Below are 57,671 nucleotides of genomic sequence, written 5' to 3' on the forward strand. Positions count from 1 at the left end.
GGATACAGCGTCTGCATGATGCACTCCCGAAACAGGCGGCGGTCTGATCTGACCTGGAAGCATAACGGAAACAGGAGCCCGGCATGGCGGTCCGCATCCTTGGATTGATCTGCATTTTCCTGCTCGGCGGATTCTCCGGCTGCACGCGCGACACGCCGGAGGCGGCTCTGGAAAGAGCGGTCAGCCTGCTGCAGGAGAATCTCGAAGCCAAGCGCAACAGCGCCGTGCTGGAACAACTGCACCCGCAGTTCCGCGCCCAGCAGCAGTACGAGCGCGACTGGGCCAAGCGCACCATGCTGTTGCTGTTCTTGCGCCACAAGAACGTCAAGGTCATCGCCCTCGGCAAACGCAGCCAGCTCGACCCGACTTTTCGCGACAGGGGCCGGACCACCGCCGAAGTCACCCTGGCCGGCGCCGAAGGCCTGATCCCGGACAGTGCCCGGCATTACCGCGTGCGCCTGGAGTGGTGGCTGGAAGACGGCGAGTGGCAGCTCGCGCGACTCGACTGGGAATAGCCCGCATGCGTCGCATGGAAATATCAACTTTTTTTGATATAGCAATTGCCCTGACCGGCCAAGCTGCCTAAACTGCGGCCGCATGAACCTCCCGGCGACCCTCCTCGAAACCACCAGCAGCGACCTGCTGGCCAGCCTGTGCAAGGCCGCCGGCGAGCCGTTGCGCCTGCACATCCTGCGCGCCCTGGCGAATGACTCGTTTGGCGTGCTGGAACTGGCGCAGATCTTCGCCACCGGCCAGTCGGGCATCAGCCACCACCTCAAGGTGCTGGCCCAGGCCGGCCTGGTCGCAACCCGTCGCGAAGGCACGGCGATCTTCTACCGCCGCGCGCTGGCGCAGAACGACGCGTTTGGCGGCAGCCTGCACAGCGCGCTGCTGGAGGAAGTCGACGCACTGCCATTGCCGGCCGCCGCAGAGGAGCGCATTGCCGCCGTGCATGCCCAGCGCGCCGCCGCCAGCCGCGACTTCTTCGCGCGCATGGCCGAGCGCTTCCAGGCCCAGCAGGATCTGATCGCCGGCCTGCCGCAGTACCGCGACAGCCTGCTGGCCCTGCTCGACTCGCTGAATTTTCCGGCCGCGGCCAGCGCCCTGGAAATCGGCCCCGGCGACGGCAGCTTCCTGCCGCAACTGGCGCAGCGCTTTGCCCGGGTAACCGCGCTGGACAACAGTCCGGCGATGCTCGAGATGGCCCGCCAGCGCTGCAGCAGCGAAGGCCTGCAGAACATCCGCCTGCAGCTGGCCGATGCCCTGCAGGCGGATGGCCTGGGCGCCGACTGCGTGGTGCTGAACATGGTGCTGCACCACTTCGCCGCCCCCGCCGAGGCGGTCAAGGCGCTGGCCGCCAGGGTCCACCCCGGCGGCAGTCTGCTGATCACCGAGCTGTGCAGCCACAACCAGAGCTGGGCCAGAGAGGCCTGCGGCGATCTCTGGCTGGGCTTCGAACAGGACGACCTGGCCCGCTGGGCCAGCGCCGCCGGGCTGTTGCCCGAAGACAGTGTTTACCTGGGCTTACGCAACGGTTTCCAGATTCAGGTGCGCCACTTCCGGCAACCTGCGGCAACCACCATCAATCCGTCACACAGGAATACGCCGAGATGAGCGAATACTCCCTTTTCACCTCCGAGTCAGTGTCCGAAGGACATCCGGACAAGATCGCCGACCAGATTTCCGATGCCGTACTGGACGCCATCATTACCCAGGACAAGCATGCCCGCGTGGCCTGCGAAACACTGGTCAAGACCGGCGTGGCGATTGTCGCCGGCGAAGTCACCACCAGTGCCTGGGTCGACCTGGAACAGATCGTCCGCGATGTGATCTGCGACATCGGCTACACCAGCTCCGAGGTCGGTTTCGACGGCGCTACCTGCGGCGTACTGAACATCATTGGCAAGCAGTCCCCGGACATCAACCAGGGCGTCGATCGCGCCAAGCCGGAAGACCAGGGCGCCGGCGACCAGGGCCTGATGTTCGGCTACGCCAGCAACGAGACCGACGTGCTGATGCCGGCGCCGATCTGCTTCAGCCACCGCCTGGTCGAGCGCCAGGCCGAGGCGCGCAAGTCCGGCCTGCTGCCGTGGCTGCGTCCGGACGCCAAGAGCCAGGTCACCTGCCGCTACGAGAATGGCAAGGTGGTCGGTATCGACGCGGTGGTGCTGTCCACCCAGCACAACCCGGAAGTGAAGTACGAAGACCTGCGCGAAGGCGTGATGGAGCTGATCGTCAAGCACGTGCTGCCGGCCGAGCTGCTGCACAAGGACACCCAGTTCCACATCAACCCGACCGGCCAGTTCATCATCGGCGGCCCGGTGGGCGACTGCGGCCTGACCGGGCGCAAGATCATCGTCGACTCCTACGGCGGCATGGCCCGGCACGGCGGCGGCGCCTTCTCCGGCAAGGATCCGTCCAAGGTCGACCGCTCGGCCGCCTACGCCGGCCGCTATGTGGCGAAGAACATTGTTGCTGCCGGTCTGGCCGAGCGCTGCGAGATCCAGGTGTCCTACGCCATCGGCGTGGCCCAGCCAACCTCCATCTCGCTGAACACCTTCGGTACCGGCAAGATCAGTGACGAGCAGATCATCGCCCTGGTTCGCGACATCTTCGACCTGCGCCCCTACGCCATCACCAAAATGCTCGACCTGCTGCACCCGATGTACCGGGCCACCGCCGCTTACGGACACTTCGGACGCACGCCGCAGCAGGTCAGCGTGGCTGGCGACAGCTTCAGTACCTTCACCTGGGAAAAGACCGACAAGGCCGACGACCTGCGCACCGCTGCCGGCTTCTGACCCGCCCACGCGGGGCCATGCCGACGCCAGACCCCGCACGGAGCACTACTGCCGCCTGCTGCCTGCCGCCCGCCACTCAGTGCGAGCGGAATTCCTGGTGGCAGGCCTTGCAGGCGGCCTCTACCCGGGCCTGGGCCGGCTTGACCGCCGCCGGGGCCAGCGGTTGTGCCTGGCTGGCCTGGAGCAACTCTGCCGTGCGTAGCTGCAGTGCCCGCGCCAGCTCCTGGAAGCGCTCCTGGCGCTGCCAGACGTCCGACTTTGCCGCGCTCTCTCCGGCATCCTGCACCTTGGGGAAGTGCTGCCAGGGTTGCTTCGACAGCCGCTCCAGCGCTTGCGCCTGCAGCTGGAAGCGCGCCGGGTCGAACTTCAGCCGTCCGCGCAGCATGCCGCCCAGCTCTTCGCTGGTTTTCAGCATTTGCTTGAAGATCGCCTGACGCTTGCCCAGCGGCGAGTCCGGATCGACGCCGCCACAGCCGGCCAGCAAGACAACCACGCAACAAAGCAGCAGGGAACGGCGCATCATGGCTCAGCCTGAATCGAATCGGGCGGCCAGTGTAACCGAAGGCCGCTGCCTCACTGCGCCGTTTGCGCAACTAATGCCGCGCAACGCTGTCAGACGGAAGTAGAATTCACCGTGGCCGCCTGTGCACAGCGCCTGCGTCTTTGGCAAACTGGGCCAGGCCATAAATCCAATAATGTAGCTACACAGGATCAGTAGCCGGTTGTCCACCGCGCTGTGCCCCCGCACCTGTGGCAGGCACTTAGTCTCGGTCGCGGCCAGCCGACCCGGCGCGCCAACGGCACTGATCCAGCCCAAGGATGCCCCATGAGCACAGCCAACGCCGTCACCCTGCGCCCCGCCCGCCGCTTCGACTTCAACAGCTTCCGCGACTTTCGCAACAGCTATGAGCGGGCACTCGACATCGCCGGCACCCGGCTGCTGATCGTCGACCTGCAGGATGTGCAGTACATCGACTCGGCAGCCCTCGGCATCCTGCTGCTGATGCGTGAGCGCGCCACGGCGGCCAACTGCACGGTAGAACTGCATAATTTGCACGGTGTAACGAAAGAAGTGCTGGAAATAGCCAATTTCCAGAAAATCTTCACCTTCCGTTAGGCCCCGCCCATGAGACCGCTGAATATCCTGACGATCGATGATGATCCATTGCTCGGCCAGGCCATCAGCGCATTTATCGTCCAGCTCGGACATACCGGGCTGTATCTCGACAACGGCAGCGACGGACTGGAGCACTACCGCACAGAGGCCTTCGATCTGGTCCTGGTGGACCGCCTCATGCCCGGCATGGATGGCCTGCAGACAACCCGGCAGCTGCGGGCGCTGCAGCAGGACAGTGGCTGGCGGCCGATTATCATGCTCTCCGCCAGCAATGCCATCGATGAGCAGGTACTGGCCCTCAACTCGGGCTGCGATGACTTCCTGACCAAGCCGATCAACTTCAGCATCCTCGAAGCCAAGATCAACTCGTTCTGGCGCATCGCGCAGATGCAGCAGCAGATTTCCCGGCAGAACATAGCGCTGCTGAGCTACGCCAACCTGGAAGCCGAAGAGAAACGCATCAGCAATTTCCTCATGGAGCGTCTGGTGCGCCGCGAGCAGCTGCAGCATCCGGCCATCGAACACTACCTGCAGCCGGCCAGCCTGGTCTCTGGCGACCTGCTGCTGGTTAGCACTTCGCGCAGCGGGGATATCTACGTGATGCTGGCCGACGCCACCGGGCATGGCCTGCCCGCCGCCCTGACCCTGATTCCGCTGTCGCAGACCTTCTACGCGATGGCGGCCAAAGGCTTCCAGCTGCGCAGCATCGTCCAGGAAATGAACACCCAGCACCGCGCCTACAGTCCGCCCGAGCGCTTCGTCGCGGCGCTGGCCGCCTGCTATCGCAGTCGCGAGGGCACCCTCGAGGTATGGAATGGCGGCATTCCTTCAGCCGTGTTGCTCAGCAATGCCGGCGAAGTCCTCTGGCGCTTCCACTCACACAACCTGCCGCTGGGCATCGTCGACAACCAGCAGGCCGGGCACGAAGTGGAAACCATGCACCTGACCGAAGAAGCCCAGCTGTTCATGTTCTCCGATGGCCTGATCGAGGCGGAAAACGCCGCCGGCGAAGCCTTTGGCAAGCAGCGTCTGGAACAGGCATTGCACCGGACGGCGCCAGACCAGCGCCTGCTGCGGGTCAGGCGGGCCGTCACCGAACACCTGCAGCAGGCCCTGCCACATGATGATCTGTCCTGCCTGCAGCTCAGCTGTCGCGAAGCCCTGTCGGTGCCGAAAAAGGCCGCGGATAGCCGCACCGATGGCGCCGGGACCTGGGGCCTGCAGCTGCTGCTGACTGCCGCGCAACTCAAGCGCCTGGATCTGGAGCCGCTGATCAGCGATTTCTGCCAGCAACTGGGCCTGGACAATGTCCGCCAGGGCCTGTTCCGGCTGATCCTGCGCGAACTGCTGGGCAACGCCCTGGATCACGGTATCCTCGGCCTGGAATCCAGCATCAAGCATGATCTGGATGGTTTCGAGCGCTACCTGCACCAGCGCCAGGAGCGCCTGGCAGCGCTCGAGGCTGGCGAGATCAGGCTGCAGATCAACCAGATCAGCGGCCCCGACAGCAGCCTGGTGAGTATCACGGTGAGCGACAGCGGGCCAGGCTTCGACCATGCCGCGCTGGCGTTCGAGCTGCCGCAGAGCGACCTGCAGCTATACCATGGCCGCGGCCTCCAGCTGCTCAAGGGCCTGTGCTCCAGGCTGGAATTCATGCCCCCCGGCAATCAGGTACTGGCCGAGTTCCGCTGGGAGCATGACAGCACCGAGGAGAGCGCCTAACCAGGTAGCAGGACGCCAGCAGACAGAAAGGCTTGGGCAAGCGCCCCGGCCCGGATATAATCGCCCGGCTTGTCGCAACAGCCCCCCGTGGCCGTTGCTCCCGCAACCCGTCCGAGGGGCGCTGCAGCAGTTCACCAACCCGGTCTTTACCGTGGCTCGGACTGTCAGGCTCGTACGGGGCGCGTTCCCCAGGCTCCGGCAGATCCTCCGCCGCCAGCCTGAATACGCACAACGGCGCTCGATTCGCACACAATACGAATGGAGACACTCGCATGAGCGCTGCTTTTGCCGATTACAAAGTTGCTGACCTGTCCCTGGCTGCCTGGGGTCGTCGCGAAATCATCATTGCCGAATCCGAAATGCCTGCCCTGATGGGCATGCGCCGCAAGTACGGCGCGAGCAAGCCGCTGGCCGGGGCGAAGATCATCGGCTGCATCCACATGACCATCCAGACCGCCGTACTGATCGAAACCCTGGTTGCCCTGGGTGCCGAAGTGCGCTGGTCGAGCTGCAACATTTTCTCCACCCAGGATCAGGCCGCCGCTGCCATCGCTGCCGCCGGCATCCCGGTATACGCCTGGAAGGGTGAAACCGAGGCGGAATACGAATGGTGCATCGAGCAGACCATCCTCGAAAACGGCAAGCCATGGGCTGCCAACATGATCCTCGACGACGGTGGCGACCTGACCCAGATCATCCACCAGAAATACCCGGCGATGCTCGACAAGATCCACGGCGTCACCGAAGAGACCACCACTGGTGTGCACCGTCTGCTCGACATGCTCAAGGCCGGCACCCTGAAGATCCCGGCGATCAACGTCAACGACTCGGTGACCAAGAGCAAGAACGACAACAAGTACGGCTGCCGCCACAGCCTCAACGACGCGATCAAGCGCGGCGTCGACCACCTGCTGTCGGGCAAGCAGGCGCTGGTCATCGGTTATGGCGACGTGGGCAAGGGTTCGGCGCAATCGCTGCGCCAGGAAGGCATGATCGTCAAGGTCTCCGAGATCGATCCGATCTGCGCCATGCAGGCCTGCATGGACGGCTTCGAGGTGGTTTCGCCGTTCAAGAACGGCCTGAATGACGGCACTGCCGCCAGCATCGACAGCGCGCTGCTGGGCAAGATCGACCTGATCGTCACCACCACCGGCAACGTCAACGTGTGCGACGCCAACATGCTCAAGGCCCTGAAGAAGCGCGCCGTGGTGTGCAACATCGGCCACTTCGACAACGAGATCGACACCGCCTTCATGCGTGCCAACTGGGCCTGGGAAGAGGTCAAGCCACAGGTGCACAAGGTGCACCGCACCGGCAAGGACGGCTTCGATGCGCAGAATGACGATTACCTGCTGCTGCTGTCCGAAGGCCGTCTGGTCAACCTGGGCAACGCCACCGGCCACCCGAGCCGGATCATGGACGGCTCCTTCGCCAACCAGGTGCTGGCGCAGATCCACCTGTTCGGCGCCAAGTTCGCCAACCTGCCGGCGGCCGAGAAAGCTGCACGGCTGAGCGTCGAAGTGCTGCCGAAGAAGCTCGACGAGGAAGTCGCGCTGGAAATGGTCAAGGGTTTCGGTGGCGTGGTCACCCAGCTCACCGGCAAGCAGGCCGAGTACATCGGCGTCAGCGTGGACGGCCCGTTCAAGCCGGACAGCTACCGCTACTGATACTCCGCAATCCGTAGGGTGGGTTAGCCGTGTAGCGGCGCAACCCACCAGCCAAGCCACTTAGTGGTGGGTTACGCCTTCGGCCAACCCACCCTACGGAATACCCCCAATGACCCAACAAAACCGTTACAGCTTCGAATTCTTCCCGACCAAGACCGATGCCGGGCATGAAAAGCTGATGGGCGTGGCGCGCGAACTGGCGCGCTACCAGCCGGACTTCTTCTCCTGCACCTACGGTGCCGGCGGATCGACCCGCGACCGCACGCTGAACACCGTGCTGCAACTGGATGGCGAAGTGAAGGTGCCGACCGCACCGCACCTGTCCTGTGTCGGCGACTCACCCGAAGAACTGCGCAACCTGCTTCAGTTGTACCGCCAGGCCGGCATCCAGCGCATCGTCGCCCTGCGTGGCGATCTGCCCTCCGGCATGGGCCTGGCCAGCGGCGAACTGCGCTATGCCAACGAACTGGTGGAGTTCATCCGCAACGAAACCGGCGACCACTTTCACATCGAGGTCGCGGCCTACCCGGAAATGCACCCGCAGGCACGCAACTTCGAGGACGACCTGCTCAACTTCCAGCGCAAGGTCCGGGCGGGTGCCGACAGCGCCATCACCCAGTATTTCTTCAATGCCGACAGCTACTTCTATTTCATGGAGCGCGTGCGCAAGCTGGGCATCGACATCCCGGTGGTCCCCGGCATCATGCCGATCACCAACTACAGCCGACTGGCTCGCTTCTCCGATGCCTGCGGCGCCGAGATCCCGCGCTGGATCCGCAAGCAGCTGGAAGCCTACGGGGATGATATGGACAGCATCCAGGCCTACGGCGAACAGGTCGTCACGCAGATGTGCGAACGCCTGCTGCAGGGCGGCGCGCCGGGTCTGCACTTCTACACGCTGAACCAGGCCGAGCCCAGCCTGGCGATCTGGCACAACCTGAAGCTGGCGCGCTGAGTTCGGCCATGCCCGCACCGGCTACCAGTACCGCCATGCCCGGTTTGACCACTGGGCACATAGGCACCCGCACACCCCGGAGGCTCTGTTATACTCCGGGCTCCCGCCAGGCTTACGCCCGGACGCTCGGCCTTCTTCGGCCCGGCAGGACCGGACGGGGTGGTGTCTTCCAGACGCCTCCAGCCAGGCAGATATTCCCACAGGGCCAAGCCCTCACCAGACAGGATTACTCATGTCCTTTGCATCCCTCGGTCTCTCCGAGGCATTAGTCCGCGCCGTCGAGGCCGCCGGCTACACCACACCCACTCCCGTCCAACTGCGGGCTATTCCCGCCGCCCTGCAAGGCCGCGACCTGATGGTTGCCGCGCAGACCGGTACCGGCAAAACCGGCGGCTTTGCCCTGCCGATCCTCGAGCGCCTGTTTCCCAACGGCCACCCGGATCGCGAGCATCGCCACGGCCCGCGCCAGCCACGGGTACTGGTGCTGACGCCGACCCGCGAACTGGCGGCGCAGGTGCATGACAGCTTCAAGCAATATGCCCGCGACCTGCCACTGGTCAGCACCGTGATCTTCGGCGGGGTTGGCATGAACCCGCAGATCCAGGCCATGGCCAAAGGTGTCGACGTACTGGTGGCCTGCCCCGGCCGCCTGCTTGACCTGATCAACCAGAAGGTCATCGACCTGTCGCACGTGGAAACCCTGGTGCTCGACGAAGCCGACCGCATGCTCGACATGGGCTTCATCCATGACGTCAAGAAGGTCCTCGCCAAGCTGCCGGCACAGCGGCAGAACCTGCTGTTCTCGGCCACCTTCTCGGGCGAGATCAGCGAACTGGCGAGCAAGCTGCTGCACAACCCCGAGCGGATCGAAGTCACCCCGCCGAACACCACGGTGGAGCGCATCGAGCAACGCGTCTATCGCCTGCCGGCCAGCCACAAGCGCGCCCTGCTGGCGCACCTGATCACCGCCGGAGCCTGGGAGCAGGTGCTGGTGTTCACCCGCACCAAGCACGGCGCCAACCGCCTGGCCGAGTACCTCGACAAGCACGGCCTGCCGGCCGTGGCCATCCACGGCAACAAGAGCCAGAACGCGCGGACCAAGGCCCTGGCCGACTTCAAGGCCGGCCAGGTGCGCATCCTGGTCGCCACCGATATCGCCGCGCGTGGCCTGGACATCGATCAGTTGCCGCATGTGGTCAACTTCGAGCTGCCCAACGTCGAGGAAGACTATGTGCACCGTATCGGCCGTACCGGCCGTGCCGGGCGCAGCGGCGAAGCCATTTCGCTGGTCGCGCCGGATGAGGAGAAACTGCTCAAGGGCATCGAGCGCATGACCCGCCAGCGCATTGCCGATGGCGACACCATGGGCTTCGATCCCTCCACCGTGGAAGTGGAAAAACCCGAAGTGCGCGGCCCGCGCCCGGAGCGCCAGCCGCGCGCCGATCGCCCGCAACGCGAGCGCAGCAAGCCTGCCGCCAGCAGCACCGAAAGCAAGGACGGCCGCTCCCGCAACTCACGCAACAATGGTCGCGGGCAAAGTCGCGGACCGGCGGAAGCGCGTGCCACGGCACCCAGTGCCCCGGTCGTACCTCCGCCAAACCGCGACCCGGAAGCCTTCCTCGACGACGAGTTCGACAATTTTGGCAATCGCGCCGATTACGTCAGTCCCAATCCGCCCAAAGCCCCGGGGCGCAATCCGCGGCGCACTGGTGCGGCACCGGCCCAAGGCCGGCCGCAAGGCGACCGACCCCGACCGCAGGGCGCCAGCGCGGCCGGCAAACCCAAGCGCAACGGCCCGGCACGCAGCAATGGTGGCGGTCGCCGCGATGATTCGCGCCAGGATCCGCTGCGCAGCGGCCGGCAGGAGCCTGCCGTGCAGGATGCACGGAGCGTCAAGCAGCCGCTGATCATCCGCAAGGGTGAGCGCCTGCCAACCCTGGAGCAGCTCAGCGAACTGGAAAGCCGCAATGACCGCCGCGAGCGTCCGGCGCTGCTGTCGAGCCGACCCAGCGAGGACTGAGCCTTGCAGCAACAAGAACGCCGGCGAATGCCGGCGTTTTTGTTGCTAGCCCGGTTTACTGGCGCACGCCTTCCACCGAGAGGATCAACTCGACTTCCTGGGACGCCGGGCCGAGATCCTTCTGGATCTCGAAGTCCTTCAGCTTGAGCGTGGTCGAGCCGGAAAAACCGGCGCGGTAGCCGCCCCAGGGGTCGCTGCCTTCCCCGACGAAGCGCGCCGCGATCACCACCGGCCTGGTCACCCCGTTGAGGGTCAGGTTACCGCTGATGTCGGCGGTCCCCGCCCCGGTGGACTTCACTGCGGTGGAAACAAAGCTCGCGGTCGGGTACTTGTCAACGTTGAGGAAATCGCCGCTGCGCAGGTGCTTGTCGCGTTCCGCATGGTTGGAGTCGACGCTGGCGGTGTTGATGCTGACACTCACCGCACTGGCTTCGGGCTTGGCCGCATCGAAGCTGAAGGTGCCATCGAAGTCCCTGAAGGTGCCGTACAGCCAGCTGTAGCCCAGGTGACTGATCTTGAAGTTGATGAAGGCGTGCTGGCCCTGCTTGTCGATCACGTAGTCGGCAGCCAGCAACGGTCCGGCAAACAGCGCACTGCCCAATGCCAGGGCCGCGATGGTTTTCTTCAGCATGGTGAAACTCCTTGGTGTGGGTTAACTGTCGGTGCGCCCGAGCATGCGCCGCAGGGTCGCATCGCGGTCGACGAAATGGTGCTTGAGGGCGGCCAGCGCATGCAGGCCGGCGAAAATCACCAGTACCCAGGCCAGCAGCAGATGAACCTGCCCGGCGACATCCTCCTGGTCGGGAATACTGGTCAGGCTGGCCGGCACTTCGAACAGGCCGAACACGCTGATGCCGCGACCGTCGGCGGTGGAAATCAGGTAGCCGCTCAGCATCAGCGCGAACAGTCCGGCATACAGCAGTAGATGACCGGCCTTGCTGGCCCGGCGCGTCCACCGGCCATGGCTGGCCAGTGGCAGGGGCGGCGGACTGATCCAGCGCCAGCACAGGCGCAGCAACATCAGCGCAAACAGGCACAGGCCGATGCTCTTGTGCAGATCCGGGGCAGCCTTGTACCAGTTGCTGTAATAGTCCAGCTCGACCATCCACAGACCGAGGCCGAACAGGCCGACGACCGCCACTGCCACCAGCCAGTGCAGCGCAATGCTGAGCCAGCCGTAGCGGGTTGAAGAGTTGCGCCACTGCATGCTGAAAGGATCCGTCGGAGTGTTGCGGCAAGCCTAACGGGAATTGCGCGGGAGAAAAGTCGAAACTTTGCTTTCGAAATATCGAGAAATACGATCGTTCGCCCAGGCCAGGCATCGCCCCGCTGCCGGGTAAAAATAAACCGCCGGCGCGCAGCATCCAGCGGGCATTTTTCTTACACTGGCCGCACCTCTTCCAGCAAAGGCCCTCCCAGTGCAATCCGTGATCTCGGTCGAGCAACTGAACAAGACCTACGCCTCCGGCCACAAGGCCCTGCAGGACATCAACCTGGAGATCCGCCAGGGCGAGATCTTTGCCCTGCTCGGCCCCAACGGCGCCGGCAAAACCACCCTGATCAGCATCATCTGCGGCATCGTCAACCCGAGCTCGGGCTCTGTGAAGGTCGGCGGCAAGGACATCCGGCAGGACTATCGCAGTGCCCGCGCGCAGATCGGCCTGGTGCCGCAGGAACTTTTCAACGACGTATTCGAGACCGTCTTGGCCACCGTGCGCTTCAGCCGCGGCCTGTTCGGCAAGGCCGCCAATCCGGCCTATCTGGAGCAGTTGCTGAAAGACCTGGCACTGTGGGACAAGCGCGACGCCAAGATCTTCGAACTGTCCGGCGGCATGAAGCGCCGGGTCATGATCGCCAAGGCCCTGTCCCACGAGCCGGCCATCCTGTTTCTCGACGAACCCACCGCCGGGGTGGATGTCGAACTGCGCCGCGACATGTGGGACATGGTGCGCAGCCTGCGCGAGCGCGGCGTGACCATCATCCTGACCACCCACTACATTGAAGAAGCCGAGGAAATGGCCGACCGCATCGGCATCATCAGTGGCGGCCAGCTGATTCTGGTGGAAGATAAGGCCCGGCTGATGCACCAGCTCGGCAAGAAACAGCTCAAGCTGCAGCTCAAGGAGCCACTCCAGGTCTTGCCCCCCGCACTCGCCGGCTTTCCGCTGGAGCTTGGCGGCAATGGCCTCGAGCTGGTCTTCACCTTCGATATCCAGAGCGAGCAGACCGGCATTGCCGAACTGCTCAAGGCCCTGGCCGGGCTCGGCATCGACTTCCGCGACCTGCAATCGAGCCAGAGCTCGCTGGAAGAGATTTTCGTCAATCTGCTAAGGGGGCGCGGATGAACCTGTACGCCATTCGTGCCATCTACCTGTTCGAACTGGCGCGCACCTGGCGCACCTTGATGCAGAGCATCGCCACGCCGGTGATCTCGACCTCGCTGTACTTTGTGGTATTCGGCTCGGCCATCGGTTCGAGCATCGTGCAGGTACAGGGCGTGAGTTATGCGGCGTTCATCGTGCCGGGCCTGATCATGCTGGCGCTGCTTACCGAGAGCATTTCCAACGCCGCCTTCGGCATCTACATGCCGAAGTATTCGGGCACCATCTATGAGCTGCTGTCGGCGCCGGTGTCCTACCTGGAAATCGTCATCGGCTATGTCGGCGCGGCCGCCACCAAATCGGTGATCCTCGGCCTGATCATCCTGCTGACCGCCAGGCTGTTCGTCTCCTTCGAGATCGTCCATCCGTTCTGGATGCTGGCCTTTCTCGGGCTGACCGCCATCACCTTCAGCCTGTTCGGCTTCATCATCGGGATCTGGGCCGATGGCTGGGAGAAACTGCAAATAGTCCCGGCGCTGATCGTCACCCCGCTGGCGTTTCTCGGCGGCAGTTTCTATTCGATCGACATGCTGCCGCCCCTCTGGCAGAAGATCACCCTGCTCAACCCGGTGGTCTACCTGATCAGCGGCTTTCGCTGGAGCTTCTACGGGGTGGCCGATGTCGACGTGCGCATCAGCCTGGGCATGACCCTGGGCTTCCTGCTGCTGTGCCTGGCGCTGGTGTGGTGGATCTTCCGTACCGGCTACCGGATCAGGCAGTGAACCAAGACCGGGGCGATGGCAGAGCCATCACCCCGGCTGACTTTATTTAAAAGTCGAGGGACAACGACGCGCTGACACCTTGCAGGGTCTGGTCATCTTCCTTGCCGTAGGTGTATCCCCCGCGCAGGGTCAACTCCTCGGTCAGCTGGTGGCTTACGCCCAGAGTGCCACTGTTGAGGGCGTTGCCGGGGGTGTAGCCCTTCAGCTCGAAGTCGATACCCGGCAGGCTGACCAGCTCCGCAGTCACCTTGGTGGCGTCGTCATCATATTCCCGCTGGAAGGAGTACTCGGCAAATACCGCAGTAGCGCGATCCAGCTGGTATCGTCCCTGCAGGCCGGCACCCAGACGCCGCGAATCACGCTGCTGATCATCGAAGTTCAAGGTGGTCGACTGCGAGCCGTCTTCGCTGAAACCATCCACATTTACCCGGGAATAGTCCGCGCTGAGGAAGGGGCTGAGATGCCACTGGCTATCCGCCTGTGGCGCGATGTCATAACCCAGACGGGTACTGGCGGCCCACAGGTCACCATTGGTATTGCCATGCTCGGTTCGCTTGACCTGCCCCAGGTAGAACTTCCGCTTCAGGTCGTCATAGTCCAGGTTGCCGCCACTGACGGACAGATCGCCCCACCAGCGGTTCTGCTGGTATTGCGCGAACAGCGAGCCCAGATAACTATCCATGCTGTAATCGGAGCTGGCTTCACCCGCATCCAGATCCTGCTGGTAGTAGCCAACCGCGGCCCCAATGCGCCACGCCTCATCCAAACGCAGGCTGGTGCCCAGATTGAAGCTGTAGCCATTGCCGTCAGCACTGCCCATGTCAGCACCCTGGGAGTCGATATCCTGATGCTGGCCGCCGCCAATCAGGAAACCGCGCCACTCACCAACGGTCTGCCAGTTCTCCCAGTCAGCGGTCCATTCGTTGCGCAATTGCTGCTGGTGACCACGCAGGCTGGCCTGGCCCATTTGCGGCAAAAGACTCATTTCCACCGGGGCATTCAGCAGCGAGTAGCCATAGTCGGCCAGAATCTCCTGTACGGCGGTGGTTGGGTGCACGCCGTCATTGAACAGCAGCTTGCTCGGGTCTGGGGTCGCTGAGGAAATCCCCCAGGTCGGATTTACATTGGCGCAACCATCAAAGCAGGTCCCGACAAGATTCTGGGTGGCATCGAAGCCGAAGATTGCCGGGTTGGCCAATAACTCGGAAGCCAGCAAAGGATTGTTCAGCGGGATGATCTGGGCATTTATCCCGCGCAGCTGCGCTACCAGCTCGGTGTTGAGGTCATTCGCCAAGCCTGAAAAGAAAGCATTGCCACCGAGCGTCGGGGTATTGCCCACATCCGGCAATAGCGAAACCATGATGTAGCGGGCACCTGCTGCCTGTAGCGCCTCAACGCTATCCACCAGCCGCCCGGCTGCTGCTTGAGCCTGCGCTGTATTTAATACCTGCAGCTGCAGAAAATCGTTACCGCCACCGTTCACATAGTAGAGCGCATTGGGATCCGCCCGCCCGCCGGTAGAGATCAGATAGCCATCGCGCGTACGCTGACCACTGACGACTGAACCACCGACCGCCGTAATCGAATCATAGATTTGGCTGGTGGTGTAACCGCCCACTGCCCAGTCGTTGCCATCGGCCCAGCCATTGCTCTGATAGACCGCAGAAGTGGAAGGTGTCTGCGGACCGAGGCCAAGTTGCTGGCCTATCAGCATCGGCGCAGTTTGACCGCGGATTTCTCCGCTGCCCGGCTGATAGGTAGGTCCGGTTCGGTTGGTAAACCGCTGGGTCGAATTGGCTGGGCCGCCGGCATCCGGAAACTGGCCGGCATCGCTCAGGCTGTCGCCGAAGATGTACAGCGCCGAATAGGATGCTGCAGAAACGGTCGAAGCCGTCGCCAGCAGGCAGGCAGCCGCCAGAGGGGTAAGCAGTCTTTTCATGCAGGTCGCTCCTTGTTGTTCTTAGTAGAACTGACGCACAAGTCTCGACGAAAAATCCGAACCAGAATACCCACCGGTTGACATTTTGCAGGCCAGCTCCCGAAGCCCGCGGAAAACTCAGTTCAGCCCGTTCGCGGAAAACACCACCACCTTGTCTGCCGCAAACTGCACGCTGATGTTGCTCTTCTCGTCGCCCCAGTTGCAGCTGGTCAAGCCCACGGCGCCTGAGCATTCCGCAGCACTGCCGAGCAGGGTTTCAACCTCTGCCTTGGACATGCCGACCGAGAGCTTGGAATAGTTTTCCTGGTTTATCTTGCTGCAGGCAGTCAGCAGCAGGCAGGCGCCGAGCAAAATCATTGAACGCTTGATCATGACACTCTCTCCACTCGAATGACCGCACACCCGGCGGGTGGCGGCACAACTCATAACGCGTAATTCAGGCCTGATGGTAGGCGGTCACCCGCTCGACCTCTTCCCTGGAGCCGAGGAACACCGCCACCCGCTGATGCAGGGAGGTGGGCTGGATGTCGAGGATGCGCTGATAGCCATTGGTCGACGCGCCGCCGGCCTGCTCGATGATGAAGGACATCGGGTTGGCCTCGTACATCAGGCGCAGCTTGCCCGGTTTATCCGGCTCGCGGCTATCGCGCGGGTACATGAACACACCACCGCGGGTGAGGATGCGATGTACGTCCGCCACCATCGCCGCGACCCAGCGCATGTTGTAGTTCTTGCCCAGCGGCCCTTCCTGGCCGGCCAGCAACTCTTCCACATAGCGCTTTACCGGAGCCTCCCAGTGGCGCTGGTTGGACATGTTGATGGCGAACTCGGCAGTGCTCTGCGGGATCCGGATGTCATCATGGGTCAGGACGAACGAGCCCAGCTCGCGATCCAGGGTGAAACCCTTGACGCCATTGCCCAGGGTCAGCATCAGCATGGTCTGCGGACCGTAGATCGCGTAGCCGGCGGCAACCTGCTGGGTGCCGGGCTGGAGGAAGGCCTCTTCGCCGATGTCGCCGGAGCAGCCATTCAGGTCCGGACAGCGCAGCACCGAAAAGATCGTCCCGACCGAGACATTCACGTCGATGTTGGAGGAGCCGTCCAGCGGATCGAATACCAGCAGGTAGGCCCCCTTGGGGTACTGGCCGGGGATCTGATGGGCGTTATCCATCTCCTCGGAGGCCATGCCGGCCAGGTGGCCACCCCACTCGTTGGCCTCCAGCAGGATTTCATTGGACAGCACATCGAGTTTCTTCTGTACCTCACCCTGCACGTTCTCGTTATCGGTGCTGCCTAGCACGCCCCCCAGCGCGCCCTTGGATACCTGATGGCTGATGGCCTTGCAGGCGCGTGCCACTACTTCGATAAGGAAGCGCAGATCCGCCGGGGTATTGTGGCTGCGGGTCTGCTCGATCAGATAGCGGCTAAGGGTAACGCGAGACATGGAGAGCTCCGATGATTAAAACTTCGGCGCAGTTTAACCCGTAACACCCGGTAACGTCTCATCACGCCCGCGCTATTCATCGGCGCATGGCCAGCCGCTACTGCTAACTCGCCGAGCCGGCCAGCCGCACGCGGTTGCGACCCTCGCGCTTGGCCTGGTAGAGCGCACTATCGGCTGCCCGAATCAGATCGTCCAGCGTGTCGCCATGCATCGGCCAGCTGGCCAGTCCGGCCGAAAACTGGATATTCAGGTCGCCAGCCGTGGTCAGCATCGGGGTCAGGGCAAAATGTTCACGCAAGCCTTCCACCAGAGCGAAGGCCTCATGCGCGGTAACCCCCGTAAGCAACAGCAGGAACTCCTCGCCACCAAAGCGGAACACCGCATCGGTGCTGCGCAGCTTGGTCTCGAAGAACCGCGACACGGCTTTCAGCATCTCGTCGCCGACCAGATGGCCATAGGTATCGTTGACCCCCTTGAAGTGATCGAGATCGATCAACACCAGCACCAGTCCGGCATGCTCGCGCCGGGCCCTGGCTTGCTCGCGAGTGAAAAACTCGGCCAGGTAGCGGCGATTGAACAAACCGGTCAGGGGGTCATGCAACACCTGGTCACGTAGCTTGTCATTCAGTGCAGAGATGATCTTCAAGCGCTCATCACTCAGCGCCAGGGCTTCGGCCAGGCGCATCTCGCTCAGGTGCGGCTGGGTAACATCGCGCAGATAAAGCATTTCGCCCAGGACAAACTTGCCCTTGCGCGCCGGGCGCTCGATCTGCCGGCGATGCACCTCGAAGAAGCGCTGCGGATGGGTCAACTCCAGCAATGGCGGCAGTTTGTCTGCTGCTGCGCGCAGCAGCACGCCCGCCAGAGGCATGCCGTACACCGGCCAGTCCGCCAGGCGGCAACCCTGCCAGTCCTTGGCCAGCGCGGCCAGCTGCAACGCCGCAGGATTGGCCTCGATCACTTCCTGGCGCTGATTGATGACCAGCACCGGGTCAGACAGGGCCTCCAGCAGCAAGTGCCGCGCTACCGGCAACAGATCGAACACCCGCCCGCCGAAGATCAGCACGACGAACGCGATCAGGACGAAGACAAAACTCAGCGGTGTCGGGTCAAACCCGAAAACCGTCCAGTTGTAGTGCACATAGGCTATGTGGGCGATGAATGGCACCAGCGTCACCGCCGCAAAGGCCAGATAGTGCCGCCGGTGCCTGCCCCGGCTGAGATAGGCCGCATTCAGGACGGTACCGACACTGAACAGCATCGACAGGTACACATAGACGGACACGGCAAAGAACAGCGGCCCATGTTCATAATGCACCGGCGCACCCCATTCGGCCGAGATCGGTGCGCTTCCCGGCAGGTAGAACAGGCCGTGCCAGGGATTGCTCAGCGCCAGCAGCCAGGCGAGCAGCGGCATCAGGCAGAGCAGCAGCAGGTTGCGCGGCCGCAGTGTGGCACTCTGGCTGTTGACGTACTGCCAGAGAAACAGCGCCCAGAAGGTGGGGGTGGCCACAATCCCCGGCCAGGCCATGGCCGCCCAGAACATCTTGCAATCCGCGGCCTGCGCCGACATCTCCGCGGCAGCCGTCAGCAGCCACCAAAGGGCCGCAAGGTGCAGCAGAGCAAAACCGGCGCGACCAGGGAAAGCCCTTTGTTTTGCCACCCAGCGGGACAGCAGCAGGATGCCGAGACACAGCGACAACGCAAACAGCACCGCTGCCGACAAGCTCCAGCCGGCATTGCAACTACTCATCTAGCAATCGTCCAGGCATTTCTTCGCTCGGCACTATGCTCCCTCGCAGGAGCCCAAATCCACGGAATAAGGTTGAATCTAGCAGAGCATGCGCCAAGTAATCCCGGGCATGCGGCCATAGTAGGATTTTACTGATCCCTGTCAGCCTTGATCGCAGCAGCGGGCTTCAATTACCGTGAACCGGCAAGCCCCCCGAATGACCGCTGTCATCCATGGCAATTACCCTTACAGAGGACTCTTCTGATGAACGCACTTTCCAAACTGCTGCTTGGCACCGCCCTTGGCCTCAGCCTTAGCGCCTGCGCAACCGGCGGCAATGACGCCGGCGAGATGGAGATCCGCAGCGGCAAGATCGAGCAGATCACCCCGGCACAAATCACCAGCACCCACCATACCGGCCTCGGCGCCATCGTCGGCGGGCTGGGCGGCCTGGCGCTGGGCAGCTTGATCGGCAACGGCACCGGGCGTGACGTGGCCATGGCCGCCGGCGCCATCGGCGGCGCCTTTGCCGGCAATGCCGTGCAGGATAACTACGACAAGCCGAAGCCCGGCGAACAGGTGATCGTGCGCTTGCGCAGTGGGGTGCTGGTGTCCATCACACAGCCGATCACCAATACCCTGACCCCTGGCGAGGCCGTGTATGTCGAGGGCTCGGGTACCGACGCCCGCGTCGTTCCGCAGTTCTGAGCCGGGCCGCTGGCTGGCAGCTCTAGGCTGCCGGCCGAATTTGGCGTATCAGGCAGAGGGTTCCCGGCCCTGCAATAGCCGGTTGAACTCCTCTGCCGGCAGGGCCGGTGCCCAGAAGAAACCCTGGCCGCGATCACAACCCAGCGCGATCAGTCTTTCGAGCGTTGCTGCATCCTCGATGCCTTCGGCGACGATTGCCAGCTTGAGGCTGTGCGCCATCTGGATGATGGCCCGCACAATGGCCTCGTCCTGGGGATCCTGGATCAACCGGCAGACAAAGCTGCGGTCGATTTTCAGGGTCGCTACCTCGAAGCGCTTCAGGTACCCGAGATTGGAGTAGCCGGTGCCGAAGTCATCGATCGACAAGCCGACGCCGCGCTCGCGCAGACGGTGCAACACCCCGGAAAACGCCACCGTATCATCGATAAAGAGTGACTCGGTCAGCTCCAGGTCCAGCGCCCGGGCAGGCAGGCCGGAGTCCTCCAGCGCAGCCACGACCACCCGCTCGATATCGCCCCGGCGAAACTGGATCGGCGACAGGTTCACCGATACGCGCAACGCGCCGAAGCCCTGCTGATGCCAGCGCACCGCCTGGGCGCAAGCCTCCTGCAAGACCCAGGCGCCGATGTCGATGATCAGGCCGGTCTTTTCGGCGATCGGAATGAAGGTCTCGGGCGAAATCATGCCCAGCTCGGGATGCTGCCAGCGAATCAGCGCTTCGGCGCCCACCAGCCGCCCCGAAACCAGCTCGAACTGTGGCTGGAAGTGCAGGCTGAACTGCTCGCTGGCCAGTGCGGCACGCATGCCGGCAGCCAGTTGCAGGTAGCGGTTGACACTGGAGTTCATCTCTTCGTCATAGCAGCGCCAGGCGTTGCGCCCCGAATCCTTGGCCTTGTACATGGCCATGTCGGCCTTCTTCAGCAACGTATCGAAATCCACACCATCTTCCGGCCCCAGGGCCACTCCCAACGAGCAGGACACCAGGACATCCTGGCCATTCACGAAAAAGGGCGCATGCAGCTGCTCAAGCACTTTTATGGCCGCCATGGCCGCGGCAGCGCGGTCAGTGACATTCCCCAGCGTCAGCAGAAACTCATCGCCACCCTGGCGGCAGACCGTATCCCCGCTGCGGACGACCTGCTGCAGGCGCTCGGCGACCTGGCAGAGCAACTGGTCGCCGGCAACATGGCCGAGCGAATCATTGATCGTCTTGAAGTTGTCCAGATCCAGAAACAGCAAGGCCACCCGCGACTGGTTGCGCAGCGCCTGGGCCAGCGCCTGCTCGAAGCGATCGCGGGCCAGCAGGCGATTGGCCAGTCCGGTCAGCGGATCGTGACCGGCCAGGTGTTCGATCTGCCGTTGCGATTCACGGACCCGCAGGTTCTCCTCCTCCACGTTGCGCAGGGCGCGCCGCAGGTCACCCGCGAGCAGCCAGCTGGCGAAGCCCACCGCAACAATTACCACGCTCGCATCCACGATATTGCCGGCGCGCAGCGGTGGCACCTCATTGACATAGATGCCCTGCAGGTTCAGCACGCCGAGGACCAGGATATTGAGCAGCATGAAGCCAAGCAGGAGCAGGAATATGCGCCCGCCACCGAGGACCCCGGCAAAAATCAAGATCCCGCAGTAACCCAGCAGTGCGTGGTCATGCAGGCCCTGATCAAGCCAGATCAGCAGCGTCGCCATGCCGGTGAGAATCGCCGTCATCAGCCCCGCGGCAACCTGCAGCCTGCCGGCACGGGCGATCCGGTAGGCGATCACCAGCAGGCCGATGGTCCCCAGCATCAGTGCCGCAGTGCGCCAGCGGCTCGCCAGCAGGTTTTGCACGGCAACGAAGCTCAGCGCCACCGTCACCGCGAAAATGATCTGACTGATCCGACGGAGCTGCAACTCAGTGGTAGCCGAACTGGCGCTAATCGAACGGAACTCGTGTTTATCCATTGCAAACCCGCTGTGCATGCTTAGCTGAAGCCTAGCGTAGGCCTTGCCGAGACTTATCCGCGGCTTTAGTTTATCGCTTGTAAAATTTATCGAACATGTCGTAGCGTAACGCGCACATACGGAACCCCAGGCTGCTCCTGCCCCTCAAGGTAGCGCCTCACCAACGAGAAAGTGCCATGCACAATGCTAACCCACAAGCGTCCGGAGCCCGAGTCTGCCTGCACTTCCACCCGGAACGCGAGGCCCTGTTCAATGAACTGCACGCCCGGCCTTTCCCGGTACTGGCGACGCCTGCGCACCTGTCGCAACTGGTGCTGCTACCCAGCCAACAGCAACCGGAAGCGGAATACCAGCACCTGCTCGAGCTGTGTCAGCGCCATGCGGTACTCCCGCCCAGTCCGCAGTCGTCCTGTTACTACCAGGACTTCGGCGGTTTCGAGCTGCGCTGGGAGCGGCATGCCGAGTTCTCCACCTACACCATGATCAGCCAGCGCCAGGGCGAGGAAGCCTTCAGCCGAACCGCCCTGATGCTGCTGCCGGAGCCCTGGCTGAGGCAACTGCCCGGTCAGCTGCTGGGCGCCACCCATATTGAAATCAGCCATGCGCCGGCCGACCCGCCCAGCCCCAATGACATGCGCGCACACTTCGAAGGGCACCGGCTGATCAGCTCGCTGGTGAATGGCGACAAGGCGCGGCTGTGGAGCGCCTACCGCATCCACAGTGACGGCGCCGGGCGGATGCTGATCCACAACCAGGGACTCAACCCCTGCCAGACCGGACGCCTGGTGCGCACCCTGCTGGAAATGGAAGCCTACCGGATGATGCTGTTGCTGGCCCTGCCACCGGCCAAGGCGATGGCACCGCAGCTCCAGACCATGGATCAGCAGCTGGCCGGGGCCATCCAGCAGATCAACCAGATCCGCGGCCTGCACGACGAGCGCCACCTGCTCGGCGAGCTGAGCGCACTGGCGGCGCGCATCGAGCAGCTCAGCGCCGACAACAATTTCCGCTTCTCGGCGGCGCGCGCCTATCACGAGCTGATCATCAATCGCCTGGATGAACTGCGCGAACAGGAATATCCCGGGCTGCAAACCTTCAGCGAATTCCTCAAGCGCCGCCTTACCCCGGCCTGGCGCACCTGCGAGGCGGCCGACCTCGGCCTGGATGACCTGTCACGGCGGATCGATCGCGCCAGCGAACTGCTGCGCACGCGGATCGACCTGACCATCGAAACCCAGAACCAGCAACTGATGCAGACGATGAACCGGCGCAGCCATGCGCAGTGGCGCCTGCAGCAGACCGTCGAGGGGCTGTCCGTGGCGGCGATCAGTTATTACCTGGTGGGACTGAGCAAATACCTGGCCGAGTCGGCCAAAGCCATCGGCCTGATCAGCAGCAGCATCCTCGCCACCGGCCTTGCCGTACCGCTCTGCGTGGGACTGGTCTGGCTGGGCATGCACCGCCTGAAGCGGCGGCTGCGGGCCCGCGACCTCGCGCCGGAATCCGTCTGAACCGCGGCGGCGAGCAGTTGCTGGCGCTGGCTGCCGGTCAGCGTGCGCTGTCCCTGCGGGCACCCGCACGGTTATCATGCGCCTCCTTCGCCAACCTTGCGTCCCGCCATGAAACCGATGCTGATCCTGGGTGCTGAGCTCGACCGGACCGAAACCTGGATCCGCTACGAGAGCAACATGTGCCATAGCTGTATTTCCAGCTGCTGCACCATGCCGGTCGAGGTGCGCTTCAACGACCTGCTGCGCATCGGCCTGGTCGAAGAGTTCGAGCGCAGCGAACCGCGCAAGGACATTGCCAAGCGCCTGCAAAAGGACGGCATCGTCGAGCGCTACCACCAGAAATCGGAAATCTTCACCCTGGTGCGCATGTCCAATAACGACTGCCTGTACCTGGACCGCAAGACGCGCCTGTGCACCATCTACGACAAGCGCCCGGACACCTGCCGCAACCATCCGAAAATCGGTCCGCGGCCGGGCTACTGCGCATTCAAGCCCAAAGGCTGATCCCCGGCGGGCGGCAACCACCGGACGCGGACAGCCGCGCAAGGACGTTCAGTTGGCACGCAGCACCGGCCTGTTAGCATCTTCGAGCGCCACGGCTATCTTCGGCTTGATCAGGCTGAAATCGATCAGCGCCTTTGGCTGGTAGGGATCGCCGATCAGTAACGGACGCGCCCGGAACGCGGCATTCACCAGGCTTTTGCTCGGATCCAGCTCGCTGAATTGCAAGCCGGCCAGGTCCGCCCAGGTGTGGATCAGGTTGGCACTGCTAAACGGCCGGCTCAGCTCGGGGCCGAATTGCACCCGGTTAGCCTCGCGCCATTGCGCGGAAGTCCAGAGCATGAACGGGATGGTGTACATCGGCGCGGTTGGCCGGCCTTCGCTGCGTCCCAGCACGGTGTCGGTCGGCGAATCGAACACCGCCTCGCCGTGATCCGACAGATACAGCAAAAAGCCATTGTCCTTGCTGCCGGACAACCGCTCGATCAGGCTGGACACCACGAAGTCGTTATACAACAGCGCATTGTCGTAGCTGTTGTAGGTTGGCAACTGGTCGTCCGTGACCCAGGCGGGAACCCCCTGGCGATCCTTGAAATGATCGAATTCCGCCGGATAGCGGTACTTGTAGCTCATGTGCGTACCCAGCAGGTGCACCACGATCAGCTTGCGTGGTGCCGGATCAGCCAGGGCCTTGCTGAATGGCAGCAGCACGTCGCCATCGTACTGGCGGGCATTCTGTTCGCGGTTGTTGTTCAGATAGACCTGCTCATCCGCCTGTTTGGAGAACGTCGTGAGCATGGTGTTGCGCTCGGTCATGGTCTGCTGGTTGGTGATCCAGTAGGTCTTGTAACCGGCCTGCTTCATCAGGTTGATGATCGACGGCGAGGTCAGATAGGCATCCGGATGCTCTTCGTCGGCAAACGTCAGCACCTGCTGCAGCGCTTCGATGGTGTAGGGGCGAGGCGTGACAACGTTATCGAACACCGCCAGTTGCTCGCGCAGGGCATCCAGCCGCGGGGTGGTCGCGCGCGGGTAACCGTAGAGACTCATGCGCTGGCGGTTGGTCGACTCGCCGATGACCAGCACCAGCGTGGCCGGCTGCCCGGCATGCGCGTCGGTGAGGTTCTGCAAAGGCGGCAATTTGGCATTGGCCGTGAGCAAGTCCTGCATGTTGCCCAACTGCTGGCGATACTGGTGATAACCGACCATCAGCTGCCACGGTGTAACGGCCGCCAGCCGCTCTTCAAACTGGTTCATGCCGGTCGCAAAATCAGCGCTGTTGAGCATGAAGCGCGCGGGATAACCGAGCGTGGCCGCTGCAATCAGCAGGCTGGCGATCAGCGCCGGGCGCCGCGACAGGTACACCGGCCGAATCTTCCGCCACAGCAGCCAGGCACCCAGACCGTAGCCCACAAACGCCAGCGGCATCCACCACGCCAGGTATTGCCCGAGGTACTCGGTCGCCTCGGCGTTGTTGCTTTCGAACAGGATGAAAATGACGCTTTGCGAAAAGTCCTGACCGTAGATCAGGTAGTAGCCAAACGCCGGCAGCGAGCACAGCCAGAGCACTCCGCCAATCATGCCCGCCAGGCGGCGCGCCTGCCCCGGCACCAACAACAGCGGCACCAGCCAGAATCCGCTGAGCAACAGCGTCTGCCGGAAGCCCCGCCAGCCAATGCTGTCGGTTGCAAACAGGAGCAGCTGGGTGACCCCGGACAGGTACCAGAAAAACAGGAACATCCAGCCAAGGGCTGCCCAGTCAACGCCTTTGCGAGGTGATACTGCGTGCGCAGCAACCATCATGACTCTCCTCGTTTTACCGGGCTGCCACGGCTCAAGCCGCGGGTACCCTGAACTGTTGAAAGTCACTTTAAGCAGTGCCGCGTGAATAAAGCGTCAAACGCTTTCGCAAGCAGCAAAGGCTATGCCCGCGTTAAGGGTTGAAGACCCGCTTGTCGTAGGGTGGGCTTCAGCCCACCGCAACGGGTGCAAGACTTTGGTGGGCTAAAGCCCACCCTACGCGGGGAAAATCACGTTCCACCACTAACGCAGACAGCACCAAATAAAAAGCCCCCGTCAGCCAGGCTGACGGGGGCTGTTCAACACCAGCAGAACTCAGTTCTTGCCGGCGCGCTTGCGGTCGGTTTCGCTGAGGAACTTCTTGCGCAGGCGAATCGACTTCGGTGTGACTTCGCACAGCTCGTCGTCCTGGATGAACTCCAGGGCCTGTTCGAGGGTGAAGCGTACTGGCGGAACCAGCGCGATCACTTCGTCCTTGCCCGAAGCACGCATGTTGTCGAGCTTCTTGCCCTTGGTGGGGTTGACGCCCATGTCGTTGTCGCGGCTGTTGAGACCAACGATCTGCCCTTCATAGATTTCCTGGCCGTGCTCGACAAACAGCTTGCCGCGTGCCTGCAGGGTTTCCAGCGAGTAGGTCAGCGCCTTGCCGGTAGCCACCGACACCAGTACGCCGTTCTGCCGGCCGGACATGTCGCCGGACTTCATCGGTGCGTAACGGTCAAAGATGCTGGTCAGGATGCCGGCACCGGAGGTCATGGTGAGGAACTCGTTACGGAAGCCGATCAGGCCACGGGCCGGGATGTTGTACTCCAGGCGCACACGGCCCTTGCCATCCGGAACCATGTTGGTCAGATCGCCCTTGCGCAGGCCCATCTGTTCCATCAGGGCGCCTTGCGACACTTCCGGGACGTCGATGGTGACGTTCTCGAAGGGCTCGTGCTTCACGCCGTCAATGGTCTTGATGATCACTTCCGGACGACCCACGGCCATCTCGAAGCCTTCGCGACGCATGGTTTCGATCAGTACCGAGAGGTGCAGCTCACCGCGACCGGAGACCTTGAACTTGTCGGCGCTGTCGCCTTCTTCAACGCGCAGGGCCACGTTGTACAGCAGCTCCTTGTCCAGACGCTCCTTGATGTTGCGGCTGGTAACGAACTTGCCTTCCTTGCCGCAGAATGGCGAATCGTTGACCTGGAAGGTCATGCTTACGGTCGGCTCGTCCACGGACAGCGGGGTCATGGCTTCGACGTTGAGCGGGTCGCACAGGGTGTCGGAGATGAACAGTTGTTCGAAGCCGCTGATGCAGACGATATCGCCGGCCGCTGCTTCTTCCACGTCGATGCGGTGCAGGCCGTGGTGACCCATCAGCTTGAGGATCCGGCCGTTGCGGCGCTTGCCGTCGACGTCGATCGCCACCACCTGGGTGTTCGGCTTGATCCGGCCACGGGCGATGCGGCCGACACCGATCACGCCGAGGAAGTTGTTGTAGTCCAGCGCGGAGATCTGCATCTGGAACGGACCATCACGGTCGACTTTCGGTGCCGGGACGTGGTCGACAATCGCCTGGTACAGCGGGGTCATGTCTTCGGCCATGTCGGTGTGATCCAGACCGGCAATGCCGTTCAGCGCCGAAGCGTAGACCACATGGAAATCCAGCTGTTCTTCGGTCGCACCGAGGTTGTCGAACAGGTCGAAGATCTGGTCCAGCACCCAGTCCGGACGTGCGCCCGGACGGTCAACCTTGTTGATCACCACGATCGGACGCAGACCGGCCTGGAAGGCTTTCTGGGTGACGAAGCGGGTTTGCGGCATCGGGCCGTCCTGGGCATCGACCAGCAGCAGCACCGAGTCGACCATCGACATCACGCGCTCGACTTCACCGCCGAAGTCGGCGTGGCCGGGGGTGTCGACGATGTTGATGTGGTAGCCGTTCCAGTTGATGGCGGTGTTCTTCGCGAGGATGGTAATGCCGCGCTCTTTTTCCTGGTCGTTGCTGTCCATCAGGCGCTCGGTGTCGAGCTCGTTGCGCTCGAGGGTGCCGGACTGGCGCAGGAGTTTGTCTACCAGGGTGGTCTTACCATGGTCAACGTGGGCAATGATGGCGATGTTGCGGAGATTTTCGATCACGGTGCAGTCTCGATTTGGGATTCTGAAAGTCCAGGCCGGGTATTCTACGCAGCCCTGGGGAAGTCGGGGTTAAAACAGCTAGCGGTCGGGAGGGCGCCTGCGGCGCACCTCGGCAAACCAGCGCGCCGCCCTAGCCCTGCCGATAGACGCGCACATTGGCATGCCCCTCCTTGAGCAGGTGGTGAGCATGCAGGCGGCTCATGACGCCCTTGTCGCAATACAGCAGGTACTGGCGATTGCCATCCAGTTCCTTGAAGCGATTGTTGAGTGCATAGAACGGCAGCGCCCGTACTTCGATGCCGGGCAACTCCAGCGGCTGCTCGTCCACCGCATCGGGATGGCGGATATCGATCACCACCTGGCCAGGCAAGGCCTCGCGCACTTCTTCGACCTGCAGGTCCTCGCCCAGCTCGTCGATCACCCGGTCAACGGTGATCCGCCACACCTGGGCCAGCGCGCGCTCGAGCACCGCCATGTCGAAGAGCGACTCTTCATGTTCGATGCGCCCGGGCTTGGCCCGGGTGGTCGGATTGACCGAGATCACCCCGCAGTACTCCGGCATGTTCTTGGCGAACTCGGCGCTGCCGATCTGCGTCGCCGTATCGATGATGTCCTGCTTGTGACTGGCCACCAGCGGGCGCAGCACCAGCATGTCGGTCGCCGAGTCGATAACCTTGAGATTGGTCAGCGTCTGGCTGGACACCTGGGAAATCGCCTCGCCGGTGACCAGCGCATCGATATGCAGGTCTTCCGCCAGCCGGCTCGCGGCGCGCAGCATCATGCGCTTGAGCACGACGCCCATCTGGCTGTTGTCGACCTTTTCGAGAATCTCGCCGAGCACTTCCTCGAACGGCACGCTGAGGAACAGCACGCGATGCGAGCTGCCGTATTTCTTCCAGAGAAAATGCGCCACTTCCATCACGCCCAGTTCATGGGCACGCCCGCCGAGGTTGAAGAAGCAGAAGTGGGTGAGCAGGCCGCGGCGCATCATCTGGTAGGCCGCCACGGTGGAATCGAAGCCGCCGGACATCAATACCAGGGTCTGATCCAGCGAGCCCAGCGGATAGCCGCCGATGCCCTCATGCTGGCGGTCGATGATGAACAACCGCTCATGGCGGATCTCCATGCGCACTTCAACCTGCGGCTGCTTCAGGTCAATGCCGGCGGCCTTGCACTCGCGGCGCAGATGGCTGCCGACATAGGCCTCGACTTCCATCGAAGTGAAACTGTGCTTGCCGGCACGCTTGCAGCGTACGCTGAACAATTTATCCGGTAACTGGGCACCGAAGTGTTGACGACATTTATCGAGAATGTCGTCGAAGTCACCCAGCGGGTATTCATGCACCTCGAGAAAGTGCGCAATCCCCGGCATGCAGCGCAGGCGCGCGTACATCTCGGCGAGCTGTTTTGGCTCGCTGAGCACGGTCTGCAGCTCCAGATTGTCCCACTCACCCAGCACCTGCAGCGCCGGATCGAGATCCTTGAGCACCGTGCGCATGTTCTTCGCCAGCTGGCGGATGAACTGCTTGCGCACCGGCCGGCTCTTGATGGTGATTTCGGGGAAGACTTTGACGATCAGCTTCATGCAATACACCGCGCAAGCGCAGCGGCCGAAAAGAGGGGCGCGGATTATAGCGGAAATTGCTCACGCTTTAACCAAAAACCTGTAGCTACAAAATGCACAATATTGGTGCGCGCCAAAAACGACCGCACAAAATAAGTGCGCCGCCCCGCAAGGGCAGGAATAATGGCCGCCACGCAGGCCAGTATTAGCGTGCCGGAACCAAAGTTTTTTGACTGGCATACATTTTGCTCTCTTGCGAGACAGGTCGCTCTGACGGACTATCCCGCCGGGCTTCACCGAATCAATACAAGGGCTCCTGACCGGGCTTTATTCCTCTGGAGGACACAATGTCTAAGACTGTTCAACTGATCAAAGACCACGACGTTAAGTGGGTAGACCTGCGTTTCACCGACACCAAGGGCAAGCAGCACCACGTGACCATGCCCGCCCGTGACGCTCTGGACGACGAATTCTTCGAAGTCGGCAAGATGTTCGACGGCTCCTCCATTCATGGCTGGAAAGGCATCGAAGCCTCCGACATGATCCTGATGCCGGTCGACGATACCGCCGTACTCGATCCGTTCACCGAAGAACCGACCCTGATCCTGGTCTGCGACATCATCGAGCCAAGCACCATGCAGGGCTACGACCGCGACCCGCGCTCGATCGCCAAGCGCGCCGAGGAATACCTGAAGAGCACCGGCATCGGTGACACCGTCTTCGTTGGCCCGGAGCCCGAGTTCTTCATCTTCGACGAAGTGAAGTTCAAGTCCGACATCTCCGGCTCGATGTTCAAGATCTACTCCGAGCAGGGCTCCTGGATGACCGACCAGGACGTCGAAGGCGGCAACAAGGGCCATCGCCCAGCCGTCAAAGGCGGTTATTTCCCGGTTCCGCCGTGCGACCACGACCACGAAATCCGTACTGCCATGTGTAATGCCATGGAAGAAATGGGCCTGGTCATCGAAGTTCACCACCACGAAGTGGCAACTGCCGGCCAGAACGAAATCGGTGTGAAGTTCAACACCCTGGTCAACAAGGCTGACGAAGTCCAGACCCTGAAGTACTGCGTACACAACGTCGCCGACGCCTACGGCAAGACCGCGACCTTCATGCCCAAGCCACTCTACGGTGACAACGGCTCGGGCATGCACGTGCACCTGTCGATCGGCAAAGACGGCAAGAACACCTTCGCCGGTGAAGGCTATGCCGGCCTGTCCGACACCGCCCTGTACTTCATCGGCGGCATCATCAAGCACGGCAAGGCCCTGAACGGCTTCACCAACCCGTCGACCAACTCCTACAAGCGTCTGGTCCCGGGCTTCGAAGCGCCGGTAATGCTGGCCTACTCGGCACGCAACCGCTCTGCCTCGATCCGTATCCCGTACGTTTCCAGCCCGAAAGCCCGCCGCATCGAAGCACGCTTCCCGGATCCGGCTGCCAACCCATACCTGGCCTTCGCTGCCCTGCTGATGGCTGGCCTGGACGGCATCCAGAACAAGATTCACCCCGGCGACGCCGCCGACAAGAACCTCTATGACCTGCCACCGGAAGAAGCGGCCAACATCCCGCAAGTCTGCGGCAGCCTCAAGGAAGCCCTTGAGCACCTGGACCAGGGCCGTGCGTTCCTGACCAAGGGTGGCGTGTTCTCCGACGACTTCATCGATGCCTACATCGAGCTGAAGTCCGAAGAAGAGATCAAGGTGCGCACCTTCGTGCACCCGCTGGAATACGACCTGTACTACAGCGTCTAAGCCGGTCGCAGCAAAGCAGAGGCCTCCTTCGGGAGGCCTTTTTTTTGGCGCTGCACTCGTTACGGTTGAATACTCGCTTGTCGTAGGATGGGCTTAAGCCCACCCATCCTGCAAAATCGACCCGCAACAGCTAACGAGTACCGAGCCTCATTCTTGCCTGGCCGCCCCGTCTGCGCGCGGGGCTTGCAAGCCAGCCACCCGAATGCAAGTCTTAGAAAAAGCCCGCAAGGAACTCATCATGCGTATCCCGCTTGCCTGTCTACTCATGCTTCTGGCGATTCCAGCCAGCGCCCAGATCTACAGCTACACCGATGCCAATGGCAACAAGGTCTTCACCAATCAGCCGCCGGATGGCATCGACGCCGCGCCCGTGCAGCTGCAGCCGATGAACACCATGGATCCGACCAGGGTGGCAGCCCCGGCGCAGGATGCCGAGGCTGTCGCGGCCCCGGTGGATGGCCAGAGCCTGCCCTACAGCCAGGTGCAACTGACCGACCTGCCGACCGACGAAGCCCTGCGCGCGAATAACGGCACCTTTACCGTTCGTGCCGCCCTGCAGCCAGGGTTGATGCCAGGTCACCGCCTGCAGCTGTTGCTCGATGGCCAGCCCTACGGATCCCCGACCAATGTGCCGCTGCTGCAACTGACCGAAATCGACCGCGGTGATCACACCCTGGAACTGCAGGTCAAGGCCGGTGACAAGGTGATCCAGCAAAGCATGCCCGTCACCTTCACCGTCCAGCGGGTGGCACTGGGTACCCCCAAAGCGACACCGCGGCCGACACCTTGAGCCGCAGGCTGCAACTGGCCGGATTGCTGCTGGCCTCGCTATTCTGCGCGGCCGCCGCAGGCGAGGTGTACACCTATGTCGATGCTGACGGTAACCGGGTCTTTACCGACCAGCCGCCAGGCAACGCCAGGCGCATTGAGATGGCACCACCAAATGAAATGCCGGTGTACCAGCAACGCGCCGCGCCCAGGCCGACCGAATCTCCCGCTCCAGCCCCGGCCTACCAGCTGCTGCGCATTCTCTTCCCGGCACCGGACAGCGTGGTCGAGGATCCGGCCGGCAACCTGATGGTCACGGTCAACAGCGACCCTGCGCTGCTGCCCGGGCACAACTATCGCCTGCTGCTGGATGGGCAACCCGCTGGCAGCAGCGGGCGCAGCGCGGTGTTTGCCCTGGAAAACCTCGACCGCGGCACGCATCAGCTGGCCGTCGAGATCATCGACAGCCAGGGCGACACCCTGGAGCGCACACCCAGCCAGCCAGTGCATGTGCGGCGCATGTCCCTGAGCGCCAAGCGCAAGGTCAAGCCCTGCCAGCTGGCTGACTATGGCGTGCGCCCGGAGTGCCCGCTCAAGGACAAGCCGGCGCCGGAACGCGATATTCCGTTGATTCCGTTCATCTGAGCGCCGCGCAAGGCACCATTTTGGTGCGCACCGGTTGCAGGGCACCTAAACTCTCCTCACTTTGGCTCACGCCGGCCCGCCACAACCAACCCGCCCGCGGCTGCCGACCACTGAATACAGGGTTTCGGCGCCGATTCAGCGGCGTTGGTTTGCTTCTTGCAGATATGCCCGTGCCGGCACCGCAATAGCGCATTGCTGTCTTTCGAATCATTCAGGCCACCGCACTGCACCATGACCATCAACGACGCACTGCACCGTTTGCTGCTCGACAACCTGACCACGGCCATTCTGCTGCTGGACACACAACTGCACCTGGAATACATGAATCCGGCCGCGGAAATGCTGCTGGCCGTCAGCGGACAGCGCTCGCATGGGCAGTTCATCGGCGAGCTGTTCAGCGAATCACCGGAAGCCCTGGCCTCGCTGCAGCAATCGGTGCGCTCCGCACACCCCTTCACCAAGCGCGAAGCCCTGCTGAGCACCCAGAGCGGGCAGGCGCTGACCGTGGACTATGCCGTCACGCCGATTCTCAATCGCCAGGGCACCTTCCTGCTGCTGGAAATCCTGCCGCGCGACCGCCTGCTGCGGATCACCAAGGAAGAGGCCCAGCTGTCCAAGCAGGAAACCACCAAGCTGCTGGTGCGCGGCCTGGCGCACGAGATCAAGAATCCGCTGGGCGGCATCCGCGGTGCGGCCCAGCTGCTGGCGCGCGAGCTGCACGCCGCCGAGCTCAAGGACTACACCGATGTGATCATCGAAGAGGCCGATCGCCTGCGCAACCTGGTCGACCGCATGCTCGGCTCGAACAAGCTGCCGTCGCTGGCGCAGACCAATATCCACGAAGTGCTCGAGCGCGTCTGCCAGCTGGTCGACATGGAGACCCAGGGCCGCATCAGCCTGATGCGTGATTATGACCCGAGCATTCCGGACGTCATGATCGACCGCGAGCAGATGATCCAGGCCGTGCTCAATATCGTGCGCAACGCCATGCAGGCGCTGGCGGAAAGCGTGCCGCCACAGGGCAGCCGGATCACCCTGCGCACCCGCGCACTGCGCCAGTTCACCATTGGCCATACCCGCCACCGGCTGGTCTGCAAGGTCGAGATCATCGACAACGGCCCGGGGATCACCGCCGAGCTGCAGCAGACCATTTTCTATCCGATGGTCAGCGGGCGTGCCGACGGCACCGGCCTCGGTCTGGCCATCACACAGAACATCATCAGCCAGCACCAGGGCCTGATCGAATGCGAAAGCCAGCCTGGCCACACCGTATTCACCCTGTTTCTACCGCTTGAACAAGGAGCAATGTACCCATGAGCCGCAGCGAGTCCGTCTGGGTCGTCGATGATGACCGCTCCATCCGCTGGGTGCTGGAAAAAGCCCTGCAGCAGGAAGGCATGGAGCCGCAGACCTTCGACAACGCCAACAGCCTGCTGAGCCGCCTGGAAACCCAGCAGCCGGATGTGATCATCTCCGACATCCGCATGCCCGGGCCCAGCGGCCTCGACCTGCTGGCCCGCCTGCGCGAGAAGTTTCCGCGTCTGCCGGTGATCATCATGACCGCGCACTCCGACCTCGACAGCGCGGTGGCATCCTACCAGGGCGGTGCCTTCGAATACCTGCCCAAGCCCTTCGATGTCGACGAGGCCATCACCCTGGTCAAGCGTGCCTGCCAGCATGCCCGCGAACAGCAGAGCGGCGCGGTTCCGGCCGAGCCGGCCACCACCCCGGAAATCATCGGCGAAGCGCCGGCCATGCAGGAGGTATTCCGCGCCATCGGCCGGCTCTCGCACTCCAACATCACCGTGCTGATCAACGGCGAGTCGGGTACCGGCAAGGAACTGGTCGCCCATGCCCTGCACCGCCACAGTCCCCGAGCACGTGCGCCCTTCATCGCGCTGAACATGGCCGCCATTCCCAAGGACCTGATGGAGTCGGAACTGTTCGGCCACGAGAAAGGCGCCTTCACCGGCGCCGCCAACCTGCGCCGCGGGCGCTTCGAGCAGGCCGATGGCGGCACGCTGTTTCTCGACGAGATCGGCGACATGCCGGCCGATACCCAGACGCGCCTGCTGCGCGTGCTGGCCGATGGCGAGTTCTACCGGGTGGGCGGGCATATGCCGGTCAAGGTCGATGTACGGATCATCGCCGCCACTCACCAGAACCTGGAAACGCTGGTCCACGAGGGCAAGTTCCGCGAAGACCTATTCCATCGCCTGAACGTCATCCGCATCCACATTCCACGCCTGGCCGACCGCCGCGAGGACATCCCCACCCTGGCCCGGCACTTCCTGGCGCGGGCTGCCCAGGAACTGGCGGTCGAGCCAAAGCTGCTGAAGACGGAAACCGAGGATTACCTCAAGCACCTGGCCTGGCCAGGCAACGTGCGCCAGCTGGAGAACACCTGCCGCTGGATCACCGTGATGGCTTCCGGGCGCGAAGTGCATGTCGGCGACCTGCCACCGGAACTGCTCCAGCAACAATCCGACAGCCCGCGCGACTCCAGCTGGGAACAGGCCCTGCGCCAGTGGGCGGACCAGGCGCTGGGGTGCGGCCAGGGCAACCTGCTGGACATCGCCGTGCCGGCCTTCGAGCGGATCATGATCGAGATCGCCCTCAAGCACACCGCCGGGCGCCGGCGCGATGCCGCCGTCCTGCTGGGCTGGGGACGCAACACCCTGACGCGCAAGATCAAGGAACTCGGCATGAAGGTCGCCGGCGACGATGACGAAGGCGAGGATGCCTGAGGCAGCTGAGCCGCAAGGCGGTTACGGGTCCGGATGACGCCGGAGGACTGCCGCCGGGCCAGACTGGCGCTGCGCTTGGCTATAGAATGCAGCTCCTCCTGCACCGCGCCCGGGCCCGCTCATGTTCCATATCGTGCTGTTCGAACCGGAAATTCCCCCGAATACCGGCAATATCATCCGCCTGTGCGCCAACACTGGCTGCCAGCTGCACCTGATCGAGCCCCTGGGCTTCGAACTGGATGACAAGCGCCTGCGCCGCGCCGGCCTGGACTATCACGAATACGCGCCGCTGCTGCGCCATCCGAGCCTGCCGGACTGCCTCGGGCAGCTTGCCGGCGGCCGCCTGTTCGCCTTTACCACCAAGGGCAGCCGCAACTATGCCGAGGTCGCTTTCCAGCCCGGCGACGTATTCCTGTTCGGTCCGGAAAGCCGCGGGCTGCCCGCCGACATCCGCGAAAGCGTGCCCGCCGAACAGCGCCTGCGCCTGCCCATGCACCCGCAGTGCCGCAGCCTGAACCTGTCCAATGCGGTGGCGGTGGTGGTCTACGAAGCCTGGCGCCAGCAGGCTTTCGCCATGCCTGGCGCAGCTGACTAACGGCGCGTTGCACAGCCTGGCAAGCGCAAGCCGGCCGGCCCGGTTCGCCAACGCACAGGCAAAAAAAGACCCGCCGAAGCGGGTCAAAAAAACGCCTGGCTGGTGAGCCCTTAGGCGAGTTCGTCAAAACACTCGGCGACGATGGCGATACCTTTTTCCAGCTGCGCATCCGGAATGGTGATCGGCATGAGGAAACGGATAACGTTGTAGTAGGTGCCGCACGACAGCAGGATCAGGCCTTTCTCGCGGGCGCGAGCGACGATCTTGCCAACCAGCTCGGCGGCCGGCTTGTGCACGTCGCCACCCTCGAACAGCTCGATGGCGATCATCGAACCCAGGCCGCGCACGTCACCGATGACCTTGTGCTTGGCCTGGATCGCGCGCAGGCCGCTCTTGAGCTTGTCGCCCAGGGCTTGCGAGCGCTCCAGCAGCTTCTCTTCGTCGAATACCTTCAGCACGGCCAGGGCCGCGGCGCAGGCGATCGGGCTGCCGGCGTAGGTGCCGCCCAGGCCGCCCGGGGCGATGACGTCCATGATCTCGGCCTTGCCGCACACGCCGGAGATCGGGAAGCCGCCACCGACCGACTTGGCGAAGGTGGTCAGGTCCGGCACCACGCCCAACTGTTCGCAGGCAAAGAAGCTGCCGGTACGGCCAGCGCCGGTCTGTACTTCATCGGCGATCAGCAGGATGCCGTGCTGGTCGCAGAGCGCGCGCAAGCGCTGCATGAAGGCCGGCGAGTTGGTGTAGAAACCACCCTCACCCTGCACTGGTTCGATGATGATGGCAGCGATGTCGCACGGCTGGGCATCGTTCTTGAAGATGCGCTCGATGCTGGCGATCGATTCGTCTTCGCTCACGCCATGCAGCTCGCACGGCGCCAGGGCGCGGAACACGCCGCCCGGCATCAGGCCCATGCCGGCCGAGTACGGCACCACCTTGCCGGTCAGCGACAGGGTCATCATGGTGCGGCCGTGGTAGGCGCCGGTGAAGGCGATCACGCCGGCGCGGCCGGTGGCGGCACGGGCGATCTTCACCGCGTTCTCCACGGCTTCGGAGCCGGAAGTCACCAGCAGGGTCTTCTTGGCAAAGTTGCCCGGCACGCGCTTGGCGATTTCCTCGCAGAGCTCGATGTAGGGTTCGTAGGCCAGCACCTGGAAGCAGGTGTGCGTCAGCTTGGTCAGCTGCTCTTGCACGGCGGCGATCACTTTCGGGTGCAGGTGGCCGGTATTCAGTACCGCGATACCACCGGCGAAGTCGATGTACTCGCGGCCTTCGACGTCCCAGACGGTGGCGTTTTCAGCGCGCTCGGCGACAACCGGATGGATCTGGCCCACGCCACGCGGAACAGCGGCGGCACGGCGTTTCAGGATGGCTTCGTTAGTCTTGCTCATGATTGTCCTCGTGGGTCCTTGTGAGACCGGATTTCGCAAATGTCATTGCAGCGCTGGCAGCTGCCCCGAATGGAGCAGCAGCCGGATCAGATACCGCCCAGGCAGACGTATTTGATTTCCAGATAGTCTTCGATGCCGTACTTGGAGCCTTCGCGACCCAGGCCGGAGGCCTTGATGCCGCCAAACGGCGCCACTTCGGTGGAGATGATCCCGGTGTTCACCCCGACGATGCCGTACTCCAGCGCCTCGGCCACACGGAACACCCGGCCCAGGTCGCGGGCATAGAAGTACGAAGCCAGGCCGAACTCGGTGTCGTTGGACTGGGCGATCACATCGGCCTCGTCCTTGAAGCGGAACAGCGGCGCCAGCGGGCCGAAGGTTTCTTCCTTGGCTACAGCGGCCGTCTTCGGCACGTTGAGCAGGATGGTCGGCTCGAAGAAGTTGCCACCCAGCGCCTTGCCACCAGCCAGCAAGGTGGCGCCCTTGCTCACGGCGTCATCAATGTGTTCCTGGACCTTGGCCACGGCTTTCTCATCGATCAGCGGACCGGTGGTGATGCCGTCTTCCAGACCGTTGCCGATCTTCAGCTTGGCCACCGCTACGCGCAGCTTCTCGGCGAAGGCGTCATACACGGCGTCCTGCACGTACAGGCGGTTGGCGCAGACGCAGGTCTGCCCGGCGTTGCGGTACTTGGAGGCCAGCGCGCCATCCACGGCCGCATCCAGGTCGGCATCGTCGAACACGATGAACGGCGCGTTGCCACCCAGCTCCAGCGAGACCTTCTTGATGTCCTTGGCGCATTCCATCATCAGCTGGCGACCGATCTCGGTCGAGCCGGTGAAGGACAGCTTGCGCACCAGCGGGTTGCCGGTCAGCTCGCTGCCGATGTCGCCGGCACTGCCAGTCACCACGCTCAGCACGCCCTTCGGAATACCGGCACGCTCCGCCAGGACCATCAGCGCCAATGCCGAGAACGGCGTCTGGCTGGCAGGCTTGATCACCATGGTGCAGCCAGCGGCGAGTGCCGGGCCGGCCTTGCGGGTAATCATCGCGGCCGGGAAGTTCCACGGCGTAATCGCCGCGGTGACCCCGATCGGCTGCTTCATCACCAGGATGCGCTTGTCGGCCTGATGGCCCGGAATGGTGTCGCCGTAGACACGCTTGCCTTCTTCGGCAAACCACTCGATGAACGACGCCGCATAGGCGATCTCGCCCTTGGCTTCGGCCAGCGGCTTGCCTTGCTCCATGGTCATCAGACGGCCGAGGTCATCCTGGTTTTCCATCAACAGGTCGAACCAGCGACGCAGCTTGGTGGCGCGCTCCTTGGCGGTCAGCGCCCGCCAGGCCGGCAACGCCCGGTCAGCCGCCTCGATGGCACGACGGGTCTCGGCCGCGCCCATCTTCGGCACGCTGCCGATGATCTCGCCGGTTGCCGGATTGTTGACCTTGATGGTCTGGCCACCGTCAGCGTCCAGCCAGTTTCCATCGATGAAAGCCTGCTGGCGGAACAGCGTGGCGTCTTTGAGTTGCATGGCGGTCTCCTGTGCGCCGGCGACAATGCACCGGAAAGACTTGTTACGGGTAACCGGCACCCGCGGGAAGGGCGCCAGAAATGGACAATACAGGCACGTCCCGACCGGCAAGCCCGCCGGGGCGTTTGAAATCTCAAACGAATCCTAGGTTGCCGCAGCAAAAAGGGCAAGCACATGTTCGAAAAAATTAACGCTATTTGGTTTAATCGGGGCTTTCCTCGATTAAACCAGGCTTAAACCTGTCATTTGTTCGATATCGCGAACGAATCCGGCACAGCATGGACGGCCTCCTCGCATATGCGTATCATGGCGCCCGCGCTGCACCAGTAGCTCAGCTGGATAGAGTACTGCCCTCCGAAGGCAGTGATCATTAAGTTGAGTAGCGTGGCAGCTAGTGATCAAATGCAAGTCCGCAACAATTACGCACTCGTAGCTCAGCTGGATAGAGTACTGCCCTCCGAAGGCAGGGGTCGTGGGTTCGAATCCCGCCGAGTGCGCCAATCTTGTTGATTTTATAGGCTTTTTAAAATGCCTTCCTAGGTCCGGCCACCGACTTAGGCCCACACCTCAATTCCCCATCGCTTCTTTACTGCATGATCCTGTCGGTCAGCATGACCACTGCCCTTGTGAGCCGGTTTAATCGACTTTTGTGGCTGCGTCCAAAATGCGTCCATTCTGTGGCCGCGCTTTGAATGGCCAGAATTGTGTTGGCCCGATATTGACCACTGCCCTCAATTCAAGGGCGCCTGTTCATATAAGCAGCCAGCAATGAAGATGAGGCCTTTGAGTTAAGCAAGGTGACTCACTCTGGCTTCTCGCTCACTCGCTTTAGCAAGTCATCCAACTCACACCCTAAGTAGTCACAAAGCGCATCGATATGATCGGTCGAAGTGTTGTGGCCAGGCGTATTTGCAATACGGGAAAGCGTTGCCCTAGATATGCCAGTTGCATCACTGACTTCATTCAATGTGATGCGACGCTTCTCCCTGAAGGATTTCTCGTCCAACTGCTGCTTGAACATTACTCGAATCATGAGGATGACCTAGCGAAAACGTCTCTCATTTTGCATTTGTCTCAAATTTGAGTCAAAAAACTCTTGCAAGTCTCAAATGACTCGTTATTATCACATTAGAGCCAAACGGCTCATATTTGATACAAATGAATCTGGAGAGAAAATGAGCGAAATTTATCTAACTACTGATGAGCTATCCCTACGCATCAAATACGACGCCAGGACGATCCGTAATCGGCTCAAGGACTCTGTCCTTTTGGAAGGCATCCATTATTTCCGCCCATTCGGAGGCAGAAAGATCCTTTTCATTTGGGACGCAGTTGAGCGCGACATGGTGAAATTTTCGCGGGGAAATGGCTTCGGCATCCCCATGGCCAACGGGGGAATTTGCCATGGGTAATATTGTTGCCCGGAAGGAAACAGGGAATCTCTTCTTTGACTTTCGTTATCTCGGCAAGCGCTGCAGAGAGCAGACGACGCTTCCCAATACGCCGGCCAATCGGAAGAAGGCAGAGAAGCTACTCAGCCTTATCGAAGCCGAAATTACTTTGGGCACCTTCGATTACGGTACCTACTTCCCACACAGCGCCAGAGTTCAAGAATTCAGCCGGCTAAAAGCAGGCTGCACGCTTATGAACACGCCTCTGCTCAAAGATTTCGCAGAGCTCTGGCTCGATGAAAAGAAAATCGAGTGGCGAGACAGTCATACCAAGACTATCCGCCTGACACTTGATAAGCATCTGCTGCCGGCATTCGGCAAAAGAGAGGTCAGCGCCATCACAAAGGCAGACATTCTGGCTTTCCGCTCGGCTCTCGGCAAAGTGCCCGGGCAGAAAGGTCAGAGTCTGTCAGCGACGCGAATCAACCACATCATGACGCCATTGCGCATGATCCTTAATGAGGCGGCTGACCGATTCGAGTTTACGTCACCTTACCTTGCAATCAAATCACTGAAAGTACCCAAGACAGATGTGGAGCCATTCACCCTGCAGGAGGTCATTCAGATTCTAGATACCGTCAGAGCAGACTTTCGCCCCTACTACACCGTCAGGTTCTTCACTGGTATCCGAACTGGCGAGATCGATGGATTGCAATGGAAGTACGTCGACTTCGAGCGCAAGCAAATCCTGATTAGAGAGACTTGGGTCGACGGCAAGCTTGACTACACCAAGAACGATGGCTCGCAGCGTGAAATTGATATTTCAGGACCTGTCTACGAAGCACTTCAGGAGCAACGAAAACGAACAGGTGATAAACAGTTTGTGTTCTGCACTCGCGAGGGCACTCCCCACGAATATCGGAATATCAGCAAACGAGTCTGGGAGCCGCTGCTGCGTCACTTGGGTATCAGGGTTCGACGCCCTTATCAAAGCCGACATACCGCAGCAACGCTATGGCTGGCCGCAGGCGAGAACCCTGAATGGATAGCCCGCCAAATGGGGCACACAACAACCGAAATGTTGTTCCGTGTTTACTCGCGCTATGTACCGAACTTGACACGCCGCGATGGCAGCGCCTTCGACAATCTGATCAAAGCCAATATGCAAGCCTGAGGAGTCAAACCATGAAGCTCATCAAAAGCAACAACGTCATCAGTCTGGACACCTCAATAGAGCAGCGCGAGCACCAGTACCTGAAGCACCTGACATCCGCCCTAAGCCACTACCTTGAAAATCCTCAAGGGAGCGAACTAATTTGCGTACTTGGATCTGGATACGAAAAAAACAATCGGCAGGCACTCGAAACGTGGGTGTTCTACCACCGGGATGAGGTTTTTCAGCAGCGACTAGATGGCAGGAATCCACTGAATTACTTGATTGAAAAGCTTGAGGACCTGTTAAGAAACTAAAGCCACAGGGGCGACGAACGCTGCATCACCAGGTTGCGCTGGCGATTCCTTGAAGTTTCGCCAGCTGCCTTTCAAAACGATTAGAAAAGTGACTCATAAACCAAGTGAGCAGCCGGATTTTACAGCCTTAGAGTCAATATCCGCCTAACTGAATGGTTTACTATCCGACCATATAAACAAGAAACATCCTGCCTTCTAGATGGGCAAGAACGAGGCTGGGAGAACAGGGACAGTGATAATAAAACAGCGCGTGTTGGTCTGCTGGGTTGGCGGAAATGATCTCAAAGCAGCATCCGGTGGCGAGGCAGGTCCGATTCTATCTACGCTGAGAACTGTATCCGTCGATAACGTCCAGCTACTTTGCTCATACCCCACCGAGCGAGTTGAGCCTTATCTTGAATGGCTCCACGAGCAGGTCGATGTACCGATCACGGCGCATTACGTTTCCCTGTCTTCACCCGTACATTTCGGGGAGATCTACCAGGCAGCTAGCAAGCATCTAAAGCAATTGAGCGCTCCCGGGAATAAGCTTTCGATTCTGCTTAGTCCCGGCACCCCCGCTATGCAAGCGGTGTGGATACTTCTGGGCAAGACACGCTACCCAGCAACCTTTTACCAATCCTCACTTGAGCAAGGCGTTCAAAAGGTCGAAGTACCGTTTGAAATTGCAGCCGAGTATGTTCCGGCGGCAAATACGATAAGCACCGACAAGTTAGTACAACTCGCCGGGCTCGATGCACCCGTAGATGCAGCCTTCGACAGTATCGTGACGCAAAGTGAGCGCATGCTGGCGCTCAAGGCGCAGGCGCAGATACTGGCGGCGAAACAAGTTCCAGTACTGATTTATGGCGAAACGGGCACAGGCAAAGAACTGTTTGCCCGCGCCATTCATAACGCCAGCCCACGCACTGCAGCACCCTTTGTTGCGGTGAACTGCGGTGCCATCGTGCCGGAGCTGATCGACTCCACACTGTTTGGTCACAAGAAGGGCGCATTCACCGGTGCAATTGCGGATCGGCCCGGTGTATTCCAGCAGGCCCACGGCGGCACGCTTTTTCTGGATGAGTTTGGCGAGCTGACGCCGGATGTGCAGGTGCGACTCCTGCGGGTGCTGCAGGAAGGCACCTTCACCCCGGTTGGGGCAAGCCAGGAACTCAAGGCCGATGTGAGACTGATCACTGCCACCCACCGCAATCTGATGCAAGAAGTTGCCCTCGGGTGCTTCCGTGAAGACCTCTTCTATCGCATCGCTGTAGGTGTATTACACCTCCCGCCACTCAGAGAGCGCGAAGGTGATCTGCTTCTGCTTTCCGAAAAGCTGCTAGCAGGCATGGCCAGCCAAGACGCCAGCCTGAGCGATAAGAAAATTTCCGCAGAAGCAAAAAACCTTATCCTTCAGCACCCTTGGCGTGGCAATGTCCGCGAACTGCAGTCCACCATACTGCGGGCCGCGCTATGGTGTCAGGGCGACTTGATTGCCAGCAACGAAATCGAGCAAGCGCTCTTCAGGCTACCGCAGGCAGCGTCCGATATATTGTCCATGGACGTTTCGCAAGGGATTGATATACAAGAAATAATTGCAGAGGTCGCAGGGCATTATCTACGCAAGGCGCTGACGATTTCAGGCAACAACAAAACCCGGGCTGCTGGCCTGCTAGGCCTTAAAAGCCAGCAGACGCTGAGCAACTGGATGGATAAATACGGCATCGAATAAAACTGGCACGGTCCTCGCTATAGGATCGACATGGAAAAAATCGCCTTTATGAAATCAGTCAACTTCGAGTTCCTCCGGCCCGGCAACGAACTGCTGACCAACCTTGCCGGTCTTGCTGAAGCAGTGCTGCATATTGATCCGGGTAGCTCGCTCACTCGTCTGCGCAGCTTCGCAGAAGAGATGACCAAAGCCATCTACAAGGAAGAAATGCTGCCGCGCCTGCCGCAGGCGAGCTTTTATGACCTGGTGAAAAACCCGGTGTTCGCCGATTGCGTCAGCAAGTCTCTGGTTTATCAGATCAACTTCTTGCGTATTCAGGGCAACGACAGTGCCCATGGCGGAGAAGGTGATGTGCGCAATGCCAAGCTAGCCTTGAATGCAGCGCACGAATTGGCCAAGTACATGGCCGTCAAATACTACGGCGTTGCTCAGGCGGAGCTTCCTGGATTTGTGGCAGTGCAGGACCCGACTGCAACTCTGGCAAGTCTGCAGAAGACAGTATCCACCTACGAAAAAGAACTCAACCAGCAGCAGGAAGAGCTTCAGCGCGTCATGGACAAGCTGGAGCAGGAACGCACCCGCCACCTCGACAAGCTCGACCCGCCAGCCAAGCCCGACCAGCAAAAGCGCCAGTTGCAGAGCCAGAAAGTCGCAGACGGCCTGCAGTGGAACGAAGCCAAGACCCGCTCACTGCTGATCGACACCATGCTGCTGCAGGCCGGATGGGATGTCAGCAACCCCGCGCAAGTGGGTCAGGAGGTCGAAGTCGATTTCCCTGACAACGTTTCTGGCAAAGGTAAGGCGGACTATGTGCTGTGGGGCGACAACGGTCAGCCTCTGGCCGTTATCGAGGCCAAGAAATCCGGCAATGTCAGCCTGCAGGCCGGACGTGAACAGGCGCGCATGTATGCCGACGGCTTCGAGCGCATGGGCATGCAGCGCCCGGTGATCTTCTACAGCAATGGCTACGAAACCTTCATCTGGGACGACAAGCAATACAACACCTACCGCCCCGTATATGGCCTCTACAGCAAGGACAGCCTTGAATACCTGATCTACCAACGACAGTACCGAGTTGCCGAGCTGGAAAAGCACAACCCTGAACTGAGCATTGCTGATCGCCCTTACCAGATCGAAGCGATCAAGACAGTCGCCGCGCACTTCCAGCAGCAGCGCCGCAAGGCCCTGATCATCCAGGCCACTGGCACCGGTAAAACCCGTGTGGCCATCGCCTTGGCCGAGCTGTTACTACGCACCGGTTGGGCCAAGCGCGTGCTGTTTCTCTGTGACCGCAAAGAACTGCGCGTCCAGGCCGATGAAGCCTTCAAGCAGAACCTGCCCAGCGAGCCGCGCTGCGTAATTGGCGAAACCAACAAGGTGGATCAGACCGCGCGCATCTATATCGCCACCTATCCAGGGATGATGAATCGCTTCACTCAGCTGGACGTAGGCTTCTTTGATCTGATTCTTGCCGACGAAAGCCATCGCAGCATCTACAACAAGTACCGCGATCTTTTCGACTACTTCGACGCCCTGCAGATTGGCCTTACCGCCACTCCAGTGAAGTTCATCGCCCGCAACACCTTTGATATTTTCGACTGCGAAACCACCGACCCTACATTTGAGTTCGGCCTGGATGACGCCATCAACAATGAGCCGCCATATCTGACACCCTTTCGCGTCAAAGATCTCACCACCGACTTCCTGCGCGACGGCATCCATTACAACGACCTCTCAGAAGCTCAACAACTTCAGCTAGAGGAAGACCTTGGGGAAGATGTTGCTAAAAACACCACCATCGCCGGCAAGGACATCGGCCGCAAGATCTTCAGCAAAGACACCGACCGCATCATCCTGGAAAACCTGATCAACAATGGCATCAAGGATGAGACCGGCTCACTGGTCGGTAAGACCATCGTCTTCGCCCAGCGTCAGGACCATGCCGAGCATCTGGAAAAACTCTTCTGCGAGCTCTACCCGCAATACGGCACCAAGGTCTGCAAGGTCATCCACAACGCCATTCCGCATGTGGACACACTGATCAAGGAATTCAAAAAGCCGGATAACGACTTCCGCATCGCCATCTCCGTGGATATGCTCGACACCGGCATCGACGTGCCCGAAGTGGTCAATCTGGTGTTCGCCAAACCGGTCAAGTCTTGGGTCAAGTTCTGGCAGATGATCGGCCGTGGTACACGCCTTTGTCCCAATCTTTTTGGCCAGGGTAAGCACAAGACCGAGTTCTTGATCTTCGACCATTACGGCAACTTCGATTTCTTCGAGCAGGAATATCAGGAGCCGGAAGACACCGGCAGCAAATCCCTCCTGCAAACCACCTTTGAAGCCCGTCTGGAGCTGGCCCAGGTAGCACTCCATCACAACCATGCAACAGCGTTCGATACCGCTATTGCCCTGCTCAAAGCAGACATCAACGACCTGCCCGATACCAGTGTGGCGGTAAAACGCGAGCTGCGCGTCGTCCACCAGCTGCAGCAAACAAATCTGTTGCAGCAATTTGCTGGCACAACCCAGCACCTACTCAGCAACACCATTGCCCCACTGATGTCCGCCCGGGTGTTGCAGGATAAACACGCCATCGCGCTGGATAAGCTGATCGCCGGCATCCAACGCTGCCTGGTCGAGCAGGCCAGCTGCTTCGAAGACGGCAAGATCACTCTCTTGGCTGAACTGGACAAACTCGCCGTGAACATTCAGGCCGTGCGTCGCAAGGATGTGCTGATTGCCGAAGTGCGCAGCGCCGATTTCTGGCAGCAGCCGACCATCGACAAATTGGAAAACGCCCGCACAGAGCTGCGCGGCATCATGAAATACAGACAAGCTGGCACCGGGCCGGGCTTCGGCATCAATACCACCAAAACCAAGGATGGCAAGGTGCTAGGCGAGGAGCGCGCGGTATATATCGCCGGAGCCAGCGAAGCACTGATCTACCGTCGCCGCCTTAAAGACATTCTCGACGGCATGCTCGCCGCCAACCCGACCTTGCAGAAGATTCACAAGGGCGAGCCTATTGCCGAGTCAGAACTCAAGACCCTGACCTCAACCATTCTCACCAGCCATCCCGGCGTCAGCCTGGAAGTGCTCAACGAGTTCTACGGACGCACGGCAGATCAGCTGCAACTGACCGTGCGCGAAATCATCGGCTTGGATGCACAGGCGATCGAGGAGCACTTCAAGAAGTTTCTTCACGCCCATCCCGGCCTGACCGCCAAGCAGGTTCGCTTTATGAACCTGCTGAAAAACTACATCGCCCAACACGGCAGCATTGTCATCGAAACACTCTACGACGCGCCGTTCTCCAGCGTTTCGCATGAAGGCATCGACGGTGTATTCGCACCCGCCGATGTAACGGAGTTGGTCTCCGTGCTCAAACCTTTTCTGCGCGGGGATAACCCGCCAACCAGTTACTAGGAGTGAATATGCAAGCCAGTCAATGGACTACTGAAATCATCGTAATCTGCGCGATTGCCGCTCTGGCCAGTCTGGTACTCGGCTATGTTGTCGCAACCCTGCGTCAAGGACGGCAGCTCAGCCGGCTCACCTCGCAGCTTGAGCAAGCGCATCAGGCACAGGCCTCGGCGGTAGCCGCCAGCACGGCGCTGGGTGATCAACTCAAGGCCACAGAAGTGCGCAGTCAGGCGCTTCAAATCGAAGAAAGCGCATTGAAGGCCAAGCTGCAATCGGCTTTCGACAACGTGGCGCGCCTGAACCAGGAACAGCAGGAGAGCAAGGACGCAAAGGTAGCCCAAGAGATAAAGCTGGAGGATGCCAGCCGGCGGCATAATGAAACTGCCAAGCGTCTGGAAGCGGCCCAAGCTGAAGGGCGAGCGCTTCAGGAGCAAGTCATCGACCTGCGTGATCGTCTGACTACGGCGCAAGCCACCATCACCTCGCTGCAAGGCGAGCGTGACAGTCTCAAGAATGACCTAGCCAGCCTTGATGCCAGCGCCCAGGTGGCCGCATCAGAAGTGCGTGAAACCCGTGAACAACTCGCCGAGACCAAGCAAAAACTGGCTGAGCAGATTCAGTCACGCGCAGAGCTACAGAGCCGTTATGAGCCGCTTAGCAATGCCCATGCAGAGCTGAAGACTGCCTTGGAAAAGCGTGAGGAATTAGTGGCCGATCTCAATGATCGACTCGCCAAGACCCAGCTCACCTGTGATCAGCTGAATGCTGAGCGCGACCGCCTGAAGGACGAGCTGGCCAGCGAAGGTAAGCGGGCTAAAGCCCTGGAAACCGCCGAGCGCGAAGTGCGCGAGCAACTGGCAGAGACCAAGCAGGCGCTGGCTAAGCAGATGCAGTCTTTCAGCGAGCTCCAGGAACGCCTGCAGCAGCTCAACTCGGACCATACCGAACTCAAAACCACCTTGAGTCAGCGCGAGGAGCACTTCCAGGAGCAGATGGTTCAACTTTCTGACACCAAGAAGTCGCTCACCCAGGAGTTTGAAAACCTGGCTAACAAGATTTTCGAGGAGAAGGGCAAGACCTTCACCGCGACCAGTCAAGCTGGTATCGACGGCCTCCTCAAGCCTTTCCGCGAGCAGATTGAGGGCTTCCAGAAGCGCATCAACGACGTGCATGACGCGTCCCAGCAGGGCAACAACAGCCTCAATGGTGAAATTAAAAAGGTGCTGGATATCGGTCTGCAGATGAGCAAGGAGGCCAACAACCTCACCTCCGCGCTCAAGGGCGACTCTCAACAACGCGGCGCTTGGGGTGAAGCCCAGTTGCGCAGAACTCTGGAAATGAGCGGCTTGATCGAGGAAACACACTTCGAAGTCCAAAGTGCCTTCAAGGATGCCGAGGGTAAAAGTAAGCAGACCGACTACCTGATAAAAATTCCGGATGGCAAGCACATCATTATCGACAGCAAGGTATCGCTGAACGCCTATGATCGCGCTGTCGGTGCCGAGTCGCCGGAGGCATATCAGCTGGCTATGACAGAGCACGTCAAGGCCGTGCGTAAGCACATCGATGACTTGTCATCCAAGGACTACACCAATCTGGTCGGCATGCGCAGCCCCAGCTTCGTGCTGATGTTCATGCCCATCGAGCCGGCTTACATCGAGGCCATGAAGCACAACAAGGACCTGTTCGAGTACGGCTACAAAAAAGGCATCGTGCTGGTCTCGCACACCACCCTGATTCCCATTCTGCGCACCGTTTCTAATCTGTGGATGATCGAGCGCAGCAACGCCGAGGCGCGGGAAATCAGCGAGAAGGCTGGCGAGATCTACAACCAGGTCTGCACCGTGGCTGAACGCCTCGGCAAATTGGGCGGCACCCTCAATACAGTCAGCAATCACTATAACGAAACCGTGAAGGCACTGGCCGGCAAGCAAGGCTTGTACGGCAAGGTTGAGCGCTTCAACAAGTTGTCCGCCAAGGTCAGCAAGACCCTGCCAGCATTGGAGCCTGTCCACATGGATTTCGAAAGTGAGCGGCTGTCTCTGATTGTTGAAGCCATCGATGACGCGCCTGAACTCGCCCAGGCCACGCCGCAACTTGACCATCAATCATCCGAAGAAGAGCTGGCCGGCCAGCTCTAACCCCTAATTCTGAACAAGAGAAGTACCTCCAATGCTAACCGGCAAAATCCGCAACGACATCGACAAGCTCTGGGAAAAATTCTGGACTGGCGGCATCACCAACCCACTGACAGTAATCGAGCAGATCAGCTACCTGATGTTCGCCCGCATGCTCGACATGCAGGAAGACGTCGCCGAGCGCAAAGCTAACCGCACCGGCAAAGCCTTCGACCGCCTGTTCGCCAATACACCAGAAGGCCAGCTGCTGCGCTGGAAGAATTTCCGCAACATGAGCGGCAAGGAGCTGCACAAGCACCTCAAGCAGAACGTCTACCCCTTCTTCGCCAAACTCGGTACTGCCGGAGGCGAAGGCGGCGAGCGTGCAGGCCTCGGCCATATCAGCGAGTACATGCAGGACGCCGATCTGGAGATCAAGAACGAGTCCGTACTCACCTCCGCCGTGGAGATGGTCAACGACCTGCCTCTGACCGAAAGCGACGTGAAGGGCGATATCTACGAATACCTGCTGAGCAAGCTCACCACCGCCGGCATCAACGGCCAGTTCCGCACGCCGCGCCACATCATCGACGCCATGATCGAGCTGATCGCCCCGCAGCCGACCGAGGTAATCTGCGACCCGTCCTGTGGTACCGCAGGCTTCCTCGCCCGCACCATGGAATACCTCAACCGCGTGCATTCAAGCCCAGCAGGCATCTTCACCGACGAAGACGGCAACAAACATTACACCGGCGACGAGCTGGAACCCTATCGCCAGCACATCAATAACCAGATGTTCTGGGGCTTCGACTTCGACACAACCATGCTGCGCGTCTCCAGCATGAACATGATGCTGCACGGGGTGAACGGCGCGAATATCCGTTATCAAGACTCCCTGAGCAAATCCATCAAGGAGCACTTCCCAAAACAGGAACAAAACTTCTTCGACGTGGTGCTGGCCAACCCGCCGTTCAAAGGTGCAATTGACGAGGCCAACACCAACCCGGATGTACTCGGCCTGGTGAAAACCAAAAAGACCGAGCTGCTTTTCGTCGCCCATATCCTTCGTTCACTTAAACTCGGCGGCCGTGCCGCCGTGATCGTGCCGGACGGTGTCGTGTTCGGCTCCAGCAAAGCCCATCAGCAACTGCGTCAGGAACTGCTGAATAACAACCAGATCGAAGGCATCGTCAGCCTGCCCAGTGGCGTATTCAAACCCTATGCTGGCGTAAGCACCGCCATCCTGATTTTCACCAAGGGCGGCAGCACCGAGCGCGTGTGGTTTTATGACCTGCAGGCCGACGGCTACTCGCTGGACGACAAGCGCACCGAGCTGAAAGGCGAAGGCAGTAATGACCTTCCCGACACCATCGCCCAATGGCACAAATACCGGCGGATGGTCGAGAGCAACATCAGCGCCAGCACCATCAACACCCTGTTCAGCGACAAGCGCAAAAAAGCCTTTGTCGTTCAGGCGGAGGATATCGTTGCCAACAACTACGACCTCTCCATCAACCGCTACAAAGAAGTGGAGTACCAGCAGGAGCAGTACGAAGACCCCAAGGTGATTCTGCAACGGCTAAAAGGGCTGGAGCAGGCAATTCTGGCGGATCTGGATGAGCTGGAGGGGATGCTGTGAGTTGGCCATTGGTTAAGCTCAGAGACTGTTGCGAGGTAGTGGGCGGTGCTACCCCTAAGCGCGAAGTGCCAGAGTACTGGGACTCACCTGACGTCCCATGGGTGACCCCAAAGGATGTGTCTGATTTGGCTTATCCAGCCCTAGAGGATGCGCCTGAGTACATATCTGAGGCTGGATTTCAGAGCTGCTCGACATCCATGCTTCCAAAGGGAAGCGTGTTGGTAACTTCCCGTGCGCCAATTGGAAATATCGCAATTGCCGGTAGAGATTTGTGTACGAATCAAGGCTTTAAGAGTCTTGTTCCAGGCGCGAATGTAGACGGCCTCTATCTTTATTACTGTATGAAGCACAGCTCTGAGCGGTTGCAGGCGCTTGGCAATGGCGCAACATTTAAAGAAGTGTCCAAGAAAATCGTGGAGGAGTTTGAAATACCCCTCCCCCCCCTGCCCGAACAAAAGCGCATCGCCGCCATCCTTGACAAGGCCGACGCCATCCGCCGCAAACGCCAGCAAGCCATCCAGCTCGCCGACAACTTCCTCCGCGCCGTGTTTCTGGACATGTTCGGCGACCCGGTGACCAATCCGAAGGGGTGGGAGGTTCGGCCTTTGTCCGTACTGGTTTCGAAGCTTGGCGATGGCTTGCACGGAACCCCCGAATATGATGAGTCTGGAGATTACTATTTCATCAATGGAAATAACCTTGATAACGGAAGCATTGTTATCGGTGAGCGAGTTAAGCGCGTTGGCGATGAAGAGTTCAAAAAGCATAAAAAGGAACTAAGTCAGAATACGATGCTTGTTTCAATTAACGGCACGATTGGCAAGGTCGCTTTCTATCAGGGGGAGAAAGTGGTTTTGGGTAAGAGCGTTTGTTACTTCAATGTGATTCCTGAGCGCATCAGCTCTATGTATCTATATCACCTAATAGGAAGTCACTACTTTCTGCGCTACACGAGCGGTATTGAGACGGGAAGCACGATAAAAAATGTCTCACTGAAGTCAATGAGAGAGCTTCCGGTTCCACTGCCTTCTGCTGAATTGCAGGGTAGTTTTAAATCTCTAGTCAAAAGAATTGAATCCAAAAAAGCAAAATTATCTGCAAGTCATAATTCAGCGAGCGCTCTATTTGACTCTCTCAGTCAAAATGCTTTCTCTGGAAGGGTATAGATAAGGAAATCTCCATGCGCCTCAAGTCCGTCAAACTCGCCCATTTCCGCGGCTACCGCGCCACCACCGTGATTCCCATCGACGAAGCCATGACCGGCATCGTCGGTCGCAATGACTATGGAAAATCGACCATCCTAGAAGCCCTGGCGATATTTTTCGACAGTGGCGACGTCAAGGCAGACAAGAGCGATATGAACTGCTTCAGTCTGGACGAAGGCCTTGAGCAGTTCGAGATTGCCTGTGAGTTTGATGATCTGCCTGGGGCGCTGGTGCTCGATGAAAATGCCGCAACTTCCTTGGGGCAGGAGTACCTGCTCAACGCCGAAGGCGCGCTGGAGATTGTCAAAACCTTCAAGGCCATCACCGGCAAGCTGGAGCGCACAGCAATCCGCTGTCAGCACCCTGCGGATGCTGAGTTGGCAACTTTGCTCAGCCTCAAAATGGCCGACCTGAAAAAGCTCGGCGTGCAACTTGGCGTCTCTGAGCAAGTAGCGGATCAGCGGGTGGCCTCTCAATGGCGGCACGCCATTCGTGCGGCTGCGGGACCTATTGCCTGTCAGGAGACGTTGCTCGATGTCAGCAAAGGGCTGTCGACCGACAGTAAATCCATTTGGGAAAAGATAGAGGCCCAGCTACCTACCTTCGCCCTGTTCAAGGCAGATCGTGAGAGCAGCGATGGCGACGCCGAAGCCAAGAACCCGCTGCAGCAGGCGGTCAAGGAAGCTCAGGCCTCGCTGCAAGTTCAGATCAGCGCGCTGGAGCAGCAGATCGAAGCCAGTGTGCTGGATGTCGCCACCCGCACCCTCGACAAGCTGCGGGAAATGGCCCCCGAGCTGGCCAACGAACTGACCCCGCGTTTTAAGGAAAAGCCCAAGTGGACTTTCAACTTCACTCTGGATGGTGAGAACGGCATCCCCATCAATAAGCGCGGCAGCGGTGTACGCCGCCTGATCCTTCTCAACTTCTTCCGCGCTGAGGCGGAGAAGGCCGTAGTGGGCACCCAGCGCAATGTTATCTACGCCATTGAAGAGCCGGAAACCTCCCAGCACCCCGATTACCAGATAATGTTAATTAAGGCGCTATTGGAACTCTCCAACCAGCCCAGCCGGCAGATCATCGTCACCACTCACGTCCCCGCTCTCGCTGGCCTGATGCCTATCGACGGTATCCGTTATGTCACCAAGGACGAAAACGGCATCCCGTTCGTCAAGATGCCGGATAACGATGTACTGAAAGAAGCAGTTGAGAGCCTTGGTGTATTACCCGAGACAGGTATGGAGCGGGCGAAGGCAGTCGTGCTGGTTGAAGGCAAGTCAGACGTGACGTTCCTTCGGCATGCGTCCAATACCTTGAAAGCGGCCGGGCACCTCGAATCCAGTTTGGAAGATGCCAAGATTGTCCCGATCCTTATCGGTGGCTGCGGGAGCGTAAAGCACTGGGTCACCCTCAACCTGGCCGATCACCTCGGGCTGCCCTGGTGCGTGTTTCTCGACTCCGACATCGGCGGCCCCCCTGAGCAGGTCGCTTCGATTGCTAAGCGCAAACAGGAAGTAGAGGGGAGTGGTAGAGCTTTCTATTCGACCCGCAAGCGGGAAATTGAAAACTACCTGTGCCCTGACATGATTGATGTTCAAACCGGGGTAAGGGTGACCTTCACCGACACCTGCGATGCTAAGAAGATCATCGGTCAGGCTGTGCGCATCAAAGCGGATGATGTGATCGATAAGTTATGGCCGCACATGACTGCCGAACAGATCCTCCAGAGCTCGATGTACCAAGTGGGCGCAGAGCAACGCTCGGAGCTAAAAGAGCTGATCGAGAACCTGCTGACTTTGGTCGCCTGAAGTGTGGCTTCCTGATAGTCGAGTTATTCAGCGTGTTGAAGGGCGTCGGCATGAAACTGATCGCTAATTGCATTAACGGGGAACACCTAAGGAACCAGCTTCCTCCTGCAGATGTTGAAGTAGATGGCGTACTGGCGGCAGTGGCTTATGGCAGCAGCGCTTCTGATAACACACAGGATCTGGTTGGCCATTGTGTGGCCAACAAGCTACGGCTGGATCTGTGGATGCGCTATGACCATACCGTGCCTGTTTCAGTGGAGCTACTTCAACGGCTGCTCAAACATCAAAAGGACAATGTCTTCACGCGATTTGTACCGGATTGCTTTCATCCCAAGGTCATCTGGTGGAAGGGCTATGGTGCTTACATCGGCTCAGCCAACCACACGGATAGAGGCTGGCTGACAAATATCGAAGCTGGAGTTTTCCTCACGGAGGATGAGCTAGTCGCCAATAGCATGGACAGACAGCTTGAAGACTTCTTCGAATACTTGCGAGAGCTGGATGTGACCATCCCGATTTCGGCGGAGTACATCGCGGAAATGGAAGGGCTTAATGCCCTTAAGAAAAACATCGATGCCGAAGCCCTAAAGAAACGGAAGCATCCGGTTTGGGGGGGTCCCAGCTTCATACAGAAGAAGGCCGCTCTCGATCGGGGCAAGGAAACCTTCAGGCGCGAGTGGCTGAGTACGCTGGGTATCTTGCAAAGCATCCAGCAACAGATGCCCGGCTACCGCCCGGTCTGGGTCGATGAGGATGTACCAACCGCTTGGCAAGTGGATCAGTTTCTACACGCCTACTACTACAACAAAGTAGGCGAAGGCCTCAGCAAACCCTACGAAGATTACTACGCACGAAATCGAGCTAACCCGCAGTCCGCGGTGAAAGCCGAGCTTGAGTGGTGGAAGAGCTTGACCTCGGCGCCTTCAAACGAAGATGACACCTTCTACCACAGCGCACCAAAAATCCGAGAGCTACTAGACCGAGAAAAAGTCCTAAGCCTGACCGAGGATGAATTCGAAATCCTGTGCAGTAAAACCCATGCAACGATGAACCATGTCATCAAGGTACCCATGTCAGAACTAGGTCGCCCCGATGTTCAGACCATGGATAAAGAGGGGCGTGTGAAACTATTCGCTCACCTCATTATGAAGGCTCGAAATAGCAAGAGTTGGGATATCCGGAAACTTCTGCACTATGTCTTGTATGAGGGCGCTGAGTCAGAGATTTGGGAGCGTATTTACCACGCTGGGCGTGACCCGAACTATGGCATACCCCGCTACGGACTGAACTCTATTGCCGAGGTTGTTGGTTGGGCAAGACCCGAAGTGGTACCGCCTAGAAATGGGCGCACCAGTAAAGCACTGCGTGCTTTGGGATATGACGTGAAAATTTACTGAAAGACTTTAAAGCGCGCTGCCATAGCGATTACCGCAACACAGTTGAGGAGTTGAGTAATTGATTAGCCACGCCTTGAAGCACGCGGCATTACTGACTACCAGCTCGCTCGATTGTGGCGCGCCGTTCGAGAATGTTTGTGAGCTTGACGGCCCGTCACAATCGATGGTGCTGGATGAAATACCGAAACCTAATTGATGCCAGTAGAGCACTGAAAAACAACTGCTGATAAAACACATAAGACGCTTTTGGCTAGATGCTAACCGCGCATTTCAATTGCACCAGAGTCTATAAGCCATGCGTATTACTGAAATATCCCTCACTAACTTTCGTTCATTTCAATCGACGCAAACTCTCCCGCTGGCACCGGTGACCTTGATGTTTGGCCCGAATAGCGTCGGCAAAAGCTCGGTGCTGATGGCACTGTTTTATCTGCAGCAAATTTTGGCCAAAGGACACTGCGACCCGCAGCGCATTGATGTGTTGGGCGAGAAGCATATTGGAGGCTTTGCCAGCTTGGTGAATGGTGGCGATCTGAACAAGCGCATAGTCATCAAGCTGCATGTCGGAAAAGCCGACAGCATCGGCTCCGGTTACAACCAGCTGTATGAGCTGATCAACGAAGATTTTGGCCTCACTGTCGACAGCCCAACAGCCGACACCGCACGCTTTGCCGTGGAGCTGCATATTGCCTGGTCTAAATCAGCCGAAACTGCCTATGTGGCCTGCTACAAAGTCTGGTTAGACGACACCTTGATTGCAGAGCTGACCAGCGATGCAGGAATGAAGCAGCCGGTGCTGGCCTGGCTCAATTACCAGCACCCCGCTCTGTTAACGGTGGGGGATGCGACCGAAGCCGCTGAACGCGAGGGCGATGGCTTTGTGAGTACACTGCATGAACTGCTAAATGCTCATCGCCCCACCCAGCTGTGCAGCCGCCGCGATTCCTGGCACGGCCCTGAAATGACGTTTACTCACGCCGAGCTGGGGTTCAAGGGCTTTGCAGGCGCGTTGCCGGTGTTGGGCAAACGATTGGAAAGCACCTTTACTCATGACGACCCGCGTATAACCACGCGACTGCATGAAATTCTCTCGGATGTGTTGGTAGCCCCGCTGGATAATCTGCTGACACTGCTTAATCAAAGCTTGTGCATCGGCCCTTTGCGCATGGTGCCCGACTCCTTGCGCCAGCCTAATCCTTACCCCGAGCAAAAGGACTGGTACAGCGGCGCTGCAGCCTGGGATGTGATCAGCTCTCACAGCCGGCAGCATAAGGCACCCGCTTTGCTGGCCGAGATCAACTATTGGATGCGACATCTCGGCCTCGGTTATTCACTGCGCGCTAAATCGGTGGTGAGCAAGGTTGTGTATACCGGCAGTGACGACAGCATGGGCGACTTACGCGCCATGCTTGATACGCTCGGGGATACGATTGAGATCAACCTGAGTGGCTCCGATGAGGATGGGAATCCATCAGACCAACGGGTACAGATCGACCCGCAAAAACTTAAAGCGATATTGCAAGAGCTAGCGCCTGAAAGCACGGCACCCAAGGGCGCGGTAATTGATCAGGTGCTGAATCAATGGGGGCTTTGGGATGAAGCGCGGCAATGTGAGGTAGCCTTTACCGAGGTAGGTGTTGGCATTTCACAATTATTTCCGCTGATGGTGGCCGCTGTGGTGGCACGCCAAGGTCTAGTGACCTGCGAGCAGCCAGAGCTGCATGTGCACCCACGGATCCAGGTGGGCATAGGTGATTTGCTCACCCAGGCGAATCGCCAATGCAGCTTCCTGATCGAGACTCATAGCGAGCATCTGATTTTGCGGATTTTGCGGCGTATTCGCGAAAGCACTGAGGACGAACTGCCAGATGGCATACAGCCGCTGGCACCTGAGGATGTGTCGATCATCTACCTAGACACTGCAGCAGGCGGAGTAAAGGCCACGCGTATTGAAATTGATCGTTATGGCGAGTTCACCAGCCGATGGCCAAGTGGCTTCTTCGCTGAACGTGGCGAGGAGTTGTTCTGATGCATGCGCTGTTTGCGATTGAGCCTCAAGCCATTAACAACTGGCACGACCTGCGCTATGCGCTAGAGAAATTCGGATACAGCAAAGGTTTGCTGATTGCACGCTTTCCAAAAACCTGGATGCGCTTGGTAATGGAAGGCTGTCAACGTAACGGCTTGGGGGATATGGAGCTCAAGCGTATCGAGGAAAAACTGCGCCAGGCCAAAGACGACCGTCTGGTGCGTATGGGACTGCCCTACTCAGGTGATGATTGGCTCAGCAATGCCAAAACCGATGCTGTGCGCACAAGCCTATCAGGCATATTGGTGCGTGATAATCACCATACAGAGCAATTCCATTGCTTGGCAGAAACCGATGAAACACTCTTCGAGGACCGTCGAGATGTACAGATTAAGCGTAATGCAAAAGCCTTAGCAGAAGCGGCACGCTATGTACTGCACAGCGCGGATCGCATTATGTTGGTTGACCCATATTTTCAGGCTAGGCCTAAGTGCTGCAAGGTTCTGGAGGCGATGGTCAATCTTTGTCGCGAGGAGGGACATCGCTTAGTTGAAGTGATCGTCTTTACTGCACAAAGCACAGATGAGCGTAGCGTTGATCGTATTGCTGCCGATTTTGAAAGGATGCTCGAAGGTGTAATCAAGCAGGGTGTTTGTCTACGAATTCATTTATTGCCTGACGCTGCTTTAGACCTAGACTTTCATGCTCGGTATGTTGTCAGTCCACGCGCAGGATTACGCTTTGATCGCGGGTTTGTTGAGCCCACTGATCATGATGAACGAGAACATCTTACAGATGTTACCTGTTTGGATAAAAGTCGCGTTAATGACCTGAATGATCAATTTCAGGAAAGTGGAGACGTCTTAGCTAATGCTAAGTCTATTATTTTGCCGTCAAAATAGTTGTGGTTAAGTCGTGGCAAAAATTATTCCTGATATTGAAAAAGCAAAGCTATCCAAACAGCCGCCTACGGAGGGCGAGCTATTTCTGCTCAATTACTTTGAAGCAAGTTTTGATCCTGACGCTGAAGTTTACTTTCAACCCTGCTTTAATGGCGAGCGGCCCGATATAGTAATAATAAAAAAAGGTGTTGGCATAATCATTGCTGAAGTAAAGGACTGGCATTTAAAAAACTACAACGTAAATAAAAACAATCAATGGCATTTAGCAAAAAACAATGCATTATTGAGATCGCCCTTCGCACAAGCATTTGCCTACAAAAAAAATCTTTTCGAAGTCCACACAAACGGCCTGCTTGAAAAAAGTATGTCCAGCGAAACCTTCTACGGCCTTATAAAGGTTTGCGTATACTTTCATAACGCCTCAAAAAGCGATATCGCAAAATTATACGAACCTGCATTAAATGAATTACGATACGAAATAGAAGAAAA

At 59.9% G+C, this 57,671-nt stretch carries 47 protein-coding genes, 1 tRNA gene and 1 riboswitch (2 of these 49 only partly in view); of the genes, 33 read left to right on the top strand and 15 right to left on the bottom strand.

Going from position 1 to position 57,671, the window contains the following annotated elements; genetic code table 11:
* On the bottom strand, window positions 1–17 hold the 5' portion of the coding sequence (gene pip, locus ISX93_RS00525) for a prolyl aminopeptidase (protein WP_195776736.1). Its footprint begins 949 nt before the window's first position; only the first 17 of its 966 coding nucleotides appear in the window; it begins with the start codon at window positions 15–17; its stop codon lies beyond the left edge, outside the window.
* A 66-nt stretch (window positions 18–83) separates the two neighbouring features.
* Here pip and ISX93_RS00530 point away from each other — a divergent pair, with 66 nt between their 5' ends.
* The 3 genes from ISX93_RS00530 to metK all read left to right on the top strand — a co-directional run bounded on the left by ISX93_RS00530 (window position 84) and on the right by metK (window position 2,801).
* A complete protein-coding gene (locus ISX93_RS00530; RefSeq protein ID WP_195776737.1) occupies window positions 84–515 on the top strand; it encodes a hypothetical protein in 432 nt (143 codons plus the stop codon).
* 82 nt (window positions 516–597) lie between these two features.
* Window positions 598–1,614, top strand: a complete 1,017-nt coding sequence (locus ISX93_RS00535; RefSeq protein WP_195776738.1) for an ArsR/SmtB family transcription factor — start codon at window positions 598–600, stop codon at window positions 1,612–1,614.
* Window positions 1,611–2,801, top strand: a complete 1,191-nt coding sequence (metK, locus tag ISX93_RS00540; protein ID WP_195776739.1) for a methionine adenosyltransferase — start codon at window positions 1,611–1,613, stop codon at window positions 2,799–2,801. Before ISX93_RS00535 ends, metK begins: the two co-directional genes overlap by 4 nt.
* A gap of 76 nt (window positions 2,802–2,877) precedes the next feature.
* On the opposite strand, the gene ISX93_RS00545 is transcribed toward metK, so the two are convergent.
* Window positions 2,878–3,324 (bottom strand): c-type cytochrome, encoded by a 447-nt coding sequence (locus ISX93_RS00545; RefSeq protein ID WP_195776740.1) that lies wholly within the window; start codon window positions 3,322–3,324, stop codon window positions 2,878–2,880.
* Between the two features lie 303 nt (window positions 3,325–3,627).
* Between ISX93_RS00545 and ISX93_RS00550 the strand changes: the two genes are divergently transcribed.
* The 5 genes from ISX93_RS00550 (at window position 3,628) to ISX93_RS00570 (ending at window position 10,282) form a co-directional block, all read left to right on the top strand.
* Window positions 3,628–3,918, top strand: coding sequence for an STAS domain-containing protein (locus tag ISX93_RS00550; protein ID WP_195776741.1), 291 nt, complete (start codon window positions 3,628–3,630; stop codon window positions 3,916–3,918).
* 9 nt (window positions 3,919–3,927) lie between these two features.
* Window positions 3,928–5,640 (top strand): ATP-binding SpoIIE family protein phosphatase, encoded by a 1,713-nt coding sequence (locus ISX93_RS00555; protein ID WP_195776742.1) that lies wholly within the window; start codon window positions 3,928–3,930, stop codon window positions 5,638–5,640.
* 107 nt (window positions 5,641–5,747) lie between these two features.
* A riboswitch (S-adenosyl-L-homocysteine riboswitch) is annotated at window positions 5,748–5,887 on the top strand.
* Window positions 5,888–5,912: 25 nt separating this feature from the next.
* The gene (gene ahcY, locus ISX93_RS00560; protein WP_195776743.1) at window positions 5,913–7,307 is read left to right on the top strand and encodes an adenosylhomocysteinase; all 1,395 of its coding nucleotides are present in this window, start codon (window positions 5,913–5,915) and stop codon (window positions 7,305–7,307) included.
* A gap of 109 nt (window positions 7,308–7,416) precedes the next feature.
* The gene (gene metF, locus ISX93_RS00565) at window positions 7,417–8,262 is read left to right on the top strand and encodes a methylenetetrahydrofolate reductase [NAD(P)H] (protein WP_195776744.1); all 846 of its coding nucleotides are present in this window, start codon (window positions 7,417–7,419) and stop codon (window positions 8,260–8,262) included.
* A gap of 232 nt (window positions 8,263–8,494) precedes the next feature.
* The gene (locus ISX93_RS00570) at window positions 8,495–10,282 is read left to right on the top strand and encodes a DEAD/DEAH box helicase (protein WP_195776745.1); all 1,788 of its coding nucleotides are present in this window, start codon (window positions 8,495–8,497) and stop codon (window positions 10,280–10,282) included.
* Window positions 10,283–10,337: 55 nt separating this feature from the next.
* On the opposite strand, the gene ISX93_RS00575 is transcribed toward ISX93_RS00570, so the two are convergent.
* Together ISX93_RS00575 and ISX93_RS00580 are read right to left on the bottom strand one after the other, a co-directional pair.
* Window positions 10,338–10,913, bottom strand: a complete 576-nt coding sequence (locus ISX93_RS00575) for a YceI family protein (protein WP_195776746.1) — start codon at window positions 10,911–10,913, stop codon at window positions 10,338–10,340.
* Between the two features lie 21 nt (window positions 10,914–10,934).
* On the bottom strand, window positions 10,935–11,489 hold the full coding sequence (locus tag ISX93_RS00580; RefSeq protein WP_195776747.1) for a cytochrome b: 555 nt from the start codon (window positions 11,487–11,489) through the stop codon (window positions 10,935–10,937).
* Window positions 11,490–11,700: 211 nt separating this feature from the next.
* On the opposite strand from ISX93_RS00580, the gene ISX93_RS00585 reads away from it, so the two are divergent.
* On the top strand, window positions 11,701–12,627 hold the full coding sequence (locus ISX93_RS00585; RefSeq protein ID WP_195776748.1) for an ABC transporter ATP-binding protein: 927 nt from the start codon (window positions 11,701–11,703) through the stop codon (window positions 12,625–12,627).
* A complete protein-coding gene (locus ISX93_RS00590) occupies window positions 12,624–13,385 on the top strand; it encodes an ABC transporter permease (protein WP_195776749.1) in 762 nt (253 codons plus the stop codon). The genes ISX93_RS00585 and ISX93_RS00590 overlap by 4 nt, the downstream gene beginning before the upstream one ends.
* Before the next feature lie 46 nt (window positions 13,386–13,431).
* Here the strand turns inward: ISX93_RS00590 and ISX93_RS00595 are convergent, their stop codons facing one another.
* The 4 genes from ISX93_RS00595 to ISX93_RS00610 all read right to left on the bottom strand — a co-directional run bounded on the left by ISX93_RS00595 (window position 13,432) and on the right by ISX93_RS00610 (window position 18,521).
* Entirely contained in the window at window positions 13,432–15,324 is a 1,893-nt protein-coding gene (locus ISX93_RS00595) for an autotransporter outer membrane beta-barrel domain-containing protein (protein WP_195776750.1), read from the bottom strand.
* Between the two features lie 117 nt (window positions 15,325–15,441).
* On the bottom strand, window positions 15,442–15,696 hold the full coding sequence (locus ISX93_RS00600) for a hypothetical protein (protein WP_195776751.1): 255 nt from the start codon (window positions 15,694–15,696) through the stop codon (window positions 15,442–15,444).
* A 64-nt stretch (window positions 15,697–15,760) separates the two neighbouring features.
* Window positions 15,761–16,768: a class 1 fructose-bisphosphatase gene (locus ISX93_RS00605; RefSeq protein ID WP_195776752.1), complete on the bottom strand. Its 1,008-nt coding sequence runs from the start codon at window positions 16,766–16,768 to the stop codon at window positions 15,761–15,763.
* 103 nt (window positions 16,769–16,871) lie between these two features.
* Entirely contained in the window at window positions 16,872–18,521 is a 1,650-nt protein-coding gene (locus ISX93_RS00610) for a histidine kinase N-terminal 7TM domain-containing diguanylate cyclase (RefSeq protein ID WP_195776753.1), read from the bottom strand.
* Between the two features lie 243 nt (window positions 18,522–18,764).
* Here ISX93_RS00610 and ISX93_RS00615 point away from each other — a divergent pair, with 243 nt between their 5' ends.
* On the top strand, window positions 18,765–19,208 hold the full coding sequence (locus ISX93_RS00615; protein WP_195776754.1) for a glycine zipper 2TM domain-containing protein: 444 nt from the start codon (window positions 18,765–18,767) through the stop codon (window positions 19,206–19,208).
* A 48-nt stretch (window positions 19,209–19,256) separates the two neighbouring features.
* Here the strand turns inward: ISX93_RS00615 and ISX93_RS00620 are convergent, their stop codons facing one another.
* Complete coding sequence (locus ISX93_RS00620; protein WP_195776755.1) at window positions 19,257–21,152, bottom strand: putative bifunctional diguanylate cyclase/phosphodiesterase; 1,896 nt, start codon at window positions 21,150–21,152, stop codon at window positions 19,257–19,259.
* A 176-nt stretch (window positions 21,153–21,328) separates the two neighbouring features.
* Between ISX93_RS00620 and ISX93_RS00625 the strand changes: the two genes are divergently transcribed.
* Both ISX93_RS00625 and ISX93_RS00630 read left to right on the top strand, forming a co-directional pair.
* A complete protein-coding gene (locus ISX93_RS00625; protein ID WP_195776756.1) occupies window positions 21,329–22,663 on the top strand; it encodes a DUF3422 family protein in 1,335 nt (444 codons plus the stop codon).
* 108 nt (window positions 22,664–22,771) lie between these two features.
* On the top strand, window positions 22,772–23,167 hold the full coding sequence (locus ISX93_RS00630) for a YkgJ family cysteine cluster protein (RefSeq protein WP_195776757.1): 396 nt from the start codon (window positions 22,772–22,774) through the stop codon (window positions 23,165–23,167).
* Between the two features lie 48 nt (window positions 23,168–23,215).
* Here the strand turns inward: ISX93_RS00630 and cptA are convergent, their stop codons facing one another.
* The 3 genes from cptA to thiI all read right to left on the bottom strand — a co-directional run bounded on the left by cptA (window position 23,216) and on the right by thiI (window position 28,676).
* Window positions 23,216–24,967: a phosphoethanolamine transferase CptA gene (gene cptA / locus ISX93_RS00635; protein ID WP_195776758.1), complete on the bottom strand. Its 1,752-nt coding sequence runs from the start codon at window positions 24,965–24,967 to the stop codon at window positions 23,216–23,218.
* Window positions 24,968–25,279: 312 nt separating this feature from the next.
* Complete coding sequence (gene typA, locus ISX93_RS00640) at window positions 25,280–27,091, bottom strand: translational GTPase TypA (protein WP_195776759.1); 1,812 nt, start codon at window positions 27,089–27,091, stop codon at window positions 25,280–25,282.
* Window positions 27,092–27,221: 130 nt separating this feature from the next.
* Complete coding sequence (gene thiI, locus ISX93_RS00645) at window positions 27,222–28,676, bottom strand: tRNA uracil 4-sulfurtransferase ThiI (RefSeq protein ID WP_195776760.1); 1,455 nt, start codon at window positions 28,674–28,676, stop codon at window positions 27,222–27,224.
* A 326-nt stretch (window positions 28,677–29,002) separates the two neighbouring features.
* Between thiI and glnA the strand changes: the two genes are divergently transcribed.
* The 6 genes from glnA to trmL all read left to right on the top strand — a co-directional run bounded on the left by glnA (window position 29,003) and on the right by trmL (window position 35,164).
* On the top strand, window positions 29,003–30,409 hold the full coding sequence (gene glnA, locus ISX93_RS00650; RefSeq protein ID WP_195776761.1) for a glutamate--ammonia ligase: 1,407 nt from the start codon (window positions 29,003–29,005) through the stop codon (window positions 30,407–30,409).
* A 238-nt stretch (window positions 30,410–30,647) separates the two neighbouring features.
* Window positions 30,648–31,199, top strand: a complete 552-nt coding sequence (locus ISX93_RS00655) for a DUF4124 domain-containing protein (protein WP_195776762.1) — start codon at window positions 30,648–30,650, stop codon at window positions 31,197–31,199.
* The gene (locus ISX93_RS00660) at window positions 31,196–31,822 is read left to right on the top strand and encodes a DUF4124 domain-containing protein (RefSeq protein WP_374987640.1); all 627 of its coding nucleotides are present in this window, start codon (window positions 31,196–31,198) and stop codon (window positions 31,820–31,822) included. The genes ISX93_RS00655 and ISX93_RS00660 overlap by 4 nt, the downstream gene beginning before the upstream one ends.
* A gap of 231 nt (window positions 31,823–32,053) precedes the next feature.
* The gene (gene glnL / locus ISX93_RS00665; protein ID WP_195776763.1) at window positions 32,054–33,139 is read left to right on the top strand and encodes a nitrogen regulation protein NR(II); all 1,086 of its coding nucleotides are present in this window, start codon (window positions 32,054–32,056) and stop codon (window positions 33,137–33,139) included.
* A complete protein-coding gene (ntrC, locus tag ISX93_RS00670; protein WP_195776764.1) occupies window positions 33,136–34,569 on the top strand; it encodes a nitrogen regulation protein NR(I) in 1,434 nt (477 codons plus the stop codon). The genes glnL and ntrC overlap by 4 nt, the downstream gene beginning before the upstream one ends.
* Before the next feature lie 121 nt (window positions 34,570–34,690).
* On the top strand, window positions 34,691–35,164 hold the full coding sequence (gene trmL / locus ISX93_RS00675; RefSeq protein WP_195776765.1) for a tRNA (uridine(34)/cytosine(34)/5-carboxymethylaminomethyluridine(34)-2'-O)-methyltransferase TrmL: 474 nt from the start codon (window positions 34,691–34,693) through the stop codon (window positions 35,162–35,164).
* Window positions 35,165–35,274: 110 nt separating this feature from the next.
* Here the strand turns inward: trmL and gabT are convergent, their stop codons facing one another.
* Together gabT and gabD are read right to left on the bottom strand one after the other, a co-directional pair.
* Window positions 35,275–36,555: a 4-aminobutyrate--2-oxoglutarate transaminase gene (gabT, locus tag ISX93_RS00680; protein WP_195776766.1), complete on the bottom strand. Its 1,281-nt coding sequence runs from the start codon at window positions 36,553–36,555 to the stop codon at window positions 35,275–35,277.
* Between the two features lie 86 nt (window positions 36,556–36,641).
* Window positions 36,642–38,087, bottom strand: coding sequence for an NADP-dependent succinate-semialdehyde dehydrogenase (gabD, locus tag ISX93_RS00685; protein ID WP_195776767.1), 1,446 nt, complete (start codon window positions 38,085–38,087; stop codon window positions 36,642–36,644).
* A 423-nt stretch (window positions 38,088–38,510) separates the two neighbouring features.
* Here gabD and ISX93_RS00690 point away from each other — a divergent pair.
* Window positions 38,511–38,587, top strand: a tRNA-Arg gene (locus tag ISX93_RS00690).
* A 302-nt stretch (window positions 38,588–38,889) separates the two neighbouring features.
* Here ISX93_RS00690 and ISX93_RS00695 read toward each other — a convergent pair.
* Window positions 38,890–39,108, bottom strand: coding sequence for a helix-turn-helix domain-containing protein (locus tag ISX93_RS00695; RefSeq protein WP_219840969.1), 219 nt, complete (start codon window positions 39,106–39,108; stop codon window positions 38,890–38,892).
* A 154-nt stretch (window positions 39,109–39,262) separates the two neighbouring features.
* Here ISX93_RS00695 and ISX93_RS00700 point away from each other — a divergent pair, with 154 nt between their 5' ends.
* From ISX93_RS00700 to ISX93_RS00760, 13 genes are all read left to right on the top strand, one after another.
* Window positions 39,263–39,499 (top strand): hypothetical protein, encoded by a 237-nt coding sequence (locus ISX93_RS00700; protein WP_195776769.1) that lies wholly within the window; start codon window positions 39,263–39,265, stop codon window positions 39,497–39,499.
* On the top strand, window positions 39,492–40,652 hold the full coding sequence (locus ISX93_RS00705; RefSeq protein WP_195776770.1) for a site-specific integrase: 1,161 nt from the start codon (window positions 39,492–39,494) through the stop codon (window positions 40,650–40,652). The genes ISX93_RS00700 and ISX93_RS00705 overlap by 8 nt, the downstream gene beginning before the upstream one ends.
* A gap of 11 nt (window positions 40,653–40,663) precedes the next feature.
* Complete coding sequence (locus ISX93_RS00710; protein WP_195776771.1) at window positions 40,664–40,948, top strand: hypothetical protein; 285 nt, start codon at window positions 40,664–40,666, stop codon at window positions 40,946–40,948.
* Window positions 40,949–41,147: 199 nt separating this feature from the next.
* A complete protein-coding gene (locus ISX93_RS00715) occupies window positions 41,148–42,662 on the top strand; it encodes a sigma-54 interaction domain-containing protein (RefSeq protein WP_229731960.1) in 1,515 nt (504 codons plus the stop codon).
* Window positions 42,663–42,710: 48 nt separating this feature from the next.
* On the top strand, window positions 42,711–46,091 hold the full coding sequence (locus tag ISX93_RS00720) for a DEAD/DEAH box helicase family protein (protein ID WP_195777177.1): 3,381 nt from the start codon (window positions 42,711–42,713) through the stop codon (window positions 46,089–46,091).
* Between the two features lie 8 nt (window positions 46,092–46,099).
* Window positions 46,100–48,229 (top strand): DNA recombination protein RmuC, encoded by a 2,130-nt coding sequence (rmuC, locus tag ISX93_RS00725; protein WP_229731962.1) that lies wholly within the window; start codon window positions 46,100–46,102, stop codon window positions 48,227–48,229.
* A gap of 31 nt (window positions 48,230–48,260) precedes the next feature.
* On the top strand, window positions 48,261–49,844 hold the full coding sequence (locus tag ISX93_RS00730; protein ID WP_195776772.1) for a type I restriction-modification system subunit M: 1,584 nt from the start codon (window positions 48,261–48,263) through the stop codon (window positions 49,842–49,844).
* 38 nt (window positions 49,845–49,882) lie between these two features.
* Entirely contained in the window at window positions 49,883–51,010 is a 1,128-nt protein-coding gene (locus tag ISX93_RS00735; RefSeq protein WP_374987643.1) for a restriction endonuclease subunit S, read from the top strand.
* Window positions 51,011–51,024: 14 nt separating this feature from the next.
* Window positions 51,025–52,854, top strand: a complete 1,830-nt coding sequence (locus tag ISX93_RS00740; RefSeq protein WP_195776774.1) for an AAA family ATPase — start codon at window positions 51,025–51,027, stop codon at window positions 52,852–52,854.
* Between the two features lie 50 nt (window positions 52,855–52,904).
* A complete protein-coding gene (locus tag ISX93_RS00745; RefSeq protein WP_195776775.1) occupies window positions 52,905–54,251 on the top strand; it encodes a phospholipase D family protein in 1,347 nt (448 codons plus the stop codon).
* A gap of 295 nt (window positions 54,252–54,546) precedes the next feature.
* Window positions 54,547–56,280 carry a DUF3696 domain-containing protein gene (locus ISX93_RS00750; RefSeq protein ID WP_195776776.1) on the top strand — a complete coding sequence of 578 codons (1,734 nt, stop codon included), beginning with the start codon at window positions 54,547–54,549 and terminating at the stop codon, window positions 56,278–56,280.
* Complete coding sequence (locus ISX93_RS00755; protein WP_195776777.1) at window positions 56,280–57,182, top strand: hypothetical protein; 903 nt, start codon at window positions 56,280–56,282, stop codon at window positions 57,180–57,182. The genes ISX93_RS00750 and ISX93_RS00755 overlap by 1 nt, the downstream gene beginning before the upstream one ends.
* A gap of 13 nt (window positions 57,183–57,195) precedes the next feature.
* A protein-coding gene (locus tag ISX93_RS00760) for an AAA family ATPase (RefSeq protein ID WP_195776778.1) crosses the window boundary here: on the top strand, window positions 57,196–57,671 show its start. It continues 1,471 nt past the right edge of the window; 476 of the gene's 1,947 nt are visible here — the first part of the coding sequence; the start codon lies at window positions 57,196–57,198; its stop codon lies off the right edge, out of view.

Source organism: Pseudomonas sp. N040 (assembly GCF_015637705.1).
GTDB lineage: Bacteria > Pseudomonadota > Gammaproteobacteria > Pseudomonadales > Pseudomonadaceae > Aquipseudomonas.

What these genes read in the sequence shown, in the direction of transcription:
- ISX93_RS00600 (WP_195776751.1), bottom strand. Translation starts at nt 15,696, where the DNA reads ATGATCAAGCGTTCAATGATTTTGCTCGGCGCCTGCCTGCTGCTGACT.
- ISX93_RS00575 (WP_195776746.1), bottom strand. Translation starts at nt 10,913, where the DNA reads ATGCTGAAGAAAACCATCGCGGCCCTGGCATTGGGCAGTGCGCTGTTT.
- ISX93_RS00605 (WP_195776752.1), bottom strand. Translation starts at nt 16,768, where the DNA reads ATGTCTCGCGTTACCCTTAGCCGCTATCTGATCGAGCAGACCCGCAGC.
- ahcY (WP_195776743.1), top strand. Translation starts at nt 5,913, where the DNA reads ATGAGCGCTGCTTTTGCCGATTACAAAGTTGCTGACCTGTCCCTGGCT.
- gabD (WP_195776767.1), bottom strand. Translation starts at nt 38,087, where the DNA reads ATGCAACTCAAAGACGCCACGCTGTTCCGCCAGCAGGCTTTCATCGAT.
- ISX93_RS00590 (WP_195776749.1), top strand. Translation starts at nt 12,624, where the DNA reads ATGAACCTGTACGCCATTCGTGCCATCTACCTGTTCGAACTGGCGCGC.
- ISX93_RS00695 (WP_219840969.1), bottom strand. Translation starts at nt 39,108, where the DNA reads ATGTTCAAGCAGCAGTTGGACGAGAAATCCTTCAGGGAGAAGCGTCGC.
- thiI (WP_195776760.1), bottom strand. Translation starts at nt 28,676, where the DNA reads ATGAAGCTGATCGTCAAAGTCTTCCCCGAAATCACCATCAAGAGCCGG.
- ISX93_RS00730 (WP_195776772.1), top strand. Translation starts at nt 48,261, where the DNA reads ATGCTAACCGGCAAAATCCGCAACGACATCGACAAGCTCTGGGAAAAA.
- ISX93_RS00715 (WP_229731960.1), top strand. Translation starts at nt 41,148, where the DNA reads ATGGGCAAGAACGAGGCTGGGAGAACAGGGACAGTGATAATAAAACAG.
- trmL (WP_195776765.1), top strand. Translation starts at nt 34,691, where the DNA reads ATGTTCCATATCGTGCTGTTCGAACCGGAAATTCCCCCGAATACCGGC.
- ISX93_RS00750 (WP_195776776.1), top strand. Translation starts at nt 54,547, where the DNA reads ATGCGTATTACTGAAATATCCCTCACTAACTTTCGTTCATTTCAATCG.
- ISX93_RS00705 (WP_195776770.1), top strand. Translation starts at nt 39,492, where the DNA reads ATGGGTAATATTGTTGCCCGGAAGGAAACAGGGAATCTCTTCTTTGAC.
- ISX93_RS00630 (WP_195776757.1), top strand. Translation starts at nt 22,772, where the DNA reads ATGAAACCGATGCTGATCCTGGGTGCTGAGCTCGACCGGACCGAAACC.
- rmuC (WP_229731962.1), top strand. Translation starts at nt 46,100, where the DNA reads ATGCAAGCCAGTCAATGGACTACTGAAATCATCGTAATCTGCGCGATT.
- ISX93_RS00740 (WP_195776774.1), top strand. Translation starts at nt 51,025, where the DNA reads ATGCGCCTCAAGTCCGTCAAACTCGCCCATTTCCGCGGCTACCGCGCC.
- glnA (WP_195776761.1), top strand. Translation starts at nt 29,003, where the DNA reads ATGTCTAAGACTGTTCAACTGATCAAAGACCACGACGTTAAGTGGGTA.
- ISX93_RS00545 (WP_195776740.1), bottom strand. Translation starts at nt 3,324, where the DNA reads ATGATGCGCCGTTCCCTGCTGCTTTGTTGCGTGGTTGTCTTGCTGGCC.
- ISX93_RS00530 (WP_195776737.1), top strand. Translation starts at nt 84, where the DNA reads ATGGCGGTCCGCATCCTTGGATTGATCTGCATTTTCCTGCTCGGCGGA.
- ISX93_RS00555 (WP_195776742.1), top strand. Translation starts at nt 3,928, where the DNA reads ATGAGACCGCTGAATATCCTGACGATCGATGATGATCCATTGCTCGGC.
- ISX93_RS00755 (WP_195776777.1), top strand. Translation starts at nt 56,280, where the DNA reads ATGCATGCGCTGTTTGCGATTGAGCCTCAAGCCATTAACAACTGGCAC.
- ISX93_RS00655 (WP_195776762.1), top strand. Translation starts at nt 30,648, where the DNA reads ATGCGTATCCCGCTTGCCTGTCTACTCATGCTTCTGGCGATTCCAGCC.
- ntrC (WP_195776764.1), top strand. Translation starts at nt 33,136, where the DNA reads ATGAGCCGCAGCGAGTCCGTCTGGGTCGTCGATGATGACCGCTCCATC.
- ISX93_RS00745 (WP_195776775.1), top strand. Translation starts at nt 52,905, where the DNA reads ATGAAACTGATCGCTAATTGCATTAACGGGGAACACCTAAGGAACCAG.
- ISX93_RS00580 (WP_195776747.1), bottom strand. Translation starts at nt 11,489, where the DNA reads ATGCAGTGGCGCAACTCTTCAACCCGCTACGGCTGGCTCAGCATTGCG.
- cptA (WP_195776758.1), bottom strand. Translation starts at nt 24,967, where the DNA reads ATGATGGTTGCTGCGCACGCAGTATCACCTCGCAAAGGCGTTGACTGG.
- ISX93_RS00615 (WP_195776754.1), top strand. Translation starts at nt 18,765, where the DNA reads ATGAACGCACTTTCCAAACTGCTGCTTGGCACCGCCCTTGGCCTCAGC.
- metF (WP_195776744.1), top strand. Translation starts at nt 7,417, where the DNA reads ATGACCCAACAAAACCGTTACAGCTTCGAATTCTTCCCGACCAAGACC.
- ISX93_RS00700 (WP_195776769.1), top strand. Translation starts at nt 39,263, where the DNA reads ATGAGCGAAATTTATCTAACTACTGATGAGCTATCCCTACGCATCAAA.
- gabT (WP_195776766.1), bottom strand. Translation starts at nt 36,555, where the DNA reads ATGAGCAAGACTAACGAAGCCATCCTGAAACGCCGTGCCGCCGCTGTT.
- ISX93_RS00570 (WP_195776745.1), top strand. Translation starts at nt 8,495, where the DNA reads ATGTCCTTTGCATCCCTCGGTCTCTCCGAGGCATTAGTCCGCGCCGTC.
- ISX93_RS00550 (WP_195776741.1), top strand. Translation starts at nt 3,628, where the DNA reads ATGAGCACAGCCAACGCCGTCACCCTGCGCCCCGCCCGCCGCTTCGAC.
- ISX93_RS00610 (WP_195776753.1), bottom strand. Translation starts at nt 18,521, where the DNA reads ATGAGTAGTTGCAATGCCGGCTGGAGCTTGTCGGCAGCGGTGCTGTTT.
- ISX93_RS00535 (WP_195776738.1), top strand. Translation starts at nt 598, where the DNA reads ATGAACCTCCCGGCGACCCTCCTCGAAACCACCAGCAGCGACCTGCTG.
- ISX93_RS00595 (WP_195776750.1), bottom strand. Translation starts at nt 15,324, where the DNA reads ATGAAAAGACTGCTTACCCCTCTGGCGGCTGCCTGCCTGCTGGCGACG.
- ISX93_RS00625 (WP_195776756.1), top strand. Translation starts at nt 21,329, where the DNA reads ATGCACAATGCTAACCCACAAGCGTCCGGAGCCCGAGTCTGCCTGCAC.
- ISX93_RS00720 (WP_195777177.1), top strand. Translation starts at nt 42,711, where the DNA reads ATGAAATCAGTCAACTTCGAGTTCCTCCGGCCCGGCAACGAACTGCTG.
- metK (WP_195776739.1), top strand. Translation starts at nt 1,611, where the DNA reads ATGAGCGAATACTCCCTTTTCACCTCCGAGTCAGTGTCCGAAGGACAT.
- glnL (WP_195776763.1), top strand. Translation starts at nt 32,054, where the DNA reads ATGACCATCAACGACGCACTGCACCGTTTGCTGCTCGACAACCTGACC.
- ISX93_RS00620 (WP_195776755.1), bottom strand. Translation starts at nt 21,152, where the DNA reads ATGGATAAACACGAGTTCCGTTCGATTAGCGCCAGTTCGGCTACCACT.
- ISX93_RS00710 (WP_195776771.1), top strand. Translation starts at nt 40,664, where the DNA reads ATGAAGCTCATCAAAAGCAACAACGTCATCAGTCTGGACACCTCAATA.